Source organism: Enterococcus sp. AZ126 (assembly GCF_051714545.1).
Lineage (GTDB): Bacteria > Bacillota > Bacilli > Lactobacillales > Enterococcaceae > Enterococcus_L.
The window spans coordinates 3,229,595-3,287,265 of record NZ_JBIOSB010000001.1; the positions used below are offsets into that span (position 1 = coordinate 3,229,595).

General features: G+C 35.7%; 47 protein-coding genes and 1 pseudogene (2 of these 48 running past the window's edge). 31 read left to right on the plus strand and 17 right to left on the minus strand.

The features are described 5' to 3' along the window. Positions 1-986, plus strand: partial view of an MFS transporter gene (locus tag IGI43_RS15155; protein ID WP_438758614.1) — the 3' portion only. It extends 253 nt beyond the left edge of the window; 986 of the gene's 1,239 nt are visible here — the last part of the coding sequence; its start codon lies beyond the left edge, outside the window; its stop codon occupies positions 984-986. A gap of 159 nt (positions 987-1,145) precedes the next feature. Continuing rightward, on the plus strand, positions 1,146-2,477 hold the full coding sequence (locus tag IGI43_RS15160; RefSeq protein ID WP_438758615.1) for a hypothetical protein: 1,332 nt from the start codon (positions 1,146-1,148) through the stop codon (positions 2,475-2,477). 333 nt (positions 2,478-2,810) lie between these two features. Here IGI43_RS15160 and IGI43_RS15165 read toward each other — a convergent pair whose 3' ends face one another. From IGI43_RS15165 to IGI43_RS15180, 4 genes are all read right to left on the minus strand, one after another. Continuing rightward, the gene (locus tag IGI43_RS15165; RefSeq protein ID WP_438758616.1) at positions 2,811-2,942 is read right to left on the minus strand and encodes a hypothetical protein; all 132 of its coding nucleotides are present in this window, start codon (positions 2,940-2,942) and stop codon (positions 2,811-2,813) included. Positions 2,943-3,068: 126 nt separating this feature from the next. Next, positions 3,069-4,991, minus strand: coding sequence for a PTS fructose transporter subunit IIABC (locus IGI43_RS15170; RefSeq protein ID WP_438758617.1), 1,923 nt, complete (start codon positions 4,989-4,991; stop codon positions 3,069-3,071). A 149-nt stretch (positions 4,992-5,140) separates the two neighbouring features. Next, complete coding sequence (gene pfkB / locus IGI43_RS15175; protein ID WP_438758618.1) at positions 5,141-6,055, minus strand: 1-phosphofructokinase; 915 nt, start codon at positions 6,053-6,055, stop codon at positions 5,141-5,143. Continuing rightward, a complete protein-coding gene (locus tag IGI43_RS15180; RefSeq protein ID WP_438758619.1) occupies positions 6,052-6,804 on the minus strand; it encodes a DeoR/GlpR family DNA-binding transcription regulator in 753 nt (250 codons plus the stop codon). The genes pfkB and IGI43_RS15180 overlap by 4 nt, the downstream gene beginning before the upstream one ends. A 184-nt stretch (positions 6,805-6,988) precedes the next feature. Here IGI43_RS15180 and IGI43_RS15185 point away from each other — a divergent pair, with 184 nt between their 5' ends. Beyond that, positions 6,989-8,467, plus strand: a complete 1,479-nt coding sequence (locus IGI43_RS15185; protein ID WP_438758620.1) for an alpha-amylase — start codon at positions 6,989-6,991, stop codon at positions 8,465-8,467. Positions 8,468-8,827: 360 nt separating this feature from the next. Here the strand turns inward: IGI43_RS15185 and IGI43_RS15190 are convergent, their stop codons facing one another. Next, positions 8,828-9,571: a MurR/RpiR family transcriptional regulator gene (locus IGI43_RS15190; RefSeq protein ID WP_438758621.1), complete on the minus strand. Its 744-nt coding sequence runs from the start codon at positions 9,569-9,571 to the stop codon at positions 8,828-8,830. Positions 9,572-9,743: 172 nt separating this feature from the next. Here IGI43_RS15190 and IGI43_RS15195 point away from each other — a divergent pair, with 172 nt between their 5' ends. The 13 genes and pseudogenes from IGI43_RS15195 (at position 9,744) to IGI43_RS15255 (ending at position 25,857) form a co-directional block, all read left to right on the plus strand. Beyond that, the gene (locus IGI43_RS15195) at positions 9,744-11,081 is read left to right on the plus strand and encodes a 6-phospho-beta-glucosidase (RefSeq protein WP_438758622.1); all 1,338 of its coding nucleotides are present in this window, start codon (positions 9,744-9,746) and stop codon (positions 11,079-11,081) included. Next, a complete protein-coding gene (locus IGI43_RS15200) occupies positions 11,081-12,103 on the plus strand; it encodes a Gfo/Idh/MocA family oxidoreductase (protein WP_438758623.1) in 1,023 nt (340 codons plus the stop codon). The genes IGI43_RS15195 and IGI43_RS15200 overlap by 1 nt, the downstream gene beginning before the upstream one ends. 35 nt (positions 12,104-12,138) lie before the next feature. Then, the gene (locus IGI43_RS15205; RefSeq protein WP_438758624.1) at positions 12,139-13,419 is read left to right on the plus strand and encodes a PTS sugar transporter subunit IIC; all 1,281 of its coding nucleotides are present in this window, start codon (positions 12,139-12,141) and stop codon (positions 13,417-13,419) included. A gap of 15 nt (positions 13,420-13,434) precedes the next feature. Beyond that, positions 13,435-13,722: pseudogene (locus tag IGI43_RS15210) on the plus strand (family 1 glycosylhydrolase); the annotation flags it as partial. 509 nt (positions 13,723-14,231) lie between these two features. Beyond that, positions 14,232-16,484, plus strand: a complete 2,253-nt coding sequence (gene pcrA / locus IGI43_RS15215; RefSeq protein ID WP_438758625.1) for a DNA helicase PcrA — start codon at positions 14,232-14,234, stop codon at positions 16,482-16,484. Between the two features lie 178 nt (positions 16,485-16,662). Next, complete coding sequence (gene ligA / locus IGI43_RS15220) at positions 16,663-18,708, plus strand: NAD-dependent DNA ligase LigA (RefSeq protein WP_438758626.1); 2,046 nt, start codon at positions 16,663-16,665, stop codon at positions 18,706-18,708. A 199-nt stretch (positions 18,709-18,907) separates the two neighbouring features. After that, complete coding sequence (gene gatC, locus IGI43_RS15225; RefSeq protein WP_438758627.1) at positions 18,908-19,213, plus strand: Asp-tRNA(Asn)/Glu-tRNA(Gln) amidotransferase subunit GatC; 306 nt, start codon at positions 18,908-18,910, stop codon at positions 19,211-19,213. Beyond that, a complete protein-coding gene (gene gatA / locus IGI43_RS15230) occupies positions 19,213-20,682 on the plus strand; it encodes an Asp-tRNA(Asn)/Glu-tRNA(Gln) amidotransferase subunit GatA (protein ID WP_438758628.1) in 1,470 nt (489 codons plus the stop codon). The genes gatC and gatA overlap by 1 nt, the downstream gene beginning before the upstream one ends. After that, positions 20,682-22,112, plus strand: coding sequence for an Asp-tRNA(Asn)/Glu-tRNA(Gln) amidotransferase subunit GatB (gene gatB, locus IGI43_RS15235; protein WP_438758629.1), 1,431 nt, complete (start codon positions 20,682-20,684; stop codon positions 22,110-22,112). Before gatA ends, gatB begins: the two co-directional genes overlap by 1 nt. Before the next feature lie 16 nt (positions 22,113-22,128). Further along, a complete protein-coding gene (locus tag IGI43_RS15240) occupies positions 22,129-23,178 on the plus strand; it encodes a diacylglycerol kinase (protein ID WP_438758630.1) in 1,050 nt (349 codons plus the stop codon). 426 nt (positions 23,179-23,604) lie between these two features. Further along, positions 23,605-24,246 carry a deoxynucleoside kinase gene (locus IGI43_RS15245; RefSeq protein ID WP_438758631.1) on the plus strand — a complete coding sequence of 214 codons (642 nt, stop codon included), beginning with the start codon at positions 23,605-23,607 and terminating at the stop codon, positions 24,244-24,246. A gap of 108 nt (positions 24,247-24,354) precedes the next feature. Further along, positions 24,355-25,728 carry a 23S rRNA (uracil(1939)-C(5))-methyltransferase RlmD gene (gene rlmD / locus IGI43_RS15250; protein ID WP_438758632.1) on the plus strand — a complete coding sequence of 458 codons (1,374 nt, stop codon included), beginning with the start codon at positions 24,355-24,357 and terminating at the stop codon, positions 25,726-25,728. Further along, the gene (locus tag IGI43_RS15255) at positions 25,729-25,857 is read left to right on the plus strand and encodes a hypothetical protein (protein ID WP_438758633.1); all 129 of its coding nucleotides are present in this window, start codon (positions 25,729-25,731) and stop codon (positions 25,855-25,857) included. 1,918 nt (positions 25,858-27,775) lie between these two features. Here the strand turns inward: IGI43_RS15255 and IGI43_RS15260 are convergent. Then, a complete protein-coding gene (locus tag IGI43_RS15260; protein ID WP_438758634.1) occupies positions 27,776-28,147 on the minus strand; it encodes an iron chaperone in 372 nt (123 codons plus the stop codon). Between the two features lie 111 nt (positions 28,148-28,258). On the opposite strand from IGI43_RS15260, the gene IGI43_RS15265 reads away from it, so the two are divergent. Beyond that, positions 28,259-28,804, plus strand: coding sequence for a DUF1697 domain-containing protein (locus IGI43_RS15265; protein WP_438758635.1), 546 nt, complete (start codon positions 28,259-28,261; stop codon positions 28,802-28,804). Between the two features lie 257 nt (positions 28,805-29,061). Continuing rightward, positions 29,062-30,144 (plus strand): hydrolase, encoded by a 1,083-nt coding sequence (locus IGI43_RS15270; protein WP_438758636.1) that lies wholly within the window; start codon positions 29,062-29,064, stop codon positions 30,142-30,144. A gap of 68 nt (positions 30,145-30,212) precedes the next feature. Here IGI43_RS15270 and IGI43_RS15275 read toward each other — a convergent pair whose 3' ends face one another. The 5 genes from IGI43_RS15275 to IGI43_RS15295 all read right to left on the minus strand — a co-directional run bounded on the left by IGI43_RS15275 (position 30,213) and on the right by IGI43_RS15295 (position 36,188). Next, positions 30,213-32,549, minus strand: coding sequence for a glycoside hydrolase (locus IGI43_RS15275; RefSeq protein WP_438758637.1), 2,337 nt, complete (start codon positions 32,547-32,549; stop codon positions 30,213-30,215). 330 nt (positions 32,550-32,879) lie between these two features. Continuing rightward, positions 32,880-34,286, minus strand: coding sequence for a sensor histidine kinase (locus IGI43_RS15280; protein WP_438758638.1), 1,407 nt, complete (start codon positions 34,284-34,286; stop codon positions 32,880-32,882). After that, entirely contained in the window at positions 34,270-34,914 is a 645-nt protein-coding gene (locus IGI43_RS15285) for a response regulator transcription factor (protein ID WP_438758639.1), read from the minus strand. Before IGI43_RS15285 ends, IGI43_RS15280 begins: the two co-directional genes overlap by 17 nt. A 15-nt stretch (positions 34,915-34,929) precedes the next feature. Next, positions 34,930-35,421, minus strand: a complete 492-nt coding sequence (locus IGI43_RS15290) for an FtsX-like permease family protein (protein ID WP_438758640.1) — start codon at positions 35,419-35,421, stop codon at positions 34,930-34,932. A 197-nt stretch (positions 35,422-35,618) separates the two neighbouring features. Further along, entirely contained in the window at positions 35,619-36,188 is a 570-nt protein-coding gene (locus IGI43_RS15295) for a glycoside hydrolase family 73 protein (protein WP_438758641.1), read from the minus strand. 463 nt (positions 36,189-36,651) lie between these two features. Between IGI43_RS15295 and IGI43_RS15300 the strand changes: the two genes are divergently transcribed. After that, positions 36,652-36,957 (plus strand): rhodanese-like domain-containing protein, encoded by a 306-nt coding sequence (locus IGI43_RS15300; protein WP_438758642.1) that lies wholly within the window; start codon positions 36,652-36,654, stop codon positions 36,955-36,957. Next, positions 36,947-37,201 carry a metal-sensitive transcriptional regulator gene (locus tag IGI43_RS15305; protein ID WP_438758643.1) on the plus strand — a complete coding sequence of 85 codons (255 nt, stop codon included), beginning with the start codon at positions 36,947-36,949 and terminating at the stop codon, positions 37,199-37,201. Before IGI43_RS15300 ends, IGI43_RS15305 begins: the two co-directional genes overlap by 11 nt. 334 nt (positions 37,202-37,535) lie before the next feature. On the opposite strand, the gene IGI43_RS15310 is transcribed toward IGI43_RS15305, so the two are convergent. Further along, complete coding sequence (locus tag IGI43_RS15310; protein WP_438758644.1) at positions 37,536-38,477, minus strand: DMT family transporter; 942 nt, start codon at positions 38,475-38,477, stop codon at positions 37,536-37,538. Between the two features lie 156 nt (positions 38,478-38,633). On the opposite strand from IGI43_RS15310, the gene IGI43_RS15315 reads away from it, so the two are divergent. From IGI43_RS15315 to IGI43_RS15340, 6 genes are all read left to right on the plus strand, one after another. Further along, positions 38,634-39,035, plus strand: coding sequence for a DUF3224 domain-containing protein (locus IGI43_RS15315; protein ID WP_438758645.1), 402 nt, complete (start codon positions 38,634-38,636; stop codon positions 39,033-39,035). A 448-nt stretch (positions 39,036-39,483) separates the two neighbouring features. Next, positions 39,484-39,915 carry a hypothetical protein gene (locus IGI43_RS15320; protein WP_438758646.1) on the plus strand — a complete coding sequence of 144 codons (432 nt, stop codon included), beginning with the start codon at positions 39,484-39,486 and terminating at the stop codon, positions 39,913-39,915. Positions 39,916-40,095: 180 nt separating this feature from the next. After that, a complete protein-coding gene (locus tag IGI43_RS15325; protein ID WP_438758647.1) occupies positions 40,096-40,365 on the plus strand; it encodes an ACT domain-containing protein in 270 nt (89 codons plus the stop codon). 176 nt (positions 40,366-40,541) lie between these two features. Then, positions 40,542-41,885 carry a PFL family protein gene (locus IGI43_RS15330; RefSeq protein ID WP_438758648.1) on the plus strand — a complete coding sequence of 448 codons (1,344 nt, stop codon included), beginning with the start codon at positions 40,542-40,544 and terminating at the stop codon, positions 41,883-41,885. 135 nt (positions 41,886-42,020) lie between these two features. Next, entirely contained in the window at positions 42,021-42,407 is a 387-nt protein-coding gene (locus tag IGI43_RS15335) for a DUF1149 family protein (RefSeq protein WP_438758649.1), read from the plus strand. Positions 42,408-42,773: 366 nt separating this feature from the next. Next, complete coding sequence (locus IGI43_RS15340) at positions 42,774-44,165, plus strand: L-cystine transporter (RefSeq protein WP_438758650.1); 1,392 nt, start codon at positions 42,774-42,776, stop codon at positions 44,163-44,165. 115 nt (positions 44,166-44,280) lie between these two features. Here IGI43_RS15340 and IGI43_RS15345 read toward each other — a convergent pair whose 3' ends face one another. Beyond that, positions 44,281-45,090 carry an MBL fold metallo-hydrolase gene (locus IGI43_RS15345; protein WP_438758651.1) on the minus strand — a complete coding sequence of 270 codons (810 nt, stop codon included), beginning with the start codon at positions 45,088-45,090 and terminating at the stop codon, positions 44,281-44,283. A gap of 126 nt (positions 45,091-45,216) precedes the next feature. On the opposite strand from IGI43_RS15345, the gene IGI43_RS15350 reads away from it, so the two are divergent. Continuing rightward, positions 45,217-45,588, plus strand: a complete 372-nt coding sequence (locus IGI43_RS15350; protein WP_438758652.1) for a VOC family protein — start codon at positions 45,217-45,219, stop codon at positions 45,586-45,588. Between the two features lie 327 nt (positions 45,589-45,915). Next, complete coding sequence (gene trhO / locus IGI43_RS15355; RefSeq protein ID WP_438758653.1) at positions 45,916-46,857, plus strand: oxygen-dependent tRNA uridine(34) hydroxylase TrhO; 942 nt, start codon at positions 45,916-45,918, stop codon at positions 46,855-46,857. A gap of 325 nt (positions 46,858-47,182) precedes the next feature. Here trhO and IGI43_RS15360 read toward each other — a convergent pair whose 3' ends face one another. Beyond that, positions 47,183-47,824, minus strand: a complete 642-nt coding sequence (locus IGI43_RS15360) for a type 1 glutamine amidotransferase family protein (RefSeq protein ID WP_438758654.1) — start codon at positions 47,822-47,824, stop codon at positions 47,183-47,185. Between the two features lie 318 nt (positions 47,825-48,142). Between IGI43_RS15360 and IGI43_RS15365 the strand changes: the two genes are divergently transcribed. After that, the gene (locus tag IGI43_RS15365; protein WP_438758655.1) at positions 48,143-49,075 is read left to right on the plus strand and encodes a helix-turn-helix transcriptional regulator; all 933 of its coding nucleotides are present in this window, start codon (positions 48,143-48,145) and stop codon (positions 49,073-49,075) included. Between the two features lie 135 nt (positions 49,076-49,210). Here IGI43_RS15365 and IGI43_RS15370 read toward each other — a convergent pair whose 3' ends face one another. The 3 genes from IGI43_RS15370 to IGI43_RS15380 form a co-directional block, all read right to left on the minus strand. Continuing rightward, entirely contained in the window at positions 49,211-50,314 is a 1,104-nt protein-coding gene (locus IGI43_RS15370; RefSeq protein WP_438758656.1) for an SLC13 family permease, read from the minus strand. A 134-nt stretch (positions 50,315-50,448) separates the two neighbouring features. Continuing rightward, entirely contained in the window at positions 50,449-51,186 is a 738-nt protein-coding gene (locus tag IGI43_RS15375; protein WP_438758657.1) for an amino acid ABC transporter ATP-binding protein, read from the minus strand. Between the two features lies 1 nt (position 51,187). Then, on the minus strand, positions 51,188-53,347 hold the full coding sequence (locus tag IGI43_RS15380) for an amino acid ABC transporter substrate-binding protein/permease (protein ID WP_438758658.1): 2,160 nt from the start codon (positions 53,345-53,347) through the stop codon (positions 51,188-51,190). A gap of 328 nt (positions 53,348-53,675) precedes the next feature. Here IGI43_RS15380 and uvrB point away from each other — a divergent pair, with 328 nt between their 5' ends. Both uvrB and uvrA read left to right on the plus strand, forming a co-directional pair. Next, positions 53,676-55,670, plus strand: a complete 1,995-nt coding sequence (gene uvrB / locus IGI43_RS15385; protein ID WP_438758659.1) for an excinuclease ABC subunit UvrB — start codon at positions 53,676-53,678, stop codon at positions 55,668-55,670. Between the two features lie 178 nt (positions 55,671-55,848). Next, positions 55,849-57,671, plus strand: partial view of an excinuclease ABC subunit UvrA gene (uvrA, locus tag IGI43_RS15390; RefSeq protein WP_438758660.1) — the 5' portion only. Its footprint extends 994 nt past the window's final position; the window shows 1,823 of its 2,817 coding nt (coding positions 1-1,823); it begins with the start codon at positions 55,849-55,851; its stop codon lies off the right edge, out of view.

Here is a 57,671-nt window from a genome sequence, read left to right on the forward strand (position 1 = left end):
TGATTCCTGGATTTTTATTATTTGGTCTAGGTGCATTGATTGTTGGAGTAGCACAAAGTATGGGCGTTGTTTTTATCGGGAGTATTTTAGCAGGCCTGGGTTGTGGGACGTATTACGGTGTCGCCTATTCTTTGACCGCAGAATATGTACCCGTATCTAAAAGAAGCTTATCAACGGCTGTTGTCAATAGTGGAACGGCGATAGGTAGCGGCTTAGGGTTGATTTCTTCCAGTTACTTAGTAGGAACAGGTGTCTTACCTTGGCAAGCCTTGATATTTGCTACGGTTGTGTTGATTTTATTAGCAGTAGCTATGTTTTTACGCTTTATTCGACTAGAGAAACCAAAAAAAATAATCAAAACACAATCTGAAGGAACCCCAAAAATTTCGATTAAGGCTCTTTTTAAGCCTCGAATGATTTCCGCTTATATCCTGTATTTTTCAACATTGTATACGTACTATTTGATCGATACATGGTTGCCAAATTTTTTGGAAACAGAAAAAGGTTTTTCAGGAACATCAGTAGGGCTAGCTTCATCATTAGTATTTTTTACAGCAATACCCGGTGCTCTAATTTTTAGCCGAATTGCAGATGGTATTCCAAAGAAAAAAATACAAATGATCATCCTACTCGAATTATTAGCAGCTAGTGTTTTGTTTATTACAGTGACAACAACAAATCAAACGATTTTAGTGGTAGGAATTATGGCCTACGGATTCTTTGGCAAGTTAGCAGTTGAGCCGATCATTATTTCATGGTTAGGAGAATCCGCACCTAAAGGTAGTGTTGCAACGATGTATGGTGTATTTAACTTCTTTGGTATGTCAGCATCCGTTATTGTTCCATCATTAACCGGGAAAATCTCTGATATTACTGGATCTAAACTATATGCATTTTATTTAGCAATTCTAATTATAGTGATTGGAACCTTATTATTTTACTTGATAAATCGTTTCATTGGGGAAAAAAATAGAATGGCTAATTGATCATTCATAAAAAATACCTTAGTTTTTTGATTCTTTAAAATCAAAAGAAAAAGGTGTTTTTTTATTTTTCAAAAATCTACTTTAGAATTCTAAGAGTATATTAGATGAAGTCTGTCTTTATTTTCGTTATACTTGATTTAAAGAAACGAGGTGGGGCAAATGGAAAAAACTGAGAAAATATATATGGTAATCGCACGGACTGATTTTTCTTTAGAACAGTTGAAACAAGATGTTTTGGATTGGGTGAGCTTTTTACGTATTGTAAGCATACCAAAAAGTTATCGTTTTGGTGATGAAGAAGCACAAACATTTGATTTTCAAAAAATCATTCATCAGGTTCAACAACTTACAGAAGAAGAAAATATATGGATTAAAGTAAACAGTCAAGGCGGAGAATTTCAGCTCCATATCTCTAAGTTAACTCTTCATGAGCGAACGGTTCTAGAAAATACAATTTTTTTAGATAATCAAACGATGATTGAAGACTATTGCGAAACCCGAATGATTAGAAATGGCATATACGCTTATATTCGACCGTTAGATGAATATTTATATAATAATGTTGAGCGTATTGAAAAAAGAACATTTGAAACGGATAGTGAGATTGAAAAATTACCTAAACGGTACAATAGTGAAAAAGAAGTGATCGTTGATTGTAATCAATTTGCTGGTTATGACATTCATTTTAAAGGATTGTGTTTGACTTCGTGCTGGAAGATGTATTATTCAAGTTTATACTATCAAATTATTCCTAAACCGATTTTCTTAGAAGTACAGCAAGTTCACGCTGTAGAAGAAATGGCTAATCAAGTGATCAAAGTGACGTTATTCAAAAACCCGTTTAATTGGGTGTTGCCTGTTAATCAAAAGTATCAGCGCTTGTTTAGGGATCAGATGGGGTATGATCAATTGGTTTGGAATAATGGGACCGGTGTGTTACGAGCTCCTTATATTGAATATGCTTTTGCTGAAGATGTTACACAAACGGTGCAGTATCAAAATAGTTATTATCAGCCTGTTGAAAAGAAAAGTGCAACGTACTTTGTTACTAGAAGTTATGATATTCCACATCAAAAATATATCGTAAATCGTACAAAAGGAATGTTGAACGCGCAAGCCTACTTTCCGTGGATTGATGAAAAAAGTCGTAAGATGATGAATTACCGTGTATTGAATCCGGAAATGGCAATAGATGATGGACTCTCAGCGTACGAGTTTTATATACGGCAGTTTTTGGAAATCGATGTTTTGGATCAAAAATATGATGAATTTGTCTCTGTTTTACGCATTTATCTGCCAAAAGAAGCAATCAAAGAGATTCCTTTAGAAGCCTTATGGGAAAAATTGTTTGATGTGAATATTAGTAATTTAAAACAAAAAGAAGCATCTACCCGTTTTGATTTGAAAAAGGCTAAGAATCATTTACGTGTTGTATTTTTGGATTCAAGTTATTTAGAAACAATGCATCAGACGCTTGATATTAGTGAGTAAATGATATATGTATCAAAATAGGGTGTGAGCCAAAAGTAAATCCTACTTTTCGCTCGCACCCTAAATGCGAATAGACAGTTGAAACAGAAGTAACACTTACTTTCCCAGCCTCTAAAACAATATCAATTTAGCAATTCTTTCTCCGTTAATAACGAACTTAGCATCGGTCACAAAACTTGCTTCATTGCAAGATAGATAAATAATACTATTCTTCAAAAGATGAATCCAACAACATTTTCGCGGGTAAAATCCCAATATTATTGGCCAAAATATCGATTTTTCCGTATTTATTTTTTATCTCTGAACTTACTTTTTACCAACTATCGACAGAGCTTACGTAGTTCTCTCTGAAATAACAGCAGAGAGTTTATCCAAACATTTGTCAGTTGCAATAGCAAGGGCTCCTTCTTTGGCAGCTACTTTAGCAGGTACAATGCTAATACTGCTTTGTCCGTTCGTGATCAATATTACATTTCCTAATAATTTATTCGTCTAAAAAAAACTCTACAATCAAGTTATTCAGCAAGTAAAAACCTCAAATGAATGAGAACGAGGTCTGTATCATTTGAGGCTTGATAATCATGTTTAAGTTTATTGAGGAACAGGTTTTTTTACAATCCCTAAAATCATAGCGGAAACGACTGCACCAATCGCAATAAATACTAGATATAGAATTGGGTGACTTAATAATAATGCCACGAAGATTCCACCATGAGGAGCTAAAAGGCGAATCCCGAAACCACCTACTAAACCACCAGCTAGTGCTGAACCAACAACAAAACTTGGAATAACACGTATAGGATCTGCTGCGGCAAAAGGAATGGCACCTTCTGTTACAAAGGATAGACCCATTACTAAGTTAGTCAAACCAGCATCTTTTTGGTCTTTTGTAAATTTATTTTTAAAGATCAATGTTGCGATAAAAATTGCTAATGGAGGAACCATACCACCGGCCATAACAGATGCCATGATGATACTACCACCTTCTGTAACAGTTGCAGCAATCGAAGCTGTACCGAACACATAAGCTGCTTTGTTGATTGGACCACCTAAGTCGATCGCCATCATTCCACCAAGTAAGGCACCTAAAAGTGCGGCATTTGTGCCATCTAAACTTAATAAGAACCCATTTAACCCATCGTTGATGATTTTCATTGGAACGTTGACTAAAAGCATTAAGCCACCAGTAATCAGTAAACCAAAAACAGGATAAAATAAAATCGTTTTGATTCCGTCAAGTGATTTTGGTAAGCCTTTGAAAACTTTTTTCAAGAAAATAATGACATATCCGGCTAAGAACCCGCCGACTAAAGCACCTAGGAAGCCTGCGCCACCTGTATTAGCTAATGCACCAGCAGCAAAACCTACGATTAATCCTGGGCGATCGGCAATACTTGAAGCGATAAATCCAGCTAGAACAGGTAACATAAATCCGAATGCTGCGCCTCCAATTTGGTTAAACCAACTTGCAGCTTCATTGTAATTACCAAGCATACTCAATTGGTCTTGAGGAACACCGATAAATTGATCGATCATAAATGAAAGTGCAATGGCAATTCCGCCACCGATAACAAATGGCAACATATGTGAAACACCATTCATCAAGTCTTTATAGATTCTTGAACCAACAGAACCATCTGCAGATCCATCTTCCTCACTTGAATCTGATTCAGAACTATGGAAAGTTGGAGCGGTTCCGCTAGTTGCTAAAGTGATCAACTCTTCTGTTTTACGGATCCCATCACTCACTGGGCGGTTTACTAACTCTTTACCGTCAAAGCGATTCATTTCAACTTTTTTATCAGCAGCAACGATCACACCATCAGCACGGGCAATATCTTCTGCTGTTAAGCGATTTTTAATCCCTTCGGAACCATTTGTTTCAACTTTGATATCAATGCCCATTTCTTTCGCTTTTTTCTTTAAAGCATCTTCTGCCATATAAGTATGAGCGATTCCAGTTGGACAAGCTGTAACGGCAACGACGAATTTACGATTTGTATCCTGATTATTATTAGATGCTTCTTCTAATTGTTCTTGTCTTTCTTCGGCTTCTTTCGCTTGTTCAGCAGATTGAAATAGATTTTGAACATCTTCAGGTGTTTTTGTTTCTTTTAATTTCGCTACAAAATCAGGATCGATCAATAGGCGAGATAGGGCAGCTAAAGCTTGCAAGTGAGTATCATTAGCGCCTTCTGGAGCTGCAATCATAAAGAATAAGTAAGTTGGCTGTCCGTCTAGTGCTTCATAATCAACACCTTTGTTGCTTTTAGCGAATAGAACAGTTGCTTCTTTAACAGCACTATTTTTAGCATGTGGCATTGCAATTCCGTCACCAAGGCCGGTTGAAGTTTGTGCTTCACGGGCTAAAATTCCTTCTTTATACTCTGTAATATCAGAAATTCTACCACCATCATACAATTTTTGGACCATTTCATCGATTGCGCCTTTTTTATCAGTCGCTTGCAAATCCATGATCATCACGTCTTTGACTAGTAAGTCTTTGATGTTCATTGTTTTTCCTCCTAATTATATAAGTAACAACATTCCGCACAAAAGCTGAATGAGCTCGCACATCCTCGAAAGAAAAATAGGGAAAATTGAGAGGGACATTTTTTGCCACAAACGATTTTTATCTTTTTTCGAGAAACTAAGTCATGTCGTTAGTTGATTTTTTCAATTTCTACTTCAGAGATCAATTCATTAATTAAATCTACTGAGGCTAGATCATCTGAAAAGGCAGTCGCACTGCCACATGCAACGCCCCATTTAAAAGCTTCAACAGGATCGTTATTCTTAGAAAATGTTCCGACAAAGCCTGCAATCATAGAATCTCCTGCACCAACAGAATTTTTCAGTGATCGTTTCAATACATTTGAGCGATAAATTCCCTCTTTTGTGAATAACAAGGCACCGTCACCCGCCATTGAAATGATCACATGTTTGGCGCCATCATCTAATAAACGTTCTCCAAACGGTAAAATATCGTCTATCGTTTGAAATTCTACATCAAACAATTCTGCAAGTTCATGATTGTTTGGTTTGATGAGCAAAGGTTTTTGTGGCAAAGCATTCATTAAATCTTTACCAGTAGTATCAATGACAAATTCAGCATTCTTATCTTTGATAATTTGAATCAATTCTTCATAAAAACCTTTTCGGAGTGATGCAGGAGTACTCCCAGATAAAACGACAATGTCCCCTGATGAAATCATGCTTAATGATTTTTTTAAGTCTTGCATCTCTTCATTACTGATAGCGGGACCTAAACCGTTGATTTCAGTTTCAGATTCAGATTTTAGTTTGATATTGATTCGAGTATCTTCTCGAACTGTTGTAAAGTTAGTTTGGATTTGTTCTTTTGTCAGCCAATCAGAGATAAAATTACCTGTAAAGCCACCTAGAAAACCAAGAGCTGTTGATTCAGCTTGAATTCTTTTTAAAATTCTGGAAACGTTAATACCTTTACCGCCGGGTAGTTTAAAATCGTTGGTCATTCGGTTCAAATCGCCTAATTTAAGTCCTTTTACATGAACGATATAGTCAATTGAAGGATTTAATGTTACTGTGTAGATCATTGTACTGCCTCCTTTATCGTTGTTTTTTTCTGGAATTTTTCAAGTAACTCAGGTGAACATTGATTGGTGAGAATAATGACATCATCAAGTTCGGTGACTTTTGTGAAGGTTACTTTATTTAGTTTTGTTTGGTCGATCAAGACATAGGCTTCTTCTGCTTGAGCGATAGCTAAGCGTTTTAATGCAGCTTCTTCAGGATCGGGTGTTGTTAAACCAAACTCAAGATGGGCACCATTCATTCCCATAAAAACTTTATTGAAGCGAAAATGACTGAGTTGTTCCATTCCTGTAGAACCCACGATAGCTTTTGTAGATAGCTTTAGTGAACCGCCAAGAATAATGGTGTTGATATTTAAATCGCCAAGCTTTGCTGCGTGATGGACAGAATTAGTAACAACTGTGATATTTTTTTCAATTAAAAATGGTAGCATTTCTAAAGTGGTTGATCCTGCATCCAGATAAATAACGTCACTATCATGAACAAATTGAGCAGCAAGGAAAGCAATTTCCTGTTTTTTTTGCGTGTTTTTGACTGATTTTTCAGTCATATCTTGTTCGAAGCCTAGATTCAAGATTCGTTTTGCTCCACCATGAACTCGTTCTAATAATTCTGCATCTTCTAATTCTTGTAGATCTCGACGTATCGTTGATTCAGAAGCGTTCAGAAGTGTAGATAATTCTTGAGACTTAACAATAGATTGTTGATCTAATAAACGTAAAATTGCTTGATGTCTTTCTTCTGTAAGCATTTTCACACCTCTTTTCAATGTCTATAATAGCACATTAAATTGACTGATGCAATCAAAAACGGTCAAAAACGTTCAAAGGCGAAATAAAACGATTATTCAAGGCATTGATAGATAGGATTCTATTATTTGACAAAGATGTTTATTCTTTGGCTTAATGAGAATAGAGAAAAACGGAGGGATAAGTATGAATAATCGTACAATATTACAAGGATTTGAATGGTATCTTCCAGCAGATGGTAAGCACTGGCAACGTCTAACTGAACTAGCAGAAGAATTACATAAAAAAGGGATCAATGGTATTTGGCTTCCTCCTGCATATAAAGGGGCAAATGGTTTTGAAGATGTTGGCTATGCGCCTTATGATTTGTACGATTTAGGAGAGTTTGATCAAAAAGGGACAATTCCTACTAAATATGGGACAAAGAAAGAATATTTGGAGTGCATTTCAGCTTTAAAAGGAGCTGGAATAGAAGTTTATGGTGATATTGTGTTCGATCATTTTATGGGAGCGGATGAGGAAGAAAATGTTTCAGCCGTAAAATATCGTTCAGATAACCGAAATGAAGCAGTTAGTGGAGAAGAAGAAATTTTAGCTTGGACGAAATTCACTTTTCCAGGCAGAAATCAAAAATACAATCGTTATATTTGGACGTGGAGAAATTTCTCTGGCGTTGACTTTGATGACCGACGAAAAGATCATGGGATTTTCAATTTTGATGGAAAGGGTTGGGATGAAGAGGTTGATAATGAAAATGGCAATTACGATTATTTGATGGGATGTAATTTGGATATGGAGTATGCTGAAACGGTTGACCAATTAAATAAGTGGGGCCAATGGTATCAAGAATTGACGGATGTTGATGGGTACCGTTTAGATGCCGTAAAACATATTCAGTTCAATTATTTTGTCGATTGGTTATTAAATAGAAGAAAAGAAAAAGGCAAGGATTTATTTGTAGTCGGAGAATATTGGAACGGTGAACTTGAGAAATTGACGAATTATATCGATAGTTCAGGAACCTTGATTTCTTTATTTGATGTACCTTTACACTATCATTTTTATGAAGCAGCAAACTCTGACGGCCACTATGATATGCGAACTATATTTGATGGAACATTGGCAAAAGAGCGCTCGGAATGGGCGGTAACCTTTGTTGATAACCACGATACTCAAAAGGGACAAAGTTTGGAGTCTTGGGTCGATGGATGGTTCAAGCTTCATGCGTATGCGTTGATTTTGTTGCGAAATGCTGGAACACCTGTTGTATTCTGGGGAGATTTATTTGGTATTCCTTCACAAAATGTGGATGGAGTAGGAAAAAATTTAGAGCTATTACTAAAAATTCGTGAAAAACTAGCTTATGGAAGCGAAATAGATTATTTTGACGATGCCAATGTGATCGGCTGGATCAGAACAGGCAATTTTGACAGAGAAGAATCAGGCTATGCAGTTGTAATGACCAACGCTCAAGCGGGCGAAAAAAAAATGACGATCAGTGCAGTGCATGCTGGAAAAACATTTGTGGATATTTTGAAAAATAATGATGCAAAAGTAACTTTGGACGAAACAGGTGGCGGGATATTTCCTGTGAATGGTGGAGAAGTTTCAGTTTATGTAAATGAAGAAATCGTAGAAAAATTAACTAACGTAATTGATGAATAGTAGGCGAGAGTCGTTCATTGTTTGAGTTCGTGAGAGGCAAAAAAGAGCGTGACATCTGAAGAGTAAATAAATTTAATGATGTCTATTCTTTTGGTTTTCATTAGCCTTATTTCATTACTACTTTACGAAAATTTTTTAAATGGTTTTCTCGTAGGTGAGCATAAATGTAAAAGCTCCTTTAACTGATATATGAACCCCGATTAGAGTATAAACAGACTGTATAGGTAGGCGATGATGGATCATCTACTTATGCAGTTTTTTATCGTCTTTGGAATAGTTGATTTAAGGGTGAAACCAGGACACATCTTTTTTAGTCTGACTCTGTTGAATTAAGTGGACATAGCGCAAACTGCTGCTACGTCATTTTTTCATGTTATGCAGTGATTTTGCAAGGTATTCAATAATAAATAACGGAGGCAGTTGTGAGGTGATGTCTTGTTCCCACAATCTTTCTTCTGCGATATAGTAAGGAATATTCACGCTGGATAATTTTGCAATCGTTGAATTAGCAGTATTTGTAATTGAAATAATAGGTGTATCTTTAAAGCTATAGCTGCTAAGGTAATGGATGATTTCTTTTGTTTCACCTGAAACAGAAAGAGCAATGACACATGAGTTTTCCAATAATTGTTTGGATAGATAATTTCTAGGATTAGTAATAGGGTCTTCGATCCGGAGAGCCATTTGGAAAACAGAAGAAAAATATAAGGCACCGTATTCTGCCATGACATTAGACGAGCCCACTCCTAAAAAGAGAATTAGTTCTTTATTCATAATAATGGAGATCGCTTCTTTGATTTTATCCTGAAATTGCTGTTCGTTTACACGAGATAAAAAATTAACGTGGCTGGATGTATCGATCATGATCGTTTCAGACTGTTTTTTATCTTCATTTAAAAACAAACGAAGGCGAATTCTGAATTCTGAAAAGCCTTCACATTCAAATTTAGTACAGAATCGTTGAATTGTGGCAACACTTGTATGTGTATTTTCTGCGAGCTCCCTGATTCTCATAAAGACGACTTTATCCATATGATCAACGATATAGTTATAGATATCATAGTCAAGAGGAGATAAAACGGGTGTTTTTTCTAAAAATAGCACAATATTCATCCTTTCTAGATAATACAGTGTGTATCTTTGTTGATACAATTATTATTATAGCGCTTACATATCTAACCTGTAAAGAACTATTATAAATATTAAACGTAGATGCTATACTTCATCAATGAACTGGAAAATAACAGTATAAAATTAGATCGTAGAGGTGCAGAGGATGGATAAAAAGTTAAAAGTTGTAACGATCGGTGGAGGATCAGGATATACACCGGAATTAGTCAAAGGGTTTATCACTAGATATGAAGAAATGCCAATTGATGAGTTATGGTTGGTTGATGTAAAAGAGGGAGCAGAAAAATTAGCAATCATTACAAAGCTTTGTCAAAAAATCATTGATAAATCTGGTTGCCCAATACAATTGAGGTCAACTCTAAATCGAAGAGAGGCTTTAAATGATGCTGATTTTGTATTAACGCAGATTCGAGCAGGCCAATTATCGTCAAGAGTAAAAGATGAAAATATACCATTAAAATATCGTTTCGTGGGACAAGAAACAAATGGTCCCGGAGAGTTATTGAATGCATTTCGGACAATTCCTGTGATGATCGATATTTGTACAGAAATGGAAGCGTTATGCCCAGATGCTTGGCTGATTAATTTTGCCAATCCAGCTGGAATGTTGGCAGAAGCAGTATTGAATCATACGAACTGGGAAAAAATGATTAGTATTTGTAACGGTCCGTTAAATATAGAGCATGCAATTGCTGATGCATTAGGAGTTGATCGAAGACGTGTTTTCGCTGAGTTTGTAGGATTGAATCATTTGGTTTTTGCTAAACGTATTTTGTTAGATGGGAAAGAGGTGACAGCTTCTGTTGTGGATCAGCTAGTACGTGGGGAAGTCAAAATCGACAATCCAGGGGTTTCAAACTGGGACGCTGATTTTCTGACTGGAATTCAAGCAATTCCGATGAGCTATTTACAATATTACTGGAAAACAGATGAGGTATTAAAAGCTGAACATCGGGCGGCAAGAAATGAAGGCTCACGAGCAGTAATTGCAAAAAAATTAGAAAAAGAGTTGTTTTCAGTTTATGCAGATAGTGATCTTGATGACGTACCAGGGATATTGTCTCAAAGAGGCGGAGCAGGGTATAGCGAATGTGCTTGTGATTTGATTTTATCGCTACACACAGACAAGCGGGATGTTCAAACGGTCAATACCCGAAACATGAGAGCCATTGATAATTTAGCATTATCCGATGTCGTTGAGGTCAATTGTCTGATTACTAAAGCTGGTCCGATTCCGCTGACAACTGGAAAATTACCTGATGCGTTAAATGGTTTGATCCAACAAATGAAAGCTTTTGAAAAAGTAGCCTGTGAAGCTGCTGTGACAGGAGATTATCAAAAAGCCTTAGTTGCCATGACGATCAATCCATTAGTTTCTTCTGATACTAAAGCAAAGGAGATTTTAGATGAGATGTTAATCGCAAATGAAGAGTATCTACCTCAATTTGATTTGACTCATTTGAAAATAAAGGAGGTCATTTAATGAAAAAATTAGTAATGGCGATTGTCGGATACGGAAAAAGTGCTAAAAGATACCATCTTCCATACATTAAACTAAGAGAAAATATCCAAGTGAAATACGTCTGCGATTTAGCCTTAACAAAAGAAGATTTAGAAGAATTAAGTAAGCTAAATATAACAGGAGTGACAGATTTAGCTGATGTTCTAGCAGATGAAGAGGTTGCTGTAATTACACTGTGTACACCACCAAAAACTCACTTTTCTCTTGCAAAAGCTTGTCTAGAAGCTAAAAAAAATGTAATTATAGAAAAACCATTCTGTGAAACAATGGAGCAAACACAAACGTTGATTCAATTGGCAAAGGAAAGCAATGTTCATGTGATACCTTATCAAAACAGACGATTTGACAGTGATTTTTTAACCTTAAAGAAAGTGATCGAAAGAAACTATGTAGGAAAATTGATTGAACTGGAAGCGCATATTGATTATTATCGACCGAATACAGAGGAACGTAAAGGAACGATTCTTGATGGTAGTTTTTATGGATTGGGTGTGCATGCTGTTGACCAGATAGTTTCCCTATTTGGAAAGCCAGATACTGTTTATTATGACTTGAGAAATGTTCAAAATAATGAAAGTACAGTGGATGATTACTACGATGTGCAACTTATTTATGGGGCATTGAAAGGGATTCTGAAATCCAGTCAAGTTGTGGCAAAATTGGGTCCACGTTTTAGATTGTTAGGCACGACAGGCATTTATGAAAAATATAGTCCCGATCAACAAGAAAATGATTTGAAATTAGGGGTTTTTCCTGGAGATGCAGGCTTTGGTTTGGACACTCCTAAAGAATATGGCGTTATTTCCTATAAAAATGCTAATGGTGATTGGATAGAAAAAGCGATAGTTTCTGAGACAGGTGATTATGGTTGTTTTTATGATGGAGTAGTTGAGATGATTTTCCACGATGCACCAAGTATTGTCAGTGAAGAAGAAATTCGGGTCACAATGGAGATAATGAGCGGAGCTTCGTTTGGTCATTAGCTATAAATAGAAAAATAGAGTTAGGGGAGCGTAAAATGGACAAGTTTATTGATGTGTTTCAAGACAAAGTTATGCCTGGTGTTCTAAAAGTTAGTGAGAATCGGTTCTTGGTTGGAATCCGTAATGGGATCGCTGTGACAATGCCGTTGACGATCATCGGGAGTGCCTTTTTGATTGTTGCTAACCTTCCATTTAATGGTTGGACTGAATTTTTGGGTAGTTTTGGCATCAAGTTAGGAGTCCCGATTGGTTTTACATTTGGTATTTTGGGATTGGTAGGTTGTGCAGGAATTACTTATTATCTTTCTGAAACATATGGGATTGATCCAATCAATTCAGTTGTTTTAGCGATGTCATCCTTTTTAATGCTGCAAGCGTCCAAAGATTGGAGTATCGATATAGCAACATTAGGTGCTTCTGGATTGTTTACCGGAATTGTTACGGCAATTTTGACAGTCTTGATTATTAATTTCTTTATTAAAAAGAATTTGATCATTCGGATGCCAGATGGTGTTCCGCCAGCAGTCTCTAAAAGTTTTGCTAGTTTAATACCAGGAGCAGCGATTATCGGTTTGGCTTGGATTATTCGTGTGTTATTGGAATTTGATGTCAACAGCTTCGTTCAATGGATGTTTTCACCATTAGCAACAGGATTAAACACGTTGCCAGGCATGTTGCTGTATACATTTATGATTTTGTTATTGTGGTGTGCGGGAATTCACGGAAGTAACGTAATGGGCAGCATTGGAGATCCGATCTTTCTAGCCTTATTTGCAGCGAATACAGAAGCTTTCTCAAGAGGGGAGCCATTACCAAATATTTTTGTTGGTGGGTTTTATATAACATTTTTATGTTATGGGGGAACTGGTTCAACATTAGGCTTGGTTATCAATATGCTGATGTCTAAAAGTAAGTCATATAAATCATTGGGGAAAATGGCATTACCATCAGCAATTTTTTGTATCAATGAACCTATCATTTTTGGTTTTCCCATCGTGATGAATCCGATCATGATGATTCCCTTTATAATTACGCCGTTGCTTCTTTGTATCGGGACTTATATTTTAACCGTAACGAATATTATTGGGCGAATTGCGTTTAATCCGCCATGGACGACACCGCCTTTAGTGAATGCATACTTAGCAACTGGAGGAAATATTCCGGCTGTGATTTGGGGCGTTGTATCATTACTGCTGAGCGTGGCTATTTATTATCCATTCTTCAAAATTTGTGAAAAACAAGAACTAGCTAAAGAAGAAACACAGATTCAAAAAGAGATGGAAACAGAAAAAATAGCAGTAACTGAAATCGGCTAAGAAAAATGGTTGGTGATGAAAGAAACGTTTCTTTGGGGCTGAGCCGTTGCAGCGCATCAAATAGAAGGTGCTTGGGATCAAGATGGGAAGGGAATCAGTGTTTGTGATGTACTAATCGCTGGCTCTCATAGTAGGGCTATGGAAATTACCTCGTCAATTCAAGAGGATATCTATGATCCAAATCATTCTGGTATCAATCATTATCACGTGTATAAAGAAGATATTGCACTATTTGCTGAACTAGATTTTAAAACATTTCGGATGTCGATCGCGTGGTCGCGAATTTTTCCTAATGGAGATGAAAAAATCAATTATTGGCTAACATTTGCTGATAATAAATATTGTCTCATCCTTATTTTATAAAAGTTCAGCACAAACAAAATGGAATTGAGATAATTGAAATCCTACGAATATTATTATTTTAATGAGGCTCATTTATTCCTATTTTTGAGCAAAGAGATTACAAAAAGCATCTGTATCAAATGATACGGGTGCTTTTTGGGTTAATTGGAGGCTAGAACAAACGGCAGGAGCAAAAGTAACGCTTTCGGAAATAAGTTGTTCATAGACTAAATGATGATGGACTAAAAATGATATTAAGATACGCTAACTCTTTTTTGACAATAAAAGAATTTTACTTCTAAAATCTTGTTTGACGGATTTAAGCTGTGCATCATAATCTAAACATCCATTGTGATAAGTATCATTAAAATTTTTTGTATGTTATTACGCAAGGTTTGTTCTATCTGTTCAGCTTTTGTGTTTTTTTTGGTATAATGTATAAGATTGAAAAAAGAGAGAGGACGTTGATGATGGCACAAGAAAACGCCTTGATCCAAGGTATGAACCCGAGACAAAAAGAAGCCGTTCTACATACTGAAGGGCCTTTATTAGTTATGGCGGGTGCAGGTAGCGGAAAGACAAGAGTTTTAACTCACCGTATTGCCTACTTAATTGAAGAAAAAGATGTTAATCCATGGAATATTTTAGCAATCACATTTACCAATAAAGCCGCAAAAGAAATGAGAGAACGGGTTGGAAAGTTACTAGAAGTTGGCGGAAATGATGTTTGGGTTTCGACATTTCACTCGATGTGTGTGCGTATTTTGCGCCGTGATGTCGATCATATCGGTTATAATCGTAATTTCACGATTATTGATACTTCTGAACAGCGAACGTTGATGAAGCGAATTTTGAATGAACTAAACATCGATATAAAGAAATATGACCCTCGTTCGATTTTAGGTACGATCAGTAACGCTAAAAATGAACTGCAGTCTCCTGAAAAAGTAGCGGAATTACAAGGAACACCTTACGAAGAAATTGTCGCTAAATGCTATAAAATGTATCAAAAAGAATTAAGAAATAATCAGTGTATGGATTTCGATGATTTGATCATGAACACGATTCGTCTATTTAATGAACACCCTGATTCGTTGAGCTATTATCAAAATAAATTCCATTATATCCACGTAGATGAGTACCAAGATACTAACCATGCGCAGTACACATTAGTCAATATGCTGGCGGCACGTTTCAAAAATTTGTGTGTTGTGGGGGATGCTGACCAAAGTATTTATGGCTGGCGTGGAGCAGATATGCAGAATATCTTGGATTTTGAAAAAGATTATCCTGATGCCTCTGTGATTATGCTAGAACAAAATTACCGATCCACCAAAAAAATTCTTGATGCAGCAAATAACGTAATCAAAAACAATAGCAATCGTCGAGATAAACAATTATGGACAGAAAATACGGATGGAGAAAAAATTGTTTATTATCGTGGTGATAACGAGCGGGATGAAACGCAGTTTATTGTGGGGCAAATCCAAAAAGAAATACGCGAACAAGACCGTATCTATGGTGATTTCGCAGTTTTATATCGCACGAATGCTCAATCTCGAGTAATGGAAGAAATGCTGCTTAAATCGAATATTCCTTATACGATGGTTGGCGGACATAAATTCTATGATCGTAAAGAAATTAAAGATATTTTAGGCTATTTAAACATTATCTCCAATTCAATGGACTCACTTAGTTTTGAACGAGTAGTCAATGAACCAAAAAGAGGCATTGGTAAAAGTTCTGTCGAAAAATTAAGAAGTTTTTCTCAAATGCATGGCTGGTCATTACTCGAGGCTTCACAAAATGTGGATCTAGCAAATATTTCAGGTAAGGCTGGTAAAGAATTAGGGAGCTTTGGGATGATGATTCAAGATCTGACACAGATGATTCCATATTTAACGATCACTGAATTAGTGAAAGAAGTGTTGGATCGCAGTGGTTATCGTGAAGAATTAGTCAGACAAAATAATTTAGAATCGCAAGCGCGCTTAGAAAACTTAGATGAATTCTTAACCGTTACCCAAGAATTCGACAAACGTTACGAACGTCAGGATGAAGAAGAGGCAGATGCGCCAGATGAAAAATTAGCGGTGTTTTTAAATGATTTAGCACTTGTTTCAGACTTAGATAATTTAGAAGAAAGTACCTCTCAAGTAACGTTGATGACACTGCATGCAGCAAAAGGACTTGAATTTCCAGTTGTCTTTTTGATTGGGATGGAAGAAGGCGTCTTCCCACTATCTCGTGCCATGTTAGAAGAAAGTGAACTAGAAGAAGAGCGCCGTTTAGCCTATGTAGGCATTACGCGAGCAGAGGAAATTTTATTTATCACAAATGCCTTTTCTAGAACGTTATATGGAAGAACGCAATACAATCGTCCCAGTCGTTTCTTAGATGAAATCGATGAAGAATTGTTAGATTTACAAGGTTCGATCGCTTCACCAGCACCGACAAGAACCTTTGAACCAAAAGTATTCAAACCATCGTATGCACAGCCGACTAAACAGCCAGTAACGGATAAAGTTGCCAGTGGTGGAGAATCAATGGCCTGGCAAGCAGGAGATAAGGTCAGACATAAAGCGTGGGGAACAGGTACAGTCGTTCGAGTTGGCGGTACCGCTAAAGACTTGGAATTAGACGTAGCTTTTCCTGAAAAAGGCATCAAGCGCTTATTAGCAGCATTTGCTCCGATTGAAAAAATATCTAGCGACAAGGGCTAAATTTAGGGAAAATGATCTGGACGAACCTTTTGTTTTCGATATGTTTTCTAGCTTCGCGGGCCTGACTCTCGGAAAAAAGATAAAACATACCTGTGACAAAGAGCGTCACAAACATATTTTCCTATTTTTCTGCGAGCCTAAATGGGCCCGCTACGCTTTTAAATTAGGAGGAGTAATTATGGCGGAAAAGCCACTAACATTAACCGAAGCGACAGATAAAGCAAAAGAGCTACGGACGCAGTTAAATCAGTATTCTCATGAATATTATGTAGCGGATAAACCGACCGTAGAAGATTATGTGTATGATCGCTTGTACAAAGAATTATTAGACATAGAAACCGAATATCCAGATTTGATCACTTCTGATTCACCAACGCAACGAGTTGGCGGAAAGATTTTACAAGGCTTTGAAAAAGTTACGCATGAAGTGCAGATGTATAGTTTAAATGATGGTTTTAGTAAAGAAGACATTTACGATTTTGACGAACGCGTTCAAAAATTAGCGGGAAAATCTGTCAGCTATTGCTGTGAGCTGAAAATTGATGGATTAGCTATTTCATTAAAATATGAAAACGGCAAATTTGTTCAAGGAGCAACTCGTGGTGATGGAACAGTTGGTGAAAATATTACGGAAAATCTAAAAACAGTTAAATCGATTCCTTTAGAGTTGAAAAAACCAATTTCAGTTGAAGTCCGTGGCGAATGTTATATGCCAAAACTATCATTTGTGAACTTGAATAAAGAACGAGAAGAAGCTGGACAAGATGTCTTTGCGAATCCAAGAAATGCAGCAGCTGGCAGTTTACGTCAATTAGATACAAGTATGGTTGCCAAAAGAAATCTTAGCACTTTCTTATATACAGTTGCAGATTTTGGTCCAATGACCGCAAAAACGCAGTACGATGCACTGGATGAACTATCAGAAATCGGTCTTAGGACCAATCCTGAAAAAAAATTATGCCAAGATATCGATGAAGTCTGGGCTTATATAGAAGAATATCATGAAAAACGGTCAGAATTACCGTATGAAATCGATGGGATTGTAATCAAGACGAATGAATTTACGATTCAAGACGAGTTAGGTTTCACTGTCAAAGCACCTCGTTGGGCAATCGCTTATAAATTTCCACCAGAAGAGGCGCAAACAGTTGTAGATGAAATCGAATGGACGATCGGGCGTACAGGGGTTGTCACACCCACGGCTGTAATGCAACCAGTTCGTGTGGCAGGTACGACTGTTAGCCGTGCAAGTTTGCATAATGCTGATTTCATTGAGATGAAAGATATCCGTTTAAATGACACTGTGATCATTTATAAAGCAGGAGATATTATTCCAGAAGTGGCGCAAGTTTTGACCGAAAAAAGAGATGAGCATAGCCAACCCTATGAAATTCCAACTCATTGTCCAGTTTGTGACAGTGAATTAGTTCATCTGGATGAAGAAGTGGCTTTACGTTGTATTAATCCAAAGTGCCCAGCTCAAATCAAAGAGGGATTGAATCATTTTGTATCTAGAAATGCGATGAATATTGATGGATTAGGTCCTCGGGTATTAGAACAAATGTATGACAAAGAGTTAGTCGCAGATGTGGCAGATCTTTACTTTTTAACGCAAGAGCAGCTGATGACTCTTGAAAAAATCAAAGAAAAATCAGCAAATAATATCTATCAGGCAATTGCCGCAAGTCGTGATAATTCCGTTGAGCGCTTAATTTTTGGATTAGGCATTCGTCATGTGGGAGCTAAAGCAGCTAAAGTTTTAGCAGAACATTTTGGTGATTTACGTGTGATTAGCTTAGCGACCAAAGAGGAGGTCGTTGCACTTGATTCGATAGGTGAGATCATCGCAGATAGCTTAGTCACGTATTTTGAAAATGAAGAAGTGCACGAACTAATGGATGAGCTGACAAAAGCTGGAGTTAATTTTGAGTATAAAGGAATTCGTACCTCTCAATTAGAAGCTGTAGAATCACCATTTAAAGATAAAACAGTAGTCTTAACGGGGAAACTTACACATTACAATAGAGAAGAAGCAAAAGAAAAAATCGAAAATCTAGGCGGAAAAGTAACTGGCAGTGTTTCGAAGAAAACAGATATCGTTGTTGCAGGTGAAGATGCCGGTAGTAAATTGACGAAAGCACAGGATCTCGGCATCGAGGTCTGGGATGAGCAGCAAATGGTTACCGCATTAGATAATAGCTATACAAAAGAAGTAGACGAATAGCTTAAAAATGAAACAAATCGAATTTTCGTTGCTATTTTTTACATTTTCAGACTATTTTCTTCCATCTCTTTCAAAAATTCTTAGAATTTTATGATAGAATAAGAAAAAAGCTGTTTTTAAACGCGAAATATCGCATAACAGTATAAAAATGAACTAGTGAACTCTTGATAGAGTTTTTCTAAAGGAAAGAAGGGTATCCATGGCAATCAGTGAAGAACAAGCAAAACATGTAGCCAAATTGTCTAAATTGTCTTTTTCAAATGAGGAATTAAAAGACTTTACAGATCAATTAGGAAAAATCATCGACATGGTGGAATTATTAGAAGAAGTCGATACGGAGGGTGTTCCATTTACCTCTAATGTTGCGCAAGCAATCAATGTAATGAGAGAAGATGTCGTAACACCAGGTATGGATCGCAATGAACTAATGAAAAATGTGCCTGAATCAGAGAATGGCTACATCAAAGTGCCAGCGATTATCGATAACGGGGAGGCTGGTGCATAATGGAAAAATTATACGATAAGTCACTAACAGAACTGCATGATTTACTTGTCTCAAAAGAAATTACAGCAACTGATTTAACACAGGCAACATTGAACCGCATCAATGAAACTGAAAAAGATGTGGATTCATTTATTACGATCAGTGATGAAAAAGCGTTAGAATTAGCCAAAGCAATCGATCTTAAAGGGATTACTGAATCAAATCCTTTAGCGGGTATTCCAATCGGAATCAAAGACAATATCGTAACCAAAGATATTTTAACAACAGCAGCATCAAAAATGCTCCACAACTTCAATCCAATTTATGATGCAACCGTTATGGATAAAGTCTATCAAGCGGATATGATCCCTGTAGGAAAATTAAACATGGATGAATTTGCGATGGGGGCAAGTACCGAGACGTCGCACTTCAAGAAAACAAAAAATGCGTGGGACCATACGAAAGTTCCTGGTGGTTCTTCTGGTGGTTCAGCATCAGCCGTTGCAGCTGGTCAGATTCCAGTTTCTTTAGGAAGTGATACTGGCGGAAGTATTCGTCAGCCTGCTTCATTTAACGGAATTGTCGGATTGAAACCAACTTATGGACGTGTGTCTCGTTTTGGTTTAATTGCGTTCTCTTCTAGTTTGGATCAAATTGGTCCATTGACAAGAAATGTTAAAGATAATGCGTTAGCACTGAATGCAATCAGTGGTTTTGATGAAAAAGATGGCACTTCTGCAGGTGCATCTGTACCTGATTTTACTGCGGGATTAACAGGAGATATCAAAGGCATGAAAGTGGCGTTACCAAAAGAGTATCTTGGTGAAGGTGTTGATGCTGGTGTTCGTGAAGCGATTCTTAAAGCAGCAGAAACATTTAAAGCGTTAGGCGCAATAGTAGAAGAAGTGAGTTTACCACATTCTAAATATGGTGTGGCTGTGTATTATATCATCGCGTCATCTGAAGCAAGCTCTAACTTACAACGTTTTGATGGTATTCGTTATGGTTACCGCTCTGAAAATGTGAAAAATCTTGAAGATGTATATGTAAATTCACGTTCTGAAGGATTTGGTGTCGAAGTAAAACGTCGTATTATGCTAGGAACGTTCTCTTTGAGCGCCGGTTATTATGATGCTTATTTCAAAAAAGCGGGACAAGTAAGAACCTTGATCAAACAAGATTTCGATACTGTTTTTGAAAAATATGATATTATCATTGGCCCTGCTTCACCAACTGTTGCATTTGGTTTAGGTGAAAATATCAATGACCCAATTACAATGTATATGAACGATTTATTAACGATTCCAGTCAATTTGGCGGGATTACCTGGTATGTCAGTACCAGCAGGATTTTCAGAAGGCTTGCCAGTCGGCTTGCAAATTATCGGTAAACCTTTCGATGAGAGTACGATGTACAAAGCAGCCTATGCATTTGAACAAGCAACGGATTTCCATACGAAAAAACCTGTGATCTTAGGGGGGAATGGCTAATGAATTTTGAAACTGTCATCGGACTTGAGGTCCACGTAGAATTAAAGACAAATTCTAAAATCTTTTCACCTGCACCAGCACACTTTGGCGCAGAACCAAATAGCAATACAAATGTAATCGATTGGGGTTACCCAGGCGTATTGCCCGTAATGAATAAACAAGCACTTGAATTTGGTATGAAAGCGGCTCTTGCATTAAATTGTGAAATTTCTAAAGATACACATTTTGACCGTAAAAACTATTTCTATCCAGATAATCCCAAAGCTTATCAAATTTCTCAATTCGATCAACCAATTGGTCATGATGGCTGGATCGATATCGAAGTTGAAGGTAAAACAAAACGTATTCGTATTGAACGAGTGCATTTAGAAGAAGATGCTGGGAAAAATATTCATGGTGATGGCGGCTATTCGTATGTTGACTTAAACCGTCAAGGTACGCCTCTGATCGAGATCGTTTCAGAAGCAGATATGCGTTCGCCAGAAGAAGCGTATGCTTATTTAGAAGCAATCCGTTCAATCATCCTATTTACAGGCGTTTCAGATGTAAAAATGGAAGAAGGGTCAATGCGTTGTGACGCTAATATTTCTTTACGTCCATATGGTCAAGAAGAGTTTGGAACAAAAGCAGAACTTAAAAACCTGAACTCAATGAGTTTTGTTAAAAAAGGCCTTGCTTTTGAAGAAAAGCGTCAAGCAAAAGTTTTATTATCTGGTGGAGAGATCCAACAAGAAACACGTCGATTCGATGAAACAACGAATAAAACATTATTGATGCGTGTTAAAGAAGGATCAAGTGACTACCGTTACTTCCCTGAACCAGATGTTCCTCGTTTTGCGATCGATGATGAGTGGATCGAGCGTGTACGCCATAGCTTGCCAGAAATGCCAGCCTCTCGTCGTGCTCGCTACATCAAAGAACTAGGCTTGCCGGAATATGATGCCATGGTTCTGACTTTGACAAAAGAAATGTCTGATTTCTTTGAAGCTGCTTTAAATGAAGGAGCAGATGCAAAACAAGTTTCTAACTGGTTGATGGGTGAAGTTTCAGCATATTTGAATAGTGAAAAAATTGAATTACCAGATACAAAATTAACGCCAGCAAACTTAGCGGGTATGATCACATTGATCGAAGATGGCACAATCAGTTCTAAAATCGCTAAAAAAGTCTTTAAAGAATTGATCGAAAATGGTGGAGATGCCAAAGAAGTTGTTGAAGCAAAAGGCTTAGTTCAATTATCTGATCCATCACAATTACTACCGATCATCAATGAAGTGTTAGATAACAACCAACAATCTGTAGATGATTTCAAAAATGGAAAAGACCGCGCTGTTGGCTTTTTAGTCGGCCAAATCATGAAAGCAACGAAAGGCCAAGCGAACCCAGGAATAGTAAATAAACTGTTACAAGAAGAATTGGCAAAACGCTAGAAAGTAGCAGATGATTATGAAAAAAGCAAGAGTGATTTATAATCCAACTTCAGGTAAAGAGCTAGTTAAAAAAAATCTAGCTGATATTCTTTCAATAGTGGAAGAATGCGGATATGAAACCAGTGCTTTTGCTACAACTCCAGATAAAAATTCCGCTAAGAACGAAGCACGCCGAGTTGCAGAATTAGGTTTTGACCTAATTGTTGCAGCTGGTGGCGACGGAACAATAAATGAGGTTGTAAATGGCATTGCTCCTTTAGAAAAAAGACCGTCTATGGCGATCATACCTGCAGGAACAACCAATGATTATGCGAGAGCATTAAAAATTCCTAGAGACAATATTGTTAAAGCAGCAGAAGTCATCAAAAAAAATCAAACTGTGAAAATGGACATCGGTAAAGCAAAAGATAGCTATTTTATTAATATTGCAGCTGGCGGTCATTTAACTGAACTAACTTACGAAGTTCCTTCAGAACTTAAAAGTATTTTTGGTTACCTTGCTTATCTAGCAAAAGGGGCAGAAATGTTGCCTCGGGTCAAGCCAGTCAAAATGCGGATGGAATATGATGAGGGTGTTTATGAAGGCAATGCTTCAATGTTTTTCTTAGGACTGACCAATTCGGTCGGTGGTTTTGAAAAGATTGCGCCGGATGCAAAACTTGATGATGGGAAGTTTTCATTGATTATTGTGAAAACAGCTAACGTTTTTGAGATTTTACATTTAGCTGCATTAATGCTCAACGGTGGTAAGCATATCGAAGATCATCGTTTGGTCTATACAAAAACTAGCTATTTACACGCTGAAACGCTTGAACCAAATAGTCGTATGATGATCAATCTGGACGGTGAGTATGGTGGAGATGCGCCCATGGAATTTACTAATTTGCATCAACACATTGAAATGTTTGCCAATGCAGATGCGATTCCATCTAATGCAATCATGGGTTCTGTCTTAGAGGATTACGATGAAGATGAAGATGAGTATCAAAAAACAAGTGAAGAGTTTGTAAAAGAAGTCGAACGTTTAACTGAAGAGGATATTGATAACAACGGAAAAATTGGTTGATTTATCAAAAATAAAATAGAAGTAAGTATCTAGGATAAAACAAATACTTGTTTATCTTAGGTACTTTTTTAATGGTTGAATAAAATAGAATGGAATATGGTATGAGAAATATCTCATAATCGATGGTTAAGAAAGTGTAATATTGACTTGTGACTGAATCAAGAGTAAATTAAATAAGTCATCAACGCTGCAAAAAATAATAGGATTTAGTGGATAAAAGGCTTGTATGATGTGGCTCAAATAGAAGTGCAAATGAGTTTAAAGATTGAGAAAGAGATATAGAAATCTTTTTTTCAATAGTATTATCGTATAAAGAGGTAATTCAAGCGTTTGGAGAGTGGCTTTATTGTTGTGTATTACATGAATACAAGCCATTCAATCATCGATTAAAAATAAAATAATAATGATTAATAGGTAGGGAGTTCGATGTCAGTGATCGTTTTAGCAGGTACAATTGGTGCAGGTAAATCAAGTTTAACCGAAATTATTTCAGAACATTTAGAATCAGATGCTTTTTATGAGTCCGTTGATGATAACGAAGTGTTGCCTTTATTTTATGCAGATCCTAAAAAATATGCATTTTTATTACAAATTTATTTTTTAAACAAGCGATTTGCTAGTATTAAACAAGCACTTTCTCATGAAAATAATGTGTTGGATCGTTCGATATATGAAGATTCTTTATTGTTTCATCTAAATGCTGACTTGGGGAGAGCGAATGAGACAGAAGTAAAAGTATACGATTCTTTATTAGAAAATATGTTACAAGAACTACCCTATGCAGCCAATAAAAAACGTCCAGATTTACTTGTTCACATAAAAATATCTTTTCCTAAAATGCTGGAACGTATTCAAAGACGAGGACGCCCTTATGAGCAAGTAGAACGAGATTCTTCATTATATGACTATTATAAAGAATTGAATAGCCGCTATGAAAAATGGTTTGAAGAATACAATGAGAGCCCTAAAATCCAAATTGATGGTGACAGGTACGATTTTATCGAAAGTGAAGAAGCAAAAAAACAAGTGATCCAGCTTATCGAAAATAAACTAGCTGAAATCAACTAAGTAGAAAGATTAATTTTTGCTTCTTTTAGTTGTAGAAACAAACTCTCTATTGCTTTTCTAGCAGTTTTTCATTAGAATGAGTGAAGCGCATAAAAGAAGGAGCGACTTATGAATAATTTTCCAGTAAACAAAAATGAAACAATCGAAGTTGATATTATTGATCTGACACATGAAGGAATGGGTGTTGCCAAAGTTGACGGTTACCCGCTTTTTATAGAAAATGCCTTACCAGGTGAAAAAATCGAAATTAAAGTCTTAAAAGTCGGCAAAAGTTTCGGCTATGGGAAAGTTTTGACCATCTTAAAATCAAGTGAAGACCGTGTACCAGTCAAAGATGCAAACTTTACTAAAGTTGGAATAAGTCCATTACAGCATTTAGCTTATGGTGCTCAATTGACTTTTAAAACAGACCAAGTAAAAAATGTGATGCAGCGCGTAGCAAAATTGCCAGAAGTTCCCGTATTAGACACACTAGGTATGAACAATCCATGGGGTTACCGCAATAAAGCGCAAATTCCAGTAAGAAAAATCGATGATAAGCTGCAAACGGGTTTCTTTAGAAAAAATAGTCATGATTTAATTCCATTAGAACATTTCTATATTCAAGATCCTAAAATCGATGAAGCAGTTATCAAAATTCGTGATATTATGAGACGTTACAGCATCAAGCCGTACAACGAATCAGATAACACCGGTAATTTACGCCATATCGTTGTTCGCCGTGGCTACCACACAGGGGAAATGATGGTTGTTTTAATTACCAGAACACCAAAATTATTCCCAACAAGCAAAATCATTCCTGATATTTTAGAAGCGTTGCCTGAAGTTGTCAGCATCGTTCAAAATGTCAATGCTAAAAAGACAAACGTGATTTTTGGAGATGAAACGATTCTTTTACACGGAGAAGATAAAATGATCGATACGATATTTGATTTGAAATTTGAGATTTCCTCTCGTTCATTCTACCAAGTAAATCCGCAACAAACAGAAGTAATGTATAATAAAGTCAAAGAATACGCAGCATTGACTGGTGAAGAAATCGTAGTGGATGCTTATTGTGGGATCGGTACGATCGGTTTAACATTAGCGCAAGATGCAAAGCATGTTTATGGTGTGGAAGTCATTGAAGAAGCAGCAAAAAATGCTGAAAGCAATGCAAAACTGAACAATATCACGAATGCAACTTTTACAGCAGGCTTAGCTGAAGAAGCATTACCAAGAATGATCGAAAATGACATCAAGCCTGATGTTGTGATTGTTGACCCACCACGTAAGGGCCTAGAAGCGAGTTTAGTAGAAACCTTGATCGAAACCAAACCTGAACGTATTGTTTATGTGAGTTGTAATCCAGCAACATTGGCACGAGATCTTGCCCTACTAGTCGAAGGTGGCTTTGAAGTAAAAGAAGTTCAACCAGTGGATAACTTCCCACAAACAACGCATATCGAGTCAGTGACTCTCATAACAAGGGCGGTGCAATAAATGGATACAAAGAAAAAAATGCTTGAATTGATTAAGAAAAAACAAGGTGGAGGCAGATCTGAAAAAATGGAAAAGCCTAAAAATGATCGTAAAAATATGCGAAAAGGTCCGAAGATCTATAATAAATAGAGTGTTTGAAGATACAGTAAATCAAGCAATTAGACATTGGGCGTATTTGATAATAAAGCTAAAAATGAAAATAGTATCGTTGAGGCAGCAGGAATCTTTTCTAAGAGACTGCTGTTTTTTTTGTGACGAAAAAAAGGAGATTAAAAAAAATCCAACACGATGATGATCCTATGTAATATAAAAGGACAGTGGCTTTAAAATAAAAATGAATTTAAAAAGAATTAAAATGCAAAAAAAGATGATGCGGATGCGTTGAGTGGATGACCATTTAATTCGCATCAATTAGGATAAAAACACCAAATTGAAATTTTATTTCACTTTGTACATTATTTTCTAATAATCCAATTCAAACATTCACTAAAATCAGGAGAGAAAAGGTTCGTGATGTGATAGCAAAATTTCTAGTTTTTTTACCAGAGCCATCAATGAATAAGAAGTTACGTATACATAAGGTTGTATACGTTTTTTGAATTTTTTTCAACATAGTCAAGGAACTTTATCTATATTGATAAAAAAATAAATTATAGCCTATATGACGATTTGAACAAATATATGAAAAAAATCAAGCTATTCATAGTATTGTCCTATAGTTTATAGTTAGTCTTTACTTAAATCTAATTCAATTTAATAAAGGAATACTTTAAAAAACAAGTAGCTGCTTACCTTTTGTTTATTGAAATGGTTGGATACGACTCTATTATAAAAAGGAATAGCTGGTAAGCAGCTGCTTGAAAATAGTAGATTCTGCAACTCTACTATTTTTTTACTTGCAAGTTAGAACTTACCTTCCGCTAGGAAAATTCTAACTATTACTAGTGTACAAGAAATCATTCGCTACTTTTCGTTATTCAGTCTGGTAAATCTAAGGAAAATTATTTGTTTGTCTGTTTATTTATATTTTGCACATTGACTCGGCAACCTTTTTTTGACTGAATAGAAAAGCATGATGAGCGATTGATCTCAGTAACACTAGCTCGTAAACACTAAGAGTTTACTTTGGAAAGTTATCAAGAAAAAAGGAGAACTTAGTGTTTACTATTTATAAAAAGAGCGAAAAAAACGGCATTGGTCACCAACCAATACCGCGCAAGAGTTCAATAAATAATCATTAACCGATTAATTTACTAAAATTTGTAAAAAGTACTAGTATTTCTTACAAAAATTAGGTAAAATGAATAGGTCAATGTAACATTGACTCAGGCAACTTGTATTGTCAGTTCTGGCTGACGATACAGGGCTCTGTCAGAGGATTTGCAGTCTTCTTACAGAGTGCCTGTTTATTTTGTTTTTCGCTCTAATTATCTTATCATTATACAAAACACAAAAAAATGGTATTAGTCAGCTACTAATACCATGAAGCATTCAATAAATAAACATCGACAAATTCCTTGATTAAGTAAAAAAGACTAGCAATCTTTTCTTACTTTTAGTACAATAGGAATAGTCAATAGATATTGACGGAGGCAACTTGTATTATTAGTTCTGGCTTATAATACAGGGCTCTGCGGGATGATTTGCGGTCTTCCTGCAGGGCGCCTTTTTTTATTTGGTTTTGTAATATTATCTTAACTTAAAGATAGGACTCTAGTCAATAAGTTTTTAAAAATAGTAAAAATTAAACGAAATGAGTAAAAAATGAGTGTAGAACTATAAGCATAAGTGGGTTTTTGTCTAAAGAAATTCTTAATCTTTTGTTCGATGTTTAAAAAGTTTGATAGGAAGAATAATTAAAAAGGTGGACCATTCAATATACAAAAAAATCCCACCTTCATTTAAGTGGGATCAATTTCTATTTTATCTTTGGGGAAGATAATTAAGGGTTCTCTATGTCTAAATAATAATTGATTTAGAGTGATTTTACCACTTCAATAATTTCCGATTGATAAAACATTTTTGAATATAACAAGTCGTATAGAGCTTATTCTCTCCAAAATTTTGTGTAATTAATTTTCTCTTGAATGTTGTAATCAATTATTTTTTTCAATAATGAATAGTCGATTGGCTGGTCCCAAGTTATTTTGAAAAGGTTATCTGTATGTTGATAGCCAGATTTCTCGATGTCATCCTTGAAAGCTAAAATGGTGACTGTTTCTGGTGCGATTGAAATATGTTTTTTAGAAGTGCTGTATGCGATAATAAAGGTACCGTGGTCAGTAAACATAGGTTGATTCCATTTGATAACAACACTGAATTGTGGATAGGTTTTTATAGTCCAGTCAACTAATTCTTCTACACGTTGGCGGTGTTCTAGTTCACTGATGTTTAATAAAAAATCATTTATATCTTTCATTGCGATAGCCTCTTTTCTTTCTAGTTATCGTTTTCTTTATTATAATATAAGAGCAATATAGAAGACAATATTAGCATTTAATCAGGAATTATTTGGCTGGAGGAATCTAAAATGATAACGTATATAGCTTTATTACGTGGCGTCAATGTAGGGGGAAAAAACCGTGTGGTCATGGCAACGTTGAAAGAGTGTTTTGAACAACATGGATTTATAAATGTCGTTACCTATCTAAACAATGGAAATGTTATTTTTGATAGTGAAGAAACGGAAATTTTACAACTGAAAAAAGACTGTGAAGCGTTAATTGAATTAAAGTTTGGGTTTGAAATAGCTGTTACAATTATATCAGGAACTGATCTGTTAGAAGTGCTAGAGCAGACGCCCAAATGGTGGAATACAGATAAAGAATCAAAACACAATGTTATTTTTATTATCCCGCCGACGACAAGAGAAGAAGTGAGTGCATCCGTGGGGGAAGCCAAAGAAGAATATGAGAAAGTTGCTTATCATGAACGAGTTATTTTTTGGTCAGCACCAATTAAAACATTTTCCAAAAGCCGTTGGTCAAAAATTGTTGGAACTAAGATATACAGTCGAGTTACGATCAGAGATGCCAATACTGTGAACAAGCTAGCAGAGCTTATAAAAAAAAGATAACTGAAACATTTAAAAGTATGTTGCCAAAAGAGAATGTAGTCGCCTCTGAACGGACCTTTATACTGTATTGAATCTTATTGATTTTATGATTATAATGAATAGTATGTTAAAAAAATGACACTGTGTTGGGTGAAAAATTAGTATGATCATTTATAAAAAATAATCTATTTATGATCAAAAAAGCTGGTTTACTATATACTATCAAACCTAGAAATATTTTTTCACCTGCTTTATTACTTTAGAAAGTTGAGAAAATAATGAATTTAAGAAAAAGTATCAAAATCTGTTTAGGTATTCTTGTCACATTTCTTGTAGTAATTCTAGCTTATGTTGGCTATGTCTATTTTAGTTATTCAAGAATTGCTGATAATATACCAATCCAAGCGGTTCAAAAAGCTAAAACAAAACAAACAACTACAAATACAGAATACAAAATCACAACCTTTAACATTGGCTACGGTTCTTATACGCCTGAATATACATTCTTCATGGACGGTGGCAAACAGTCAAAAGCGGTGAGTAAAGAGAGTGTTATTAAAAATATCTCTGGTGTGATTGATACGACTAAAAAAATCGATCCAGATTTCGCTTTATTTCAAGAAGTCGATGAAAAAGCGACTCGTAGTCACAGCGTGGATGAAGTAGCACAAATCAATCAGCAGTTTAATAGCTATTCTAGTGTATTTGCCACAAATTATGATTCAGCATTTTTAATGTATCCAGTTCTTGACCCAATCGGAAAATCAAAATCAGGTATCCTGACTTTGAGCAGTAAAGAAATTGAAACAAGTACGCGCTATAGCTTACCAATCGAAACCAATTTCAATAAATTTTTTGATTTAGATCGTGCATTTACTGTATCGAAAATCCCAGTTGAAAATGGCAAATTTCTTATGCTCTATAATGTTCATTTATCAGCCTACATCAAAGACCAAAAAATCCAAAAAGAACAAGTGCATAAATTATTCGATCATATGGAAAATGAATATAAAAAAGGCAATTATGTTGTTGGTGGTGGCGATTTTAATCATGATCTACTAGATTCTTCGTCTGAGACATTTAAAAATGATCCAACAGAAGAATACACTTGGTTACAGCCCTTTCCTAAAAAAGAGTTGCCGAAAAATTTACACGTCGCTACGATAAGCCAAACCAATGTCCCTGTACCATCCGTTCGTAATTTAGATAAACCTTACAAAAAAGGAGAGTCGTTTGTTGCACTAATCGATGGATTCATTATTTCGGATAATGTAGAAAACGTCAGTGGAGAAGTGATAGATGCTGAATTTGAACATTCGGATCATAATCCGGTTGAGATGACCTTTAAGTTGAAAAATTAAGAGGCTAGGACATAACGCAACGAGTTATGTCCTAGCCTAAAAAATTTGAATAAATACTTCTGTCCTATTTACCCGTTCGTTTTTACAACAGTTTCTTTGCCATCATCAATGATCAAAGCAGTATGACTGGCAACTTTAACACCCTCTGCATCGTAATCAGTATCAGAGAAATTAGCAATCACAGATAATGTATCACCAAATTCTGTTTTTTGAACTAATCGATTCTCAGTTAAGATTTTAAAATCTGTCATTTCATGTTTTAAAGCCGTTTTTTGGAACGGACTCCAGATTTGCGCATTGTCAGAGATATCTTGTTTGTGTTCATCCCAAGCGGATTTGTCGATGTGCATCATTGGCGGTGTATTATATAAATATTCTTTGATACGACGCTCGCCGACTTGATCTTTGATTTTATAGCTGTCCCATTCCCATTGGTGAGAAGTAATCACAGAACGATTGTAAACAAGTTTATAAAGGGGCAGAGAATAAACAGGATCAGTGTAGATTGCTTTGTATTCTTCCTTGATTGGTACGACTTTTTTGTATTTTGTTGGAATGCCACCATCTAATGCTGCGTAACTTCCTACATAATAATCACTTTCTTTATTTTCACGCATATCTGGATCTGACCACATGATGACGGGAGTTTCAATACCGTGAGCAAAAACCATATCTTTGGAAGCAAAGTCATTTCCGCCTTCAGAACCAACCACTAAACCATTTTGATTAAAATAATCTATTCTTTTTAATCGTCCAGCAACATCTTCACTTTGGGTAGTCAAATGGTCAGGGGTATAGTCATTATAAATTTCACCGGCAGCATCTGTATCTAAGAACCAAGAATTGAATGGAATTTTATTTTGCACGATTCCATTAAAACGTTCTTTTACATCAGGGAAAATGAGTGTCGGATTAAGCTTACGACCTTTGCCTAAGAAACCGGCAACTTTTTCACCATTTTTCTTCGAGACTGTTGCTTCTTCGTAGAGATTTTTATTAGGGAAAGAGGCAGTGTTCCAATCAATGCTGGCATTTTCCTGAATGGATTGATAAGAATCATAAGGGCCAATTAGATAGCCTTCATCAACCGCTGTTTTGACCATCGCAGGATTCATCAAGCCATTTGCCCAGTTGGGTAGACCGATCCAAGCATTATCGATACCAGAGGCTTTCATATCTTTGAAAACATCAGATGATGTTGCTTGTCCCCATTGTTCAATTGGCGGTGTCAAATCATCAATAACGCTAGCTAATAGATGTTTATTTAATGTATAACGCTCTTGTTCACTTAATGTATCGAGGCCTTTGTCGATTAGTTTTTGAGCCTCTTCATCCGGATTTTTGAAAATATCTTTGTTATAAAACTGTGGATAAAGTAAGACATAATTGATCGATGTTAAGAAGGTATTTTTCTCATATTTATAGCCTTCGTTGTTTTTAAATGCATCCAAAGCTTTTAGATATTCCTCAGAACCATCTTCACCATACTGAGTCAATAATTCACTAATCCATTGAAAAATTGGTTCGTCTATTATTTGAGGTAGTTTCGCCCAGTTGATATCTTCCGTTGTTAAAATACGACTGTTCCAATAGTAAACTTGGATTGCGCCGCGCATTTTTTTGATTTCAGGATTTTCTTTTTCTTTTTCATCAAGCGTTTTGAATTCACCTAAATTGATTCGGTCCATTTGATACGTTTTTGCGATTGCGACTGGATCATTGTCGGTAACATAAAGTCGATAATTCAGCGTTTTATTTTTGTCAAAGCCGATAAAATTATGGCTAGCTTCCAACGTAAGATGAGGTTCAGTTTTGGTTAAAAGTTCGCTATTAAAGGTATTATCCATTACAAATGTTGTGGCAAAGGTGTCTTGATTGGTTGTAAAAAAACTCATCGAGAAAGCTTCGCTCATGGATAATTCTTCATTTTGCTTAAAGTAAGCAAGCCATTCTTTTTGATCATTAGGAATTGTTTTTCCTTCTGCAATCGGTAATACATAATTTTTAGCATCTAATTTAGGCCAGTTAAACGTTGTATCTTCATCAGATAAACTTGTGATTGATACAGCTAGATGATTGTTCTCTTTTTTTAGATTGACTTTGAGTTGTTCATTAGGATAAGTCCAGCTGATCTCATCCGTACTCTTTTTTAAATCAGTCACTTCTTTTATTTCTTGCGGTTTTGATACTTCTGCTTTTTCACCATTTTCGGTAATTGAAACCGTAAAAGTTGCAGGATCAACATCAAATGAGAAATCTGTTTTAGCATAGGTCTTATTTTTCTCGAGTTCTTTGTTGACGATCAGCTCTTCTTGCTTGCTAGACGCATTTGTTTTATTAAAGCTACAAGCTGATAAAGAAAGTGTGATTGCGGCTAGACTTAGATAGATAGTAAATTTTTTCATGATGACCTCCTAAATTTAAAAGCTGAGCGGGCTCGTTCTGATCCGAAAGAAAAATAGGGAAATATGACTGAGGTGCATTTTATCTCAGTCAAATTTCATCTTTTTTCCTAGGGGCAAGCCCGTGAAGCTAGATAGCATAAAAGCTGAGCGGGCTCGTTCTGATCCGAAAGAAAAATAGGGAAATATGACTGAGGTGCATTTTACCTCATTCAAATTGCATCTTTTTTCCTAGGAGCAAGCCCGTGAAGCTCAATAACATAAACTAAGTCTACCAACTCAATGTTACAGAAAAATGCCAAAATCAAACACAAAAAAACAAGCGCAAAAATACTACGCTTGTTTACTGACTTTATAAAAATGTAAAACAAAAATCAATGTCTGATGGACCAATCTTGCTTCGATCGTAAAGCTATGTTCATCCATGATCGACTGAACGATTGACAGGCCAAGACCTGTTCCTGAGAGATTTTTATTCCGTGATTTTTCATGGACATAGAAGGCTTCCCAAAGCTTATTCACCTCAAAATCCGAAGCTAGGGAAGTTTGATTACTGATCGTAAATTCAATAAATTCTTCTGTTTCCCGCCAACTGGCTTGAATTTCTTTGTCCGTAGTGTATTTAATACTGTTGGTCAATAAATTATCAAAAACTCTTTTAAGCAGAATTGGATCTGCTTCAATCAATGAAAGCGACGTATCTGTGTCTGCTTCCAGCAACAAAATTTCTTCTTTTTCCATTGTAGGTCGAAGCTCCGTTAAAGTTTGCCGCCAAGTATCTGATAATTGAATCGGCACTTTATGGATCGGCTGTTGCTGTTCTAATTTTGCATAATCTAACATCTGATCAACGATATCATTCAATCGCTGAGTTTGCTGTAAAATCACCTTTAGATAAGTTCCGTCGTCCAAATCGTCTTCAATTCCTGAACCATATGCTTTGATCAAGGCGATCGGCGTTTTTAACTCATGAGTTAAGTCAGCTGTAAATTGTTTCAACTGTTCATTTTTAACAAGTAAATTCTTTTGATAAGTTGCCAAAGCATAACTCATTTTATTGATGCTAAGAGCTAACTCACCAATTTCATTTGCCGGAATATCATCTGTTGTGACAAAACTTAGCTCAGTGATTTCTTCTGCAACTTTTTTTAAGTTGACCAAAGGATCAGTTATTTTTCGAACAGAAATATAAATCAATACAATAATTAAAACTAAGGTCAGACTCAAAGAAATAAAATTAAACGTATTGATCAAACTCGCTGTTTCAGAAAAATTCACTGTAGAAATACCGACCAAATAAAAAGTGTTATCAATCACGCGCATTTCAACTAAGAAAGTGGATTTCTGTTTTCCTTGATCGAAATTACGTTGAACAGGTTGAGGAGCATTTTGTAGTTGATCCAATGTTTCTTGTGTGATCCAAAAACGATTTAATGCTACTTTTTTTCGATTCAACTCTATATTCAAAGATTCATTGAAATCATCAAGTGAGGTATCATCTAAATTTCGAGTAATGATCGTGACTTGATTTTTGTTTTCTAGTTCAATTAGTTGTTGTTCTGAATCGGCTTGATGTTTTATATCAGTCATAACAGAGCTAACTTTATGTTCCATTTTTGAAAAATAGTAGTGCGGGACGATTAAACTATTCAAAACAAACATAACAATAAAGCTGCCAATGATGATCAATGAAAAGGTCAAAGTAAGCGTCGTACTGATTTTTCTAGTTTTCTTTTTCAATGAGATAGCCCACTCCTCTTTTGGTGGTGATGATCTCATCGCCAATTTTTTCACGAAGTCGTCTAATATGTGTGTCAACAGTTCGTGCTACGCCATCATAGTCCATTCCCCAAACACCGACTAAAAGCTGTTCCCTTGTTAAAATACTCCCGCGGTTTTTAACAAGGATCATCAGCAAATCAAATTCTTTTTTTGTTAAATCCAGAACTTGTTCCTCTTTCCAAATTTTTAAATTAGCTGGATCAATCAGTAAATCTTTTACATAAAACGAATGCGTTAGACCAAGCAATTTTTTAACACGTAATAATAATACTTGAGGATGAAAAGGTTTGGTGATGTAGTCATCTGCACCGCTGGATAAAGAAAGAAACTCATCTTCACCAGTTGATTTTGCGGTCAGCATCAATACCTTTAATGAACTTTCAGCTTTGATCGTTTTAATGACTTCAATGCCATCGATTTCAGGCATCATCCAATCAATAATGGCTAAATCTAATTTTTCTTGATAAAAAATATCTAAGGCTGCTTCACCATCCAGCGCAGCAAAGACCGTAAAACCAGCTTTTTTTAAATAGGCACTAACGATTTGGACCATTTCCGGACTATCATCGGCAACTAAAATATTCATATGAAAAGACTCCTTTTAAAGATCTGTTATTTTTTGTTTTAAGTAAAGGAATTGGCAAACAAGTAAAAGTGAAAATAATTCGATCAACGAAAAATCTACATAAAAGACGAAATAGCTTGGCGGATACAAAACACTTGTCAGCCAAGAATCTGACGATAAAAAAAAGAATGTATAAAGACTTTCAGCTACGAAAAAACTCAAGATACAACTAGGAACAATTAGCAACAAAGAGCCAAGAAAAAGCTCCCGGGTTACTTGCAGCACGGAAGCACCTAACATTTTTTTGATGATAAGTTCTTTTTTATCCAGTATTATAGCTCTATGAAAATAGAGGAAAAGATACAAAACTCCAAATAAAAATAAACCGATACTGAAAATAAGTAACGCGATTTTTAAGCTATTTAATAAAGTGAGTAAAACTTCATTAGAATCTGATTGAAGCAAAGCCTCCAATGAATCGGTCTGTTCCAGTATCCTTTTTTGTTCTATTTCTTCCAAATGAATCACAGTAAACCATCCATGAAACAGTATCGCCAAAAAAAAGAAATACAGAAAAGAAAAAATGCTTTTCAAAATGGTTCTGACCTTATTGCGTAGGAGATCATTAATACTATCTTTTAAAACATAATAAAAGGCATTCATATCAACAATCTCCTAACTTTAAGCATCACAGGTTGCCAAGAACAGCTTTTGATATGCTTTGTCTATTTATCGTATTTATTTAGTTTAAATTCATCAATCAATTCAATTAATTTTTCAGCATAGTCTGGGTCAGTCGCGTAACCACCATTTTGCAAGGCAACAGCTGCTTCACGGTAATTTTTGCTTGTTTTAATTCCTTCATAAGTGCCACCTTTTAAAAATTCCATATGGTCAGCCATGGATTCTTGAATTGTTCCATATTTTTTAAATGAATCATCTATTGTGATTCGTTCACCATCAATAAATTCATCTGTGGGCATAATACTGGATTGGTCATTAAACGTACCTTTGATCCCAAATAGATTATTTGCTTCAAGTGCCAATTCACTGCGGCCCCAATCTGATTCCAAAATAGCTTGGGCAACGGTGATACTGGCAAATAAATGGGTTTGCTTTTGTAAAAGTTTCGCTTCAGATGCTATTTCATCAATAAAAATCTGCTGATAAGCAGTCGCTTCATCTTGGATTGGTTGTTCTTCTTTATTAAAAATCAGAAAAATACTAGCAAATGAAAGAAGTAGAATCAATAGTAAAGGGAAGATATTTTGTTTTCTAAGCATTCCTTGATTCATGTGATAACCTCTTTTCTTGTTGTTATTTTAGTAACTGTATTCATTATAGAGGTTCAATGTTACAAAAATATGCCAAATGAGTTAATATTTGTTTGATTTTCTTAAGAAATACTTTAGTTTGACAAGAAGTAGGATAGTAAAGTCTATTTGCATTCTAAAAATAGGAAACAAGATTCTTTACAATTCAAAAAAAATCAATTAGAATTAATTTCTTAAATACCCATAGGGGTATAATGTGACAATTGTTGAAACTGCTCCGCAAAACCTTCATCTTTTCTTCTTCAGCAAATCGTCAAGGGCATCAAAAGGACAACTACCAATAAAGAAATCATCGCTAGTTGTCAATGTAGGAAACGTAGTTCATTAGCTGAGCGAATCTTAAAAATAATGATTTTAGTGTTAAAAATTTAGATGGCACTTTTCAACTATACAGTATGATTTACCATCAGGAGGTTATTAAATAATGTATAAAGCAATGATGATCGATGAATTTGAACAATTGGAAAAAAGAAATGACTTAGCTATTATAGATGTACGGGAAGACGATGAATATGTTTCAGGACATATCAAAGGAGCAAAAAGCATGCCGCTAAGTACGTTACAGGAAACAGCTGAATCTTTAGATAAAGCACAATCTTACTATATTATCTGTCAAGCTGGTGGACGTTCACAAATGGCTAGTGAATATTTTGCTTCATTAGGGTATGATGTAACGAATGTAATGGGCGGTATGTCCGCATGGGAAGGGAACGTTACTGATGACGTGTGATCCTAAACTAGCGAATCGATTGAAACGTTCTGAAGGACAGCTTCGCGGCATTTTAAAAATGATGGACGAAGGAAAAGATTGCCAAGAAGTGGTGACACAATTAATGGCTGTTCGATCTAGTATTGATAAAGTGATCGGACTTGTCGTAACTGAAAACCTGAAGCAATGTATGGAAGATGAAATGATCGATTTAGCCAGCGAAGATATGGCAAAAGCACTGGAAATGATCGTAAAAACAAGATAAAATAAAAAGTCGAAAATCAGTAGACGCTGGTTCTCGATTTTTTTATTTTATAGTGAGGGGTTCTTTTTTTAAAGCCAGCCCGATTGCTCTAGTTCACATAAAGAAACGGAAACTCTGAATTGGGATGTACGGAAGAATTTTGATAAATCTAGATGACCAGCCTCCGTTATAATACTAATAGGATCATTAAATAATGACGGTTGTTTGCTATTCGTTCATTATTTCTCATTCATAAAATAAATAGCCGACCTAGAAAATGTTTAGGGTGGGAAAAACCTTATGAGATATTCTACGAAAAGTCATTAAACTTAACTGAATGACATCCATCAAATAGTTACTCAGTTAGTTCTAATTTTTTATTTTTGCTAATTTTTTCGCCATAGTTTGCAAATAACAGTACTGATAACAATACAATCCCAATCCCAATTATTTGTATTGGGGGAAGAACTTGACTTAAAAGTAGTGGTGTTAAAATATTAGCAACTAAAGGTTCTAAAGCAGCCGTTATATTTGATAACGATGCTTCAATGTAATTTAAGCTGCCTAAAAAACAACAAAATGAAACCGCAGTACCAATGACAATTATAAATCCCATATACAAAATAACCTTTTTATCGATAGCAAAACCGGGTTGCCAGATTGGATGAATAAGCTGGAATAGGCTTCCTCCAATTAACATTCCCCAGCCAACTACAACAGGTGAACCATAGTTTAACAAGATTCTTCGGGGTTGCAATGTATAAAAAGCAACGCCAATAGCTGAACCTATCCCTATTATCAATCCCGAAATATTAACATCTAATTTTGTGAAATTTCCTCGCGTAACAATTAAGAAAACACCTACAAAAGCAAGTACGATATAAAATAATTCTTGCAAAAGCATTTTTTTCTCTTTCCTTAGAACTAAATAAAGATAAATAAATATTGGACTAGTAAATTGAAGAATAGTTGCTAAACCAGCACCATTTTTTTCTATTGATAAAAAAAATAAATATTGACAACCACTCATACCAAATAATGCAAATAGAAGCAGCATGCCTGTGTCTTTTTTAGATTTAAATATTGAAAATATTTTCTCCTTTTTTATGAACGTTGAATATAATAGAATGATGATTCCTGCTCCTAATAATCTAGTCCCGACTACCCATTCTACTGGGGCTTTTAATGTTGAAAAGACTAAATCAACAAAAGTTCCATTTATTCCCCAAAGTATTGCACCTATTACTGCTAAGAGAATTCCTTTTGTTCTTTTATTTTCCCCTATTTTTGAAAACAAATAAATACCTCCAATTACAAAATATACGTTTACATTTTAGCAGAAAAATAAACTATACAAAAGATTTTTCAAAAAAATCTCGCGCTTAATTTGGTCATTTTAACTTGCGAAAAGAACGTATGTTTGCTAATCTGGTATTTATAAGGAGGGATAAGTGTGAGCATAGCATTTAATGTAACAAAATGGGAAGAGCAACCAGTAGACGAACAAAAAGTAGATTTTCCAGTGAATCGTGTTCAGGCAGAATACGAACTAGATGGTCTTTTACAAGGCAAAGCTTGGGTCGAGTATCTTCTTTATTATTTAGAGAGCAACAAAGAAGATGGTCACTTGGCAACAGCAAGGATCACAGGATTTCTTCACTTTGAAGGCCAATATAAAGGGAAAACAGGAACCTTTACAGCAGCTGAAAAGGGGATTTTTGATAAGGGATCACTGGATTCACCAGGAATGATCATTAAAAGTACAGGAGAATTACAAGGTTTGACGGGGTCTTATCAATATGATTTTATTGGTGAAGAGAGTAAATTGATTTTGGATTTTAAGGACGATGAATAAAGATAAAGCAATAAATCTGGCAGAACAGCTGGAAGTGTCGATACACAGAATGTAGCGATTCCGAGTTGTCTGCCTTATAAGTTCCACTATAAGCTTAAAGCGGACGAAATAGAGGCATCCTTTAATTGGATCTCCATTATTTTGTCCGCTACTTTTGCTGATGATGAGCACGATCAAAATATTGTGGGGCTACAACATTTTGCAACAACCAACCTAAAAAGTATCACTCTTCTAGTCATTAAACTTTCCTTTGTATTCAAAAAAGTAGAACAATAAATTGCTGTTGATTTTTCAACATGTGGACGAGAAGATGAAGTAAACACGATTGGATCAATCATCAAAGATGAGGGTTTAAAAATCAGCCATATTTATTTTTGATTCAATTTTGATTATACCTCTTGAAACAATGATTTATGACTGAGATAATAATAGAGAAAAGAGGGATCATATGGGACAAATTTGGCTTGAACGACTACTTCGCTGGAATGCAAAGATCCAAAAATTATTGGTAGGAAGATATGCTAGAATGGATCAATTAAACATAACACTATTGAAAGGAATGTTAGTTTTATTGCTGGTCAATCTATTTTTACCGACAATGATTGCTTTTTGGTTGGCGGCGTTACTTTTATTAGGACTAAACTACCGTTTCTTTTCCAAGCGAATTTACCTGCGCTCCAATGAAAATACTCGCTACATAGTTAAAATGCAGAAACTAAAAAGCAAGTTTGATTTTTCAAAAGAAAAGCTCAAAGCGCGTAAAACGTATACTTTTTTTAAGTGCCCCAATTGCAAACAACAACTAAGAGCACCAAGAGGAAGAGGTAAGATTAAAGTCACTTGCTCAACTTGCAAAGAACAATTCAATAAAACTGTTTGAATAAGAAAACTTCTGAGAGAATTTAATAAAAGTTCAGAAGTTTTTTGTTAAATAAAAAACGAACGTTCATTAATTTTCAACGTTTTTTGTTCTGATTTTTTGTTAATAATTGAACAAATTATGATATAATAGGAAAAACTTATTTAGCTATTTTAGCTTTTATATTTAGGAGGAAACTATATGCGCGCAGTATTGACAGTTATCGGTAAAGACAAAGTCGGAATAATCGCTGGAGTCAGTCAAAAATTAGCCGAATTGGATATGAATATTATTGATGTTTCACAAACGATCATGGATAGTTACTTTACAATGATGATGGTATTAGAAATGTCTAAAGACAACAATAATGTAGAGATGATTCGTTCCGAACTAAATTCTTTAGGAGAAACGTTAGGTGTGAAAATCAGTATTCAAAATGAAGAAATTTTCAATGTTATGCATAAATTATAAAAATCAATGTTGAGTCATCTAGTTATACAGGTCAGCAATAGACACTACATTATCCAGCTGCCCGGGCTTGCTTTTAGGAAAAAGAGAAAAGATGTCTGTGATAAAAACGGTCACAAGCGTAATTTCTGTCAAGGTTGAACAAGCTCTTTCAACGTTTAAATTTAGGAGGAAAAACTTTGGAAACAAATCAAATTCTAGAAACGATCCGTATGATCGAAGAAGAAAATTTAGATATTAGAACGATCACAATGGGTATATCATTGTTAGATTGTATTGATAGTGATAGCGATCGAGCTTGTCAAAAAATCTATGATAAAATCACTCGTTTAGCTCAAAATCTAGTTAAAGTTGGAGAAGAAATTGAATCTGAGTATGGAATTCCGATCATTAACAAACGAATTTCAGTAACACCGATCGGAATCATTGCGGCTGCGAGTTCTGATACAGACTATGTAAAATATGCCAAGGCACTAGATAAAGCAGCACAAGCAGTGGGCGTTAATTTCATCGGTGGATTCAGTGCCTTGGTTGAAAAAGGCTACCAACACGGTGATGAGATTTTGATCAATTCGATCCCTCAAGCATTAGCTGAAACAGAATTTGTTTGTTCTTCCGTAAATATCGGATCAACAAAAGCAGGCATCAACATGGATGCAGTTCGTCATATGGGATACATAATCAAAGAGACAGCTGCAAAATCCGATATGGGCTGTGCCAAGTTAGTCGTGTTTGCAAATGCAGTGGAAGATAATCCCTTTATGGCAGGTGCATTTCATGGAGTTGGCGAAGCAGATTGCGTAATCAATGTCGGGGTCAGCGGACCAGGTGTTGTTAAACGTGCGCTCGAAAAAGTAAAAGGCGAGCCTTTTGATGTTGTGGCAGAAGTGGTAAAACAAACAGCTTTTAAAATTACTAGAATGGGACAATTAGTAGGTAAAATTGCATCAGAACGTCTAAATGTTCCTTTTGGAATTGTGGATCTATCCCTTGCACCAACACCAGCTGTAGGAGATAGCGTAGCGTATATTTTAGAAGAGATGGGTCTAGAAAGTGTGGGAACGCATGGCACAACAGCAGCTTTAGCGTTATTAAATGACGCAGTGAAAAAAGGTGGCGTGATGGCATGTAATCATGTCGGTGGGCTATCAGGTGCTTTTATACCAGTTTCAGAAGATGCTGGAATGATCGATGCGGTCAATAATGGTGCGCTGAATTTAGAAAAATTAGAAGCAATGACAGCAATCTGCTCCGTTGGTCTAGATATGGTCGCTATTCCTGGTGAAACATCGGCCGAAACGATTGCTGCGATGATTGCGGATGAGGCTGCAATCGGTGTGATTAATCACAAAACAACTGCTGTTAGAATCATTCCAGCTAAAGGGACAAAAGTTGGTGATATGGTAGAATTTGGTGGATTATTAGGCAGAGCACCTGTCATGAAAGTAAATGATTATGCTTCGACAGACTTTATTTTACGTGGTGGACGGATTCCAGCACCTATTCACTCATTTAAAAATTAGATTAAAAAAAGGGCTTGAGTATTCGTGATAAAAAGATGTGTGGTATAATAAAATTGTAGATAAACTATTGTTTGTTCAGAACTATTTGAATAGAGATAATCATTATTGAACTTAAAAAAAGGGAGAGTTTAATTCATGGAAATAAAACGTCAACAAGAAGTCGTAGAGGCTTTTCATTACGATATGCGGACTCAAGATATGGAAGAAGTGGAAACAGATCTTAGAGTAGGATTTTCACCAATTGAATCAACTGATGAAAACTATCCAAAAGAAAACTCGATCATTGCTGCTCGTTTAGAGTTTCGTCTGATTTTTGAAGAGTATATCTTGTCAGGTTCAGTTAGCCAGATCAATCATATCATCAATCATAAAATTGAAAGTCAAGAAGATATCTCGCAAGAAGAAGTGGATGAATTAGTTAGTCCACTATTTAATATCGTACAACGCATGGCATATGAAATTACTGAAATCGCGTTAGATAAACCAGGTATCCAATTAAACTTCCAATCAGCAGCTGAATAATAAACAAGATTTAAACTAAAATCGTTTAAAAAAGAGTTTGTGATAGTTTTTGACTATCACAAACTCTTTTTTTGTATCATTATAGAAACAAAATAATAGCTATTAACCTTTCAAATTAGGTACAATAGATTTATCACTGAAAATGAATTGATTTATTTTTAGGGCGGGTCGTTGAAGAATGATCCCCGGGAACCTTTACTTCCTTTGATGGACTTGTCATTTCAATTGCGTCTTCTGGCTTCACTAGTTACTTTTCGGGAAAAAGATCAAATTTATCTGTGATAAAAAGAATCACAACTATATTTTCTTATTTCTCTATCAGTGTTGAACGAGCCCGTTACGCATCTAAATTTAGGAGGGAAAAAAATGACAACACTCATCACTGTTTTAGTGGTCCTTGCTTTTCTTGCAGTGTTATACGTCTTCTATCGTATGCAGACAAAACACTATAAATTTTCAACGCGTGTTTTTGCCGCATTGGGTGTAGGTATTGTATTAGGTGCAATTATTCAATTCGCATTCGGTACCCAAGACGAAGTTACAACGCAAGCAATGGAATGGATCGGTATTGTAGGTAATGGATACGTAGCGTTTTTACAAATGCTCGTAATCCCCTTAGTTTTTGTTTCTATCGTCGGAGCATTTACTAAGATGAAAGAGTCCAAACAATTAGGTAAAATTAGTTTCAATGTACTAGCAACTTTATTAGGTACAACAGCTATTGCGGCGTTGATTGGAATTGGTACAACCTTATTATTTGGCTTACAAGGAGCAAAATTTACACAAGGAACGGCAGAAACGGCACGAATTGCAGAACTTGCGACGAGACAGGAAACCGTTGAAAATCTATCGATTCCACAGCAAATTTTAGCGTTTATTCCTAGAAATGTTTTTGCAGATTTTGCAGGTACAAGGGCAACAAGTACGATCGGTGTTGTAATCTTTGCAGCCTTTGTCGGTGTTGCATACTTAGGTATAAAAAGAAAAGCACCGAAAGAAGCAGAATTTTTTGCGAATTTGATTGACAGCCTTTATAAAATCACGATGCGTATTGTGACTTTAGTTTTACGTTTAACACCTTATGGCGTTTTAGCGTTGATGACAAATGTTGTAGCGACAAGCGACTTTGATGCGATTCTTAACTTAGGAAAATTTGTACTGGCGTCATATACTGCGTTGCTGATTGTACTGTTCGTTCATTTATTGATCTTGGTTGCAGTTAAAGTAAATCCTGTGAATTATTTGAAAAAATCTTTCCCAGTTTTGAGCTTTGCTTTTACCTCAAGATCAAGTGCTGGAGCATTACCTTTAAATATTGAAACACAAACAAAAGCATTAGGTGTTGATGATGCAACAGCTAACTTTGCAGCAAGCTTTGGCTTATCGATTGGTCAAAATGGTTGTGCTGGGGTGTATCCAGCTATGTTAGCAACAATCGTTGCGCCGACTGTTGGGATTAACGTTTTTAGTTTAGAATTTATTTTAATGTTAGTTGCGATCGTAACGATCAGCTCGTTTGGTGTGGCTGGTGTCGGTGGTGGCGCAACATTTGCTTCGTTGATTGTTTTAGGTTCTATGAATTTACCGGTGGCTATTGTTGGATTAGTAATCTCTGTAGAACCATTGATCGATATGGCTAGAACAGCTATAAATGTCAGTGACAGTATGGTAGCAGGGATCGTAACTAGCGCACGAATCAACGAATTAGATCGAGATGTTTTAAATGATAGCAATCTAGTTGTTGAAGAAAATGCATAAAAAGTGATTATTTATCTTCACTGAGAATAAGTATAAAAGAAGGTTGGACAAAGGCATTTGTTCGGACTCCTTAAGGCTAGGACATAACTCTACGAGTTATGTCCTAGCCTAATTTTTAGTTCCATTCGATTTGCATTCCGACACCAACTTCTTCAATGGATTGTTGATAATGAATTTTTGCTTTTGCTTGAAAGGAGACACAATGACAAGGATATAAACTAGTTATTTCATTATTTTTGAAATACTCGATTGTTTTATCTAATTGTAAGTCGTCATCAAATAAATGAAAACCACCGATGATACTTCGAATTGTTTGATTACCAGTAATTTGTTTAGCATATTCACAAATATTGCTGATGCCACTGTGAGAGCAACCAGTGATGATATAAATGCCATCTTGACCCTCGAAAACCAGAGCAGAGTCATCTAACACATAATCCGGCGTAAAATATTCTAGTATTTTTGTTTCACCAACTTGTTTACGTGGTTCAAAATCTACTAGTTCGGGTATTTCTCCAAGAAATGTAATATTTGGTGAAAGCTTAATAGGTTTTTTTGAAAGAAGTAGCTCATAATTTTCTTGAAGTTCTTCCGTGCTTACAGAAGATCCGATAGCCAATTCGTCTTCTTTCTTAGGTAAAAAAGTCAGTGGATGGGCTATGATTTGTGGCTTTTGCTTTGTAAAAATTTCAGAAATTGATTTTAAACCACCAGTATGATCATTGTGACCATGAGATAAAGCCAATTTTGTTATTTTACTCAAATCAATATTTAATAAGTTAGCATTTTTTATAAAAACATCACTGAATCCCGTATCAAAAAGAATTTTTTCTTCTTCATCCTCAATATAAAAAGACAACGCAGGTTCACCCAAATAATAATGATCGATGTATACATTATTATCTACCAAAACAGTTAGTTTCATATTTCCTCCTCTTAAAGCAATTATATTTGCATAAATATTACCATAAGTTATGATAGAAAGTATATAATAGAAAAGCACGTATCTTAAACGAAAAACAGAATGAACTAAAGAATAGGAGCAAAAATCATGTTTACAAATCAAATCAAAATAATGTTATACGTAACAAATGTAGAAGAGTCAAGTAAGTTCTGGCAAAAAATCGGCTTTGTAGAAAAAGAAAGAGATGCTGTTGATGGCACATTAGTTGTGGAGATTTCACCAACTGAAAATGCAGATACAATGATTGTTTTATACGATTTAGAATTTATTCAACAACACTCACCAGAGGTTGCTGGAAATACACCATCATTGATGTTTTTCGCGGATGATGTGATGGCACTATACAAAAGAATGAAAGAAGCAGGCGTACGAGTAGGGGAATTAGTCCAATTGCCAACAGGATTAGTATTTAACTTTGCCGATAATGATGAAAATTATTTTGCAGTATCTGGTCAGTAAGGAATCAATTTGAAAAAACTAGCCAAACTTTTTTAGGAAAGTTTGGCTAGTTTTTTATCTAGTGTAATTGTAAAGGTAAGATACTTTTATCGATTTTTTATTGATTCAGCTGCACAAGCTAGATAGCTGAACAAAATTTTTTTCTGATTTATTTATAGTCTAAATGGAATGTTTCGCTTTTTTTATATGTGCATTTTTCCACAAGCAAATAGCTCGCTTTTCTTATTTCTTTTTTTATATACTAAATATGTATGAAGAAAAAATCAGGGACTGTACAGTTATTATGGAGATAGCAAAACAGTTTCTAAGAAAAAGGAGAAAGATAAAATGGATTACCGCGTATTACTTTATTATAAATACACGACGATTGAAAAACCCGAAGAATTTGCAAAGGAACATTTAGCTTTTTGTAAATCATTGAATCTAAAAGGAAGAATTCTAGTTGCAACAGAAGGTATCAACGGTACACTTTCAGGAACGATTGATGATACAGATGCTTATATGGACGCAATGCTAGCTGATGAACGCTTTAAAGATACCTATTTCAAAATAGATGAAGTGCCAGAAAATGCGTTTCATAAAATGTTTGTCCGTCCTAGAAAAGAACTCGTTTCTTTAAGCTTGGAAGAAGATGTGAATCCGTTAGAAATAACTGGAAAATATTTAGAACCGGCTGCGTTTAAAGAAGCATTACTTGACGAAAACACTGTTGTAATCGATGCAAGAAATGATTATGAATTTGATTTAGGTCATTTTAGAGGTGCTGTTCGCCCGGATATTCGCAATTTTAGAGAATTGCCGCAGTGGATCAGAGACAATAAAGAACAATTTATGAATAAAAAAGTTGTCACTTATTGTACTGGTGGTATTCGCTGTGAGAAATTTTCTGGCTGGTTGATGAAAGAAGGCTTTGAAGATGTTTCTCAACTTCATGGTGGTATTGCTGTTTATGGAAAAGATCCAGAGACAAGAGGCGAGCTATGGGACGGTAAAATGTATGTCTTTGACGAACGAATCAGTGTTGAAATTAATCATGTTGATAAAAAAATCATCGGGAAAGATTGGTTTGATGGTACGCCATGCGAACGTTATATCAATTGTGCCAATCCTTTCTGTAACAAACAAATTTTAGCCTCAGAAGAAAACGAAGCGAAATATCTTGGTAGTTGTTCTGATGAATGTCGTCATCATCCTGCAAATCGTTATGTGATGAGAAATGAACTGTCAAAAGAAGAAGTTAAGGAGAGACTAGAAGCAATTGCAAACTAGTAGGTGAAAAATATATTTAGATTAGAGGGAAAACTGATCGTTTGAATTTTTCTCTCTAATCTAAAGTGTTAGAGTATTAGGAGAGAGCAATTCATTCCTCGTTGTAATCAAGGATTAAAGAAAAATTATTCTTAAACGTTGAGCTTATTTCCGAAAGTTTTAGAAGTCTTTAGTCAAAAGAGTAGATAATTAATTTTTAACCAGACAAAAAATTTTGTCTGGTCTTTTTATGATTGTAAGCTAGATCATCTGAAGCACTAAGTTTATTCTAGTAAATTTAATTAAAAATCGATTTAGATTAGATCCAATTTGTTTAGGATAATGGCTAATTATCTTGATTACTAGAGGGTAAAGTTTGCATGAGTGAGAAGAAATATTCAGCCTCACCAGTATTAAAATAATCGTACCAAAAATCCAGTGTATCCGATTGAAAAACTCCTAAATGTTCAATAATTTGTTTTGTCCATAACAAAGCTCCGGTAGAATTTGCAGTAATAAGATTGTGATCCGCCACTGATGGCTGATCTATATAAAAACGTTGGCCTTTATAAGCAGGTGAAACCATTTCAAGAAATCCTGCTCCATTACTGGTATGAGGACGCTTATCCAATAGCCCAACATTAGCAAGTGCAGCAGTGGCCCCACAGATAGCACAGACTGTAAAGTCTAGAGCGAGAAATTCACTGGCTTTTGTTATTATAGCACCATGTTTTGAGTCATCCCACGTGTCTGCACCCGGTAATATTAGCATGCTTGTTTCACTCACATCAATAGCATCAATCAAGCAATTAGGCACAATGGTCAGTCCACCCATTGTATGGATTGGCTCCATAGAATGGCTAACCATTTTTAACGATAGTTGTTGCGCCTCTTTTTTGAAAAAACGACCAGAATTTAGCTCAGAAAGAACGTATCCCATTTCCCAGTCGGCTAAAGTATCAAGAACGTAAACATAGATTGTAAACATAAATTTCCTCCATTATAATTTTTTTTGCTACAAGGATGTGATTTGATAATAGAATATTTATCTATTGCTAATTCAGCTCCATATATAATGGTTTTTACCTGTTCTTATAACAGTAGGTAAATTTTCATACCCTATTTAACGAATAGGAACAGCATCGATGATATTTTTAATTATTTGAGGTGCCGTTTTAACGATCCATTTTTACTAAAGCTTTTTTCATAACGTCTTATCCTCCTTTACTTTTAGCATATCATGCGATTGTTGACACCAGTATGGCAACAATATAAAATAAAAGAAAATTTGAAAGAGGATTATCAGATGAAAGTTGAAAGACTTATTAGTATTATGATCATTTTACTGGATAAAGAGCGCATAAGTGCGCAGAAACTAGCAGATATTTTTGAAGTTTCACTACGCACAATCTACCGCGATATAGAGGCGATCAATAGGATAGGTATTCCTGTTCGCTCAACATCGGGGGTTGGAGGTGGATTTGAAATCATGCCCAATTACAAGATTGATAGTAAGGTTTTTTCAGATGTGGACCTTTCTACTATCTTGATGGCACTTTCTAGTCTTTCTACTATGATACGAGGAGATGAGCTGATACACACCCTGACAAAGATAAAAAGTTTAATTCCTGCTGATAAAGCAAAAGAAATTGAACTGAGAACAAATCAATTTTGTCTAGATTTAACTTCATGGACGGGTAATAGAGAGAGACAATCTTATTTAGAAATGATTAAAATAGCTTTACAGGAAAAAAAGCTACTATCGTTTGAATATGCGGGTCGCTATGGAGACAAAACTGAACGAACAGTGGAATCTTATCAGCTTATATTGAAAAGTAACCATTGGTATCTACAAGGGTATTGCCTTAAAAGAAATGATTTTCGCTTGTTCAGGCTGTCTCGAATATCCAACCTCCAAATACAAATGAGATTCTTTATCCCACGGGAGTATCAAAAACCGCAATTGGATTTTACGGATATTCTGAAAACGATGCAAACAAAAATCAATATTCGGATCCATAAATCTGTAATGGACAGAGTACTTGATCATTGTACATATGAATACTTTTCTCCAGATGGTGAGGAGCATTATATTGTCGATTTTCCTTTCATAGAGAACGATTATTACTACAATATCCTTTTTAGTTTCGGGGATAAATGCGAGTGTTTAGGACCGTTACATATTCGTGCAGAAATGAAGCGTAGAATACATGATATCGTCGCTATATACGAAAGTTAGTGTAAGCTAGAATAAGTTCAAAAAGACAATTGAATACTCATCAAAATTCTAGTTTGAGAGGACATAAAATAGCACATTAGAAAAACAAGGTTGCTTCTGCTCCAAACGTTTATTACTTTAATAGGACACAATTTTTTACAATAAAAAGATAAAAAATAGGACAAAGCAGATTAAAAAAGCTAAATTTATTAGTGTAAATTGTAGAAGGAAAGTTTTTGATTGCTTTGGATAATACTCTTTAAAAAGCTTAAAACCAATCAGATTAGCTAACGAAGCAACAATCGTGCCTAAGCCTCCGATATTTACTCCCCAAAAAAGAGCTTGCGATCGATCTGTGAAAGGAGCAATGAGAATAGCTGCAGGAACGTTACTAATTATCTGACTCACTAAAATACTTCCAAAAAAGGTATGCGTATTTGTCGTAAATTGTTCTTTTATAAATGCTGCAATTATTTCTACTTGAGAAAAATTGCCTACAGCAACAAAGAAAAAGATAAATGTCCATAACAATTTATGATCGACTTGCCAAAGCATTTCTTTATCATAAATAATGAGGATACTTGTAGCGATTGGAATTACAATGAAATAAGGCAAGATATTAAAAACACCAAGAAGAATGAATACTCCAATCAAACTTAAAATAATCGTCTGTTTCTTATCGATTCTCGGAATAGAATCAGTTTGTTTTGCAATCGGTCGTTTTTTTATAAATAGAAATGAAAGCAATAAAAATAAAACGGAAGAAAGCAGTAAGGCAAAAGCCCATTCAAAAAATGTAGCAGTGGAGAGAGAATAGTAAGAGAATAAAAAAAGATTTTGCGGATTTCCAAATGGGAAAAAACTACTGCCTAAGTTAGCGGCGATAATTAATAATACAGCACCGGCAATCTTATTTTCCATATCTGTAAATTTCTGTATGATCGTTAAATAAATAGGCATTAATGTAAGGATCGCCACATCGTTCGTCAGGATCATTGAACTAATAAATGCTAATAACACAATATTTCTGATTAAACTACGGGTTGTCGAAGAAAAATCGATCATTTTTTCAGCAAAATAATTTAGAATCCCAAGCTTTTCAATATTTTTTACAAAAAGCATCAAACCAAATAAGCAAAAAATAACTTTAAAATCAATTGATTTTAAGGAGAACGAACCAAATAAGCAACTGATAAGAGCGATCAGAGAAGAGCTTGTAAATAATAAATCATTGGTGAAAAAAGAAATAAATCGTTTCATTTAAAAACACTCCTTTTACTTGGTAGAGTCTGTTCAAATTTACTTTAAAAAGCAGGAATTATCAAGAACAAAGAGCATTCTAAGCAAAAAAAATGGATCACTCTCTATTAATCAAGAGCAATCCATTTTTTTGTTTAAATGTTAAGTACTTTATCCAAGAAATCTTTCGTCCGTTCATTTTGCGGATTTTCAAAGATTTGTTGTGGTGTGCCATCTTCTAAGAAATTACCGCCATCTATGAACATGACACGATTGGCTACTTCTTTTGCAAAGCCCATTTCATGTGTTACGATGACCATCGTCATTCCTTGCTTGGCTAATTTTTTCATGACATTCAATACATCGCCAACCATCTCAGGATCGAGAGCTGAAGTCGGTTCATCAAACAACATGATGTCTGGGTTCATTGCTAAAGCACGGGCAATTGCGACACGTTGCTTTTGACCACCCGACAATGACTCAGGGTAGCTATCTTTTTTATCTGCTAAGCCAACAGTATCTAATAATTTAATCGCCTTTTCTTCGGCTTCTTTTTTTGAAAGACGACCTAAATCTGTTGGAGCCAAAGTAATATTTTCCATAATCGACAAATGTGGGAATAGATTGAAATGTTGAAAAACCATTCCGATATGTTGACGAATTTTATTAATATTTGTATTTTTATCTGTTAGGTTTGCTCCATCGATAATAATATCACCACTGGTTGCTTCTTCAAGTTGATTTAAACAACGAAGAAAGGTACTTTTACCAGAACCCGATGGGCCGATGACACAAACAACATCGCCTTCTTGGATAGAGACGTTGATATCGTTAAGAACAGTATTATCACCATATTTTTTTATTAAATGTTCTACTAGAATTTTTTCAGCCATATTATTTCACCTTCTTTTCCAAAACTTTAGCTAATTTCGTTAAGGCTGTGATCAAAATCAAATACATCATTGCGATCACAAAGTAAACCATAGTACTTTGTAAGTTTCTGGCAACGATGATTTTACCTGTCTGCAACAATTCGATCAAGCCGATTGCTGAAAGGATCGTTGTATCTTTTAAAGAAATAACAAATTGATTGACGAAAGATGGAATCATGATTTTGATTGCCTGCGGTAAAATGATTTTTTGCATTGTTCGATTGTATGAAAGACCCAAACTTCGTGAAGCTTCCATTTGTCCAACGGGCACTGCATTGATACCGCCTCGGACTATTTCAGAAATATAAGCACTGGCATTCAACGTCAATGTTATGATCCCAGCAAGGAACACGGGGATATTAAATCCTAAAATTCCTGGTAAGCCGAAGTAAATGAAGAAGGCTAGTACCATTAAGGGTATCCCGCGAATAATGTCGACATAGACAGTAGAAATCACACGCAATGCTTTGGATGGAGAAGCGCTAAACAATCCGAAGATCACACCCACTATCAAAGCTAAAATAAATGAAATCAGTGTTAATTGAATGGTCATCCACAGACCGCTCAATAGGCGTTTCCAGTTATTTTGAATCATACCGATAAGCGTTGATTCATCCACTTTATTTTCAGTAGCACCGTCTTTTACATATTTTCCGATGATTTCATCATACTCACCAGTTCGTTTTAATTCACCTAATCCCTCATTGAACATTTGGACTAACTCAGGATTTTTACCTTTTTTCACAGCAAAACCGTATTTCCCACCCTCTTCACGAGGAATCGGCGTTGACAGTGGTTGTTTTTGAGCAATACCGTAACCGATCACAGGATAATCATCCATCATGGCATCGATCTCGCCAATTTCAAGGGCGCTGTATAAAGCGTCTGTAGTATCTAAATATTTAATTGAATAATCATATTTATCTTTGTTAGCTTCAAGGAAATCAGCACTTTCAGTTCCGATTTTAGCACCAACTTTTTTACCTTTTAAATCTTCATACGAGTGGATGCTGTCATTGCCTTTTTTGACAGCAATTTGAATACCACTGTTGAAATAAGGAGTAGAGAAGTCAAATGATTTTTCACGTTCGTCAGTAATCGTCATTCCTGCGATCATTGCATCAGCTTGACCAGATTCGACCGCTTGAACCGCAGAACTGAAGCCGATAAATTTAAACTCAACATTAAAATCTTGTAGTTCAGCAATTCGCTCAACTAAATCGACATCGATTCCTTCGTATTTACCATCTGAATTTTGGAATTCAAACGGAGCAAATGTAGAGTCACTCGCAATAACGTAAGTTTCTTTTTTTGGTTGAATCTTTTTCATTTTAGAATCAGTATCTGTTTCGGATTCAGTTCCAGTGGAAATATATTGGTTTACGATAGCATCATATTTACCTGAACTTTTAAGTTCTTTCAACCCAGCATTGAATTTTTCGATCAACTCTTTATTTTGCCCTTTTTTCACAGCAAACCCATAAGAACTACCTGTTTCTTTTTTCCCAACTAATTGAAGTTTTTGACCATTTGTTATAGCATATCCTAAAACAGGATAATCGTCGAAAATCGCATCTGTTTCACCATTTTCAAGCGATTGATAAAGACCTGTTGCATCATCGAAATTTTTTATTGTATAGCCGTATTTTTCTTGATTTTTCTCTAGGAATGTCGCACTTTCAGTTCCAACTTTAGCTGCGACCGTTTTTCCTTTTAAGTCTTCATAATTTTTGATTTTGTCATTGCCTTTTTTGACGGCCATCTGCAGACCACTGTCAAAATAAGGTTCTGAAAAATCAAAAGATTTTTTTCGTTCATCGGTAATACTCATACCAGCGATCATACCGTCAACTTGGTTTGATTGTACGGCTTGGATAGCACTGTCAAAGCCAAGTGGTTTAAGATTTACTTTAAAATCTTGATCTTTAGCGATAGCTTTAAGCAAATCAACGTCAATACCGACATATTCTCCTTTTGAATCTTGGAATTCAAAGGGAGCAAAAGTTAAATCTGTTCCTATATTATATGTTTTTTCCTCAGCTTGAGCCGGATGCCCAAGGGTAAATGTCAATAGACTTGTCATCATTACAATGAATGAAAGTAAAAAGTGTTTCCTTTTCATAAAATACCTCCTATATTTGCATATTGGATAATTATATAGTAAAAAAAGGTGAAAGCACAAGTCATTGACAGTTAGAAATTCAAAAAAAAATCATTTTGTGACATCTTATGTAACAAAACATAACGCGGCTGTGGTGCGAAAATAGTATTCTTCATCATTATTAAAGACAAACAAAGATTAAATAAAATGTAAATCGATAAAAAATGCGTATACGTAATGTATTCTAGAACTAGCGAAAATATGTTCGGTATGTTAAAATAAATACAGAAGTTTCTTTTCAATTTTAAAGATAAAAATTCCGATAAATGGAGCAAGAGGAGGATGTTGAATGATAGAAAGAGAGACCTCCAATACATTTGACTTAGTATCAAAATACAAGCCGGATGGAGATCAGCCAGAAGCAATCAAGCGATTAGTTGAAGGCATCGAAGGCGGAGAAAAAGCCCAAATTTTATTAGGTGCTACAGGAACCGGAAAAACCTTTACGATTTCTAATGTGATAACAGAAGTGAACAAACCGACATTGGTCATTGCTCATAATAAGACTTTAGCTGGACAGCTTTATGGAGAGTTTAAAGAATTCTTCCCTAATAACGCAATCGAGTATTTTGTTAGTTATTATGATTATTATCAACCAGAAGCATACGTTCCTTCGAGCGATACATATATAGAAAAAGATGCCAGTATCAATGATGAGATTGATAAATTACGCCATTCAGCCACAAGTTCTTTATTAGAAAGAAACGATGTGATTGTCGTTGCTTCCGTTTCATGTATTTTTGGTTTGGGTGATCCTAAGGAATATAGTGAACAAGTGGTTTCTATTCGTGTAGGGATGGAGATGGATCGCAGTCAGTTGTTGACAGACCTAGTAAACATTCAATTTGAGCGAAATGATATCGATTTTCAACGTGGTCGTTTTCGTGTAAGAGGCGATGTGGTGGAGATTTTTCCTGCCTCAAGAGATGACCATGCCTTAAGAGTTGAATTTTTTGGGGATGAAATTGAACGTATAAGAGAAGTCGATGCTTTGACCGGCGAAGTAATGGGCGAGACTGAACATGTTGCTATTTTCCCTGCGACCCACTTTGTGACGAATGAAGATCATATGGAACATGCGATTTCACAAATTCAAGAAGAATTAGAGGCTCGTTTAACTGTCTTGCGTAGTGAAAATAAATTGTTAGAAGCACAACGCTTAGAACAGCGGACCAATTACGATATTGAAATGATGAGAGAAATGGGCTACACATCTGGGATCGAAAATTATTCCCGTCATATGGATGGTCGCTCAGAAGGAGAGCCGCCGTATACCTTGATCGACTTCTTTCCAGATGACTTTTTACTTGTGATCGATGAATCTCATGTGTCGATGCCTCAAATTCGAGGTATGTATAATGGTGACCGAGCTAGAAAACAAATGCTAGTAGATTATGGTTTCCGTTTGCCTAGCGCATTGGATAATCGTCCATTACGTTTAGAAGAATTCGAAAAGCATGTCCATCAAGTGGTCTATGTTTCTGCTACACCTGGACCTTATGAATATGAACAAACTGATACTGTGATTCCACAAATCATCCGACCGACAGGATTGTTGGATCCATTGATTGAAGTCCGTCCGATCATGGGGCAAATTGATGATTTAGTCGGTGAAATTCATGATCGTGTAGAGAAGGATCAACGTGTATTTATCACGACCTTAACGAAGAAAATGTCTGAAGATTTGACGGATTACCTTAAAGAATTAGGAATCAAGGTCAAGTACCTTCATAGTGATATCAAAACGTTAGAACGAACAGAAATCATTCGGGATTTACGTTTAGGAGAGTTTGATGTGCTGATTGGCATCAATTTACTTCGTGAAGGACTGGATGTACCGGAAGTATCATTGATTGCGATTTTGGATGCCGATAAAGAAGGCTTCTTGAGAAGTGAGCGCTCATTGATTCAAACAATTGGACGTGCCGCTCGTAACTCAGATGGTCGTGTCATTATGTATGCAGATAAAATGACTGATTCGATGCAAAAAGCTATTGATGAAACCGCACGTCGTCGCTCAATTCAAGAAAAATACAATGAAGAACACGGTATTATACCAAAAACGATCATCAAAGAAATTCGTGAGTTGATTTCAATTTCTAAAACAAATGAAAAAGGTGAGCCGTTCAAAATTGATAAAGATTATCATGAATTGACTCGTCAAGAAAAAGCTGATTTATTGATGAAATTAGAAAAAGAAATGCGAGATGCAGCGAAAGCATTAGACTTTGAGACTGCAGCGACTTTAAGAGACACGATTTTGGAATTGAAAGCAGCAGATTAAATGACACTCACTGTGGTTCGGGAAAAAGGATCAACGTTCCCTGCGGTCACCTTGTACTGTTCAACATCAGCTCATAAGAATACTCGCTGTGTTTCACAGCAAAGGAGAGCCGTTACTCTTGCGAATTTATTCGCGTAGAAGTAAGGGACATCGGACCAATAAATAAAGGAGAGAACTAATGGCAAATGATAAAATCGTCATTCATGGCGCACGCGCACATAATTTAAAAAATATAGATGTTACGATTCCCCGTGACAAGATGGTTGTAGTTACCGGATTATCTGGTTCTGGGAAAAGTTCACTTGCCTTCGATACACTATATGCGGAAGGCCAACGCCGCTACGTAGAAAGTCTTTCGGCCTACGCTAGACAATTTTTAGGTCAAATGGATAAACCAGATGTCGACAGCATCGATGGTCTGAGTCCAGCGATTTCTATCGATCAAAAAACAACAAGTAAAAACCCGCGCTCAACCGTCGGAACAGTAACAGAAATCAATGATTACCTCAGACTGTTATTCGCTCGCGTAGGTCATCCGATTTGTCCTAACGATGGGACTGAAATCAGCAGTCAATCTGTTGAACAAATGGTAGACAAAGTGCTGGAATTACCAGAAAAAACGAAACTTCAAGTATTAGCTCCTGTGATCGTCAAGAAAAAAGGCCAACATAAAAAAATATTTGAGATGATTCAACGTGAAGGCTATGTTCGGATGCGTGTTGATGGAGAAACGTATGACGTAACGGAAGCACCTGAACTTGAGAAAAATAAAAAACATGATATTGCAATTGTCATTGATCGAATCGTAGTAAAAGAAGGAATCCGTTCTCGTTTATTTGATTCATTTGAAGCGGCCCTAAGACTTGCTGATGGGTATGCGTTAGTAGATGTCATAGATGGGGAAGAAATGCTCTTCAGTGAACATTACGCTTGCCCCTACTGTGGTTTTACAGTCGGTGAATTAGAACCAAGACTATTTTCTTTCAATGCACCATTTGGAGCCTGTCCTGATTGTGATGGATTAGGAATAAAATTAGAGGTCGATCGTGATCTAGTGATTCCTGATCCGACGAAAACATTGCGTAAAGGAGCAATTGCCCCTTGGAATCCAATTAGCTCACAATACTATCCTCAAATGTTGGAACAAGCGGCCGATAGTTTTAATATCGACATGAATACACCATTCGAAGAGTTGCCAGAAGAGCATCAAGATATTATTTTAAACGGATCTAATGGTGAACCTTTCCATTTCCATTATGAAAATGATTTTGGTGGAGTCCGTGATGTGGAAGTCCCGTTTGAAGGTGTTTTAACGAATATAAAACGCCGTTACCATGAAACAAATAGTGATTTTACACGTGATCAAATGCGTTTATACATGACAGAATTGACCTGTCAGACCTGTAAGGGGTATCGTTTGAACCCTCAAGCTTTATCAGTCAAAATAGATAATACAAATATTGGTCAAGTTAGTGAACTAGCTATCAAAAATGCAGTTCAATTTTTTGAAACAGTTAAATTGTCGGAACAAGAACAAATGATTGCCAAACCAATTTTAAAAGAAGTAGAAGATCGTTTGAACTTTTTAAAAAACGTTGGGCTGGATTATTTAACTCTTAGCCGAGCGGCGGGAACTTTATCAGGTGGTGAAGCGCAACGGATCCGTTTAGCAACACAAATTGGTTCCAACTTATCTGGTGTATTATACATCTTAGATGAACCGTCGATTGGACTGCATCAGCGTGATAACGACCGTTTGATCGAGTCACTTAAGAAAATGCGTGATTTAGGCAATACACTGATCGTTGTTGAACATGATGAAGACACGATGTGGGCATCTGACTATTTAATCGATGTGGGACCAGGTGCTGGACATTTAGGTGGTGAAATCGTTGCTTGCGGAACACCAGATGAAGTTGCTAAAAATCCGAATTCATTAACGGGACAATATCTTTCTGGAAAAAAAGTGATTCCTGTTCCTAAAGAACGTCGTAAAGGCAA

Bases quoted from the DNA above. Each gene is read 5' to 3' on its own strand.
- IGI43_RS15160 (WP_438758615.1), top strand. From the start codon at position 1,146: ATGGAAAAAACTGAGAAAATATATATGGTAATCGCACGGACTGATTTT.
- IGI43_RS15170 (WP_438758617.1), bottom strand. From the start codon at position 4,991: ATGAACATCAAAGACTTACTAGTCAAAGACGTGATGATCATGGATTTG.
- pfkB (WP_438758618.1), bottom strand. From the start codon at position 6,055: ATGATCTACACAGTAACATTAAATCCTTCAATTGACTATATCGTTCAT.
- IGI43_RS15180 (WP_438758619.1), bottom strand. From the start codon at position 6,804: ATGCTTACAGAAGAAAGACATCAAGCAATTTTACGTTTATTAGATCAA.
- IGI43_RS15185 (WP_438758620.1), top strand. From the start codon at position 6,989: ATGAATAATCGTACAATATTACAAGGATTTGAATGGTATCTTCCAGCA.
- IGI43_RS15195 (WP_438758622.1), top strand. From the start codon at position 9,744: ATGGATAAAAAGTTAAAAGTTGTAACGATCGGTGGAGGATCAGGATAT.
- IGI43_RS15200 (WP_438758623.1), top strand. From the start codon at position 11,081: ATGAAAAAATTAGTAATGGCGATTGTCGGATACGGAAAAAGTGCTAAA.
- IGI43_RS15205 (WP_438758624.1), top strand. From the start codon at position 12,139: ATGGACAAGTTTATTGATGTGTTTCAAGACAAAGTTATGCCTGGTGTT.
- pcrA (WP_438758625.1), top strand. From the start codon at position 14,232: ATGGCACAAGAAAACGCCTTGATCCAAGGTATGAACCCGAGACAAAAA.
- ligA (WP_438758626.1), top strand. From the start codon at position 16,663: ATGGCGGAAAAGCCACTAACATTAACCGAAGCGACAGATAAAGCAAAA.
- gatC (WP_438758627.1), top strand. From the start codon at position 18,908: ATGGCAATCAGTGAAGAACAAGCAAAACATGTAGCCAAATTGTCTAAA.
- gatA (WP_438758628.1), top strand. From the start codon at position 19,213: ATGGAAAAATTATACGATAAGTCACTAACAGAACTGCATGATTTACTT.
- gatB (WP_438758629.1), top strand. From the start codon at position 20,682: ATGAATTTTGAAACTGTCATCGGACTTGAGGTCCACGTAGAATTAAAG.
- IGI43_RS15240 (WP_438758630.1), top strand. From the start codon at position 22,129: ATGAAAAAAGCAAGAGTGATTTATAATCCAACTTCAGGTAAAGAGCTA.
- IGI43_RS15245 (WP_438758631.1), top strand. From the start codon at position 23,605: ATGTCAGTGATCGTTTTAGCAGGTACAATTGGTGCAGGTAAATCAAGT.
- rlmD (WP_438758632.1), top strand. From the start codon at position 24,355: ATGAATAATTTTCCAGTAAACAAAAATGAAACAATCGAAGTTGATATT.
- IGI43_RS15255 (WP_438758633.1), top strand. From the start codon at position 25,729: ATGGATACAAAGAAAAAAATGCTTGAATTGATTAAGAAAAAACAAGGT.
- IGI43_RS15260 (WP_438758634.1), bottom strand. From the start codon at position 28,147: ATGAAAGATATAAATGATTTTTTATTAAACATCAGTGAACTAGAACAC.
- IGI43_RS15265 (WP_438758635.1), top strand. From the start codon at position 28,259: ATGATAACGTATATAGCTTTATTACGTGGCGTCAATGTAGGGGGAAAA.
- IGI43_RS15270 (WP_438758636.1), top strand. From the start codon at position 29,062: ATGAATTTAAGAAAAAGTATCAAAATCTGTTTAGGTATTCTTGTCACA.
- IGI43_RS15275 (WP_438758637.1), bottom strand. From the start codon at position 32,549: ATGAAAAAATTTACTATCTATCTAAGTCTAGCCGCAATCACACTTTCT.
- IGI43_RS15285 (WP_438758639.1), bottom strand. From the start codon at position 34,914: ATGAATATTTTAGTTGCCGATGATAGTCCGGAAATGGTCCAAATCGTT.
- IGI43_RS15295 (WP_438758641.1), bottom strand. From the start codon at position 36,188: ATGAATCAAGGAATGCTTAGAAAACAAAATATCTTCCCTTTACTATTG.
- IGI43_RS15300 (WP_438758642.1), top strand. From the start codon at position 36,652: ATGTATAAAGCAATGATGATCGATGAATTTGAACAATTGGAAAAAAGA.
- IGI43_RS15305 (WP_438758643.1), top strand. From the start codon at position 36,947: ATGACGTGTGATCCTAAACTAGCGAATCGATTGAAACGTTCTGAAGGA.
- IGI43_RS15320 (WP_438758646.1), top strand. From the start codon at position 39,484: ATGGGACAAATTTGGCTTGAACGACTACTTCGCTGGAATGCAAAGATC.
- IGI43_RS15325 (WP_438758647.1), top strand. From the start codon at position 40,096: ATGCGCGCAGTATTGACAGTTATCGGTAAAGACAAAGTCGGAATAATC.
- IGI43_RS15335 (WP_438758649.1), top strand. From the start codon at position 42,021: ATGGAAATAAAACGTCAACAAGAAGTCGTAGAGGCTTTTCATTACGAT.
- IGI43_RS15340 (WP_438758650.1), top strand. From the start codon at position 42,774: ATGACAACACTCATCACTGTTTTAGTGGTCCTTGCTTTTCTTGCAGTG.
- IGI43_RS15345 (WP_438758651.1), bottom strand. From the start codon at position 45,090: ATGAAACTAACTGTTTTGGTAGATAATAATGTATACATCGATCATTAT.
- IGI43_RS15350 (WP_438758652.1), top strand. From the start codon at position 45,217: ATGTTTACAAATCAAATCAAAATAATGTTATACGTAACAAATGTAGAA.
- trhO (WP_438758653.1), top strand. From the start codon at position 45,916: ATGGATTACCGCGTATTACTTTATTATAAATACACGACGATTGAAAAA.
- IGI43_RS15360 (WP_438758654.1), bottom strand. From the start codon at position 47,824: ATGTTTACAATCTATGTTTACGTTCTTGATACTTTAGCCGACTGGGAA.
- IGI43_RS15365 (WP_438758655.1), top strand. From the start codon at position 48,143: ATGAAAGTTGAAAGACTTATTAGTATTATGATCATTTTACTGGATAAA.
- IGI43_RS15370 (WP_438758656.1), bottom strand. From the start codon at position 50,314: ATGAAACGATTTATTTCTTTTTTCACCAATGATTTATTATTTACAAGC.
- IGI43_RS15375 (WP_438758657.1), bottom strand. From the start codon at position 51,186: ATGGCTGAAAAAATTCTAGTAGAACATTTAATAAAAAAATATGGTGAT.
- IGI43_RS15380 (WP_438758658.1), bottom strand. From the start codon at position 53,347: ATGAAAAGGAAACACTTTTTACTTTCATTCATTGTAATGATGACAAGT.
- uvrB (WP_438758659.1), top strand. From the start codon at position 53,676: ATGATAGAAAGAGAGACCTCCAATACATTTGACTTAGTATCAAAATAC.